Here is a 56,447-nt window from a genome sequence, read left to right on the forward strand (position 1 = left end):
AGGAGGGCGTTGCCGACGGCGGACACCATGACCGCGTGGAAACGATGGTCCACGGCGATGAACTCCCGCGCCTGGTCGGCGCCGGTGAGCCCGCGCTGCCGTTCCAGCAGGGACCGCAGCTCCGCCACCGGCGCCCCGCCACCGGAGACGAGCTGCTGGGCGGCGTACCGCTCGACGATGCCCCGCAGCTCCATGAGCTCGCGGATCTCCCGCCCCGTCAGCGGGGACACCCGGGCGCCGCGCTTCGGCACCAGCTCGACCAGGTCCTCGGCCGCGAGCTGCAGCAGCGCTTCCCGGATGGGCGTGCGGGAGACGCCGATCCGGTCCGCGAGCTCCTGCTCCGACAGGAAGGCGCCCTGCATCCCGGGATCCGTCAGCACCGTCTCCTTGAGATACGTGTACGCCTTCTCCCGACCGGACGTCACGGCAGCCCCCAGCTCTCGTATACACCTTGTATACGGACGCTACCACGCACCGTTCGGGGTGGGCCTCTGTTTCGGTGACCGCGCTCGTCCACCGGGTCGGCGCACCCCTCCGGCCTCGCGCCCCACCTCGCTGCCGCGGCCCTCCCCATTCAGGTGATTTTTGTCAGGTAAGTAACTTCATGGGACCTACTATCGCGTCTCGTGACAGAAAGCCAGACCCGGCGAGCAACCGACGTGGTCATCCTCGGCGCCGGACCGGCCGGGCTCGTGCTCGGCAATCTCCTCCAGGCCGGCGGGATCGACTGCGTCATCCTGGAGCGTGCCGAACGCGCGCACATCCAGACGCGGGCGCGCGCCGGGTTCCTGGCGGCCAACACCGTGCGCGTCCTGGAGCGGCACGGGCTGGCCGAGGGGCTGCACCTGCGTGGACAGGCGCACAGCACCTGCGAGTTCCGCACCGCGGACGGCAGGTTCCGCCTGGACTACAGCGGGCTCGGACGCGGTGAGCGGCACACCGTCTATCCCCAACAGCACCTGGTCACCGACCTGTTGACACGGTTTCTGGCCTGCGGCGGGCGGGTCGAATTCGCCACCGAGGCGGTGAACGTGCTCGATGCGGACACCAACCAGCCCTCGGTGACCGTGCGCGAGGCGGACGGGCGGCCCGGCCGATGGCGGGCGCGGTACGTGGCCGGGTGCGACGGGCGGCACGGCGCGGCACGGCGATCGCTGCCGGCCGACTCGGTGCGCCGGCACCACTGCGACCACGGGGTGACCTGGCTCGGACTGCTCGCCGAGGCGCCGCCCAGTCTGGACGCCGTCGGGTACGCGGTGCACGAGCGGGGTTTCGCCGGGCACATGGCCCGCACGAGCGAGGTCACCCGCTACTACGTGCAGTGGGAGCGCGGCACCCCGGCCGATGCCTGGCCCGAGGAACGGATCTGGGACGAGCTGGATCTGCGGATGCGGGCGACGGAGTACGGCCCGCTGCACCGCGGCCGCGTCGTACAGCGAGCCGTCGTCGACCTGGAGTCCGACGTACTCGAACCGCTGCGTCACGGTTCGCTGTTCCTGGTGGGCGACGCCGCCGGCCTCATCAGTCCGTCCGCGGCGAAGGGCGCCAACCTCGCGGTCCTGGAGGCGGAGATCCTCGCCGGCGCCCTGATCGACGACATCGTCCACGGCGACTCCGAGGGGCTCGACGCCTACTCCGCGCGGTGCCTGGCGTACATCTGGCGTGCGCAGGAGTTCTCGCACTGGATGATCCGGCTGCTGCACGGCCCGTCCGGCTCGGACGGCACGGCCCTGTTCCACAACTCCCTGCGGCGCTCCCGCCTCACCTCACTGCGCACTTCGCGCAGCCACCAGGACTGGTTCGCCGAGCACTACGTCGGCGTGTGAGGTCCGTTTTCCCGCCCTCTCTTCCTGCCTTCCTTCTCTTTCTCGTGCCTGTCTTCTGTCCCATGCCATCCCAGACCTGAATGAGGATCCCCGCAATGATCACGACGTTGTCGGGCGACACGTCCCGCCTGCTCGCGACCGTCGACTTCGTCAAGGAGCAGGACACCGCCACCCTGCTCCCGCTTCTGTTTCCCGGGCTCGACGGCCCGGAGCTGCGGACGCTCGCGGAGCACTGCCGCTTCTCGCATGCCGCGCTGCTCGTCTTCCCGTCGGACGTGGCGGAGTTGCGCGCCATGCTCACCGACTGCGGGCTCGTCGCGGCCCTGCCACCGCAGCCGAGTGTTGTCGTACGCGAGCGGCTGGCCGTGCGGCATCGGCGACCGGCGGCTGAGCTGGACGTCGGCATTCTGCGCCCCGCAGTGACCGGCGCGGACGGGGCGCACCGGATGGTCGAGGTGTTCGCGCTGACCGTGCCGCCGGGATCGGGCCTGGACGCGATGGCCGCGGCAGAGCGGGAACGGCAGCACGAGGCACATGTCGCCTTCGAGGTCGTGGCGCCCGACCCGCTGGTGCTGCGTGGCCTGTGCGCGACCCTCGCGCGGTACGGGGCCACCCCGGACGGCGGCGGCTACAACCCGCACGAGAACGGCACGGTCTTCTACTTCGGTGCGGCCGCCGAAGCCAAGGCCGGTTACCGGCGCGTGGAGCTGTACGTGCCCGGCGACCACCGCGACACCCTCGACGCCCACCTCGCCGACCATCGCGCGCGGCAGCCCGCCGAAACGCTCCTGCGGCTGCTGACCGGGGCGTGGACGACACAGGCACTGAGTGCGTTCGCGCAGCTCCGGGTGCCCGACGCCATGGACTCCGAGCGAGGGGTCGGCGTCGAGGAACTGGCGCGGGCGGTCGGCGCGAGGCCGCGGAATCTGGCCACGCTGCTGCGCTATCTGGCGATGCTGGGCGCGGTGACGGAAGGCCGCGACGGGTTCCGGCTCACCGAGTCGGGCGCCCTGCTGCGCGCCGGCGCCCCGGGGTCGATGCGGGCGCTGGCGCTGATGTACGGCGGCCCGTTCTACGAGTCCTTCGCCGGACTCGGGCACACCGTGCGCACGGGGCAGGTCGCCTTCGAGCACCTCTTCGGCGAGAACCACTTCGACCACTTCGCCCGCGACCCTCAACTCGCCAAACTCTTCGACCAGTCCATGGCTGCCGGATCCGCCATGTTCGACCCGGTCCCCGCACATCCGGCGCTCACCGCGGCGGCCGAGGCAGCCGACGGGGCCACGGTGGTCGATGTCGCGGGCGGCAACGGGGAACTGCTCGGCCGCATCCTCGCCGCGCACCCGCGTCTGAACGGGGTCCTGCTGGAACGTCCGCACGCTGTCGAAGCCGCCCGCCGCCGACTTGAGGAGACCGGCTTCGGCACGCGATGCGCTTTTGTGGCCGGCGACTTCGCGGACATGCCCGCGGGCGGTGACGTCTACGTCCTGTCCCGCATCCTGCACGACTGGGACGACGAGCGCTGCCGCGAGATCCTGCGCCACTGTGCCCGCGTGATGCCCGACCACGCCGATCTGCTCGTCGTCGAACGCGTACTGCCCTGCGACGGCTCGGTCTCGCTTGCCACCGCCTGGGACCTCCACATGATGTGCAACGTCGGCGGCCGCGAACGACACGCGGCCCACTACGAGCGGCTGTTCGCCGATGCCGGCCTCGCTCTGGTGGGCCAGTCACGACTGCCCCTGGACGGCAATGTGCTGCACGTCAGAAAGGCCCGGACGGCCCCGGCGTGACGGATGGGGTTCGGCCCAGGATGCCGGGAAGCCAATCTTGGTTGTCCGACTCCGGGACCATCCGGCGCCCCGACCGTCCTTCCACGGTCGGAGAAACCTTGGCTCAGTGATGGATTCGCCCCAACTCCCTCAGCCGAAAGGGTGGGTCCGATCCACACACACCAAGGCCAAGGACCTCCCCCACGTGCGAAACAGCCGAATAGCTTGCTTCCTGGCGGCCAGTTCCGTCGCCGCCCTGGTTCCCGCGCTCGCGCCGGCCACGGCGTCCGCTGCGTCTGCGTCGTCCACTGCGTCGGCCGCTGCGTCCGCCGCGGCGAACCCGTTGAGTCAGTACCTTCAGCAGAGGCCGGCCTGGCACCGCTGCGACAGAGAGACGCCGGCGACCTTCCAGTGCGCCACCATCAAGGTGCCGCTCGACTACAACCGTCCCAGCGGCAAGAAGCTCGACCTCGCGATATCGAGGTTGAAGACGAGCACCGAGCAGGAGCGCCGGGGTGTGCTCCTGCTCAACCCGGGCGGGCCTGGCGGTCCGGGCGTCCACATGCCGCAGTTCATGGCGAGTGAGCTGCCGAAGAGCGTGAAGGCGAAGTACGACCTCGTGGGCTTCGACCCGCGGGGCATCGGCCAGAGCTCCCCCGTCAGCTGCGGCCTGACGCCCGAGCAGGCGAACTCGGAACGGCCTTACAGGGCCGCGACGTTCGCCAAGGACGTGAAGTGGGCCCGGACCGTCGCCGAGAAGTGCGACGCGAAGCAGGGCGACAAGCTGCGGCACATCACCACCCGTAACACCGCCCGGGACATGGACGTGATCCGTGCCGTGCTCGGCGAGAAGAAGATCTCCTACCTGGGGTACTCGTACGGGACCTACCTCGGCGCCGTCTACACGCAGATGTTCCCGAAGCGCTCCGACCGCTTCGTGCTGGACAGCGCCGTCGACCCGGCCAGGGTCTGGCGCGGCATGATCCAGATCTGGGCGGAGGGCACCGAGCCCGCCTTCACCCGGTGGACCGAGTGGACCGCCGAGCGGCACTCCACGTACAAGCTGGGCAAGACGCCCGAGGCGGTCCGCAAGACCTTCTACGGCCTGGTCGCCCAGGCCGACAGGAAGCCGATCGAGCTCGACGGCGCCAAGCTGACCGGTGCCGACATCCGCACCGGCACCCGTGCCACGTTCTTCAGTGTGCGCGACGCCGCCGAGTCGGTCGTCGAGCTGAAGAAGGCCGCCGAGGGCAGGCCCGCCTCCGGTGCCCGGGAGGGCAGGACGCTCAAGCCGCAGCCGCCGTCGTTCGCCCGCGCCGTGCCCGAGGACAACGGCGACGCCGGCTTCTGGTCCGTCGTCTGCGCCGACACCCGCAACTGGCCGCGCGATCCCGAGCAGTACCGCGCCGACGCGATCCGCGACAAGGCCAGGTACCCGCTGTACGGCGACTTCGTCTCCAACATCAAGCCGTGCGCCTTCTGGAAGAAGAGCGGCTCCGAGCCCGCCACCACGATCGACAACAAGGTCGGCGCGCTGATCCTCCAGAACGAGTGGGATTCCCAGACCCCGTTGGCCAGCGGGCAGGGCCTGCGACGGGTCATGAAGGGCGCGAAGATGGTCACGGTCGCCGGAGGTGTGGGACACGGCATCTACGGCTCCAAGTCCTGCGCCGACAAGCCGGCCACGGCCTACCTGACCACCGGAAAGCTGCCGGTGAAGGACGTGACCTGCAAGGCCGCTCCGGAGGCACGCGAGCGTGCCGGCGACAACCCGCTCCCGCTGCCGACGCCTCGGGGCATCCCGGGCATGGCCGGCCGGTTCTGAACCCTGAACCCTGCACCCTGAACCCTGGACAAGGTGACGACCGGGTGGGGCCCTCCGTCAGCGGCGGGCCCCACCCGTGCTCATGCCACCGAGGGCGAGTCCGCACGTGCCGGACCTCGTTGCCCCGTCCTGCCCCGTCAGCTGCACGGTGACCTTGCCGTCGGCGTCCTGGCTGTAGGCGACGGTGCAGGTCAGCTGACGTAGCGCCGTGCTGTCCAGTCCCCGCAGGGGGATGGGGAGGCCGATCCTGACCTCGTCACCCGCGGAGCGCCCGACCTCGACGGTTCCGCCGGGGCGGGCCGCTGGGAGCGAGGTGCTCAGGCCGGCGGCCCGGTCGTCCTTCCCCGGGCCGCCGAGCAACGCCTGGACGACCTTCTCCGTCGGCACCGGGCCGGCCGCGTCGCCGGGGTTCCGGTCCTCGGAGTCCGGCTCCTCGTATGCGTTCGAGGGCTCGGTCGTCCGGATGACCGGGCTCAGCCCTCCGTCGGGGGCACGGAAGAAGAGCAGCATGTCGAAGTCGCGGTTGAGGAAGGCCTGGAAGCTGGCCGGACCGCCCGCCTCGATCACGTCGGTCTCCTGGATGCCGCAGCCACCCAGCAGCGGTGCCGTCGCCGCGACGGCGAGGGCGACGGCCGCCGTACGACGGCGCGTCCGCGCACGCCTCATCCGCCGGCCTCCTCCGCGTGGAGCGGTATCTCGACGGTGAAGACGGCGCCGCCCCCGGGCAGGTTCCCCGCGTGGATCGTTCCGCCGTGCAGCTTCACGTTCTCCAGGGTGATCGCCAGGCCCAGGCCGCTGCCCGCCGAGCGGGTGCGGGCCGCGTCGGCCTTGTAGAAGCGGTCGAAGATGTGGGGGAGCACGGCGGGCTGGATGCCGGGGCCGTTGTCCGCGACCTCCGTGATCAGCAGGTCGGGCGTGGCCGGGGAGCGGGTCTCGGTGCGCAGGCGCACCGAGACCGGCGCGCTGCCGTGCCGCAGGGCGTTGCCCACCAGGTTGGCGATCACGATGTCGAAGCGGCGCGGGTCGAGCCGGGCGCGGATGCCGTCGGGGAGTTCGGTGCGGACCCGGCCGTCGGTCTCGGTCCAGTGCCGGTTGTGGAGGGTCTTGCGGATGGTCTCCGCGACGTCGATCTCGTCGGAGTTCAGTTCGGCCGCGCGGGCGTCGAAGCGGGAGATCTCCATCAGGTCCTCGACGAGCACGGCGAGCTTCCCGGTCTCCGCGCTGACGAGACGGACCGCGCGGGCGGTGTCGGCGTCCAGGTGATCCGCGTCCTCGTCGAGGACCTCGGTGACGGCGAGCATTCCGGCGAGGGGGGTACGGAGTTCGTGCGAGACGTCGGAGGCGAAGCGGCGGGCGCGGGCCTCGGCCTCGCGCAGTTCCCGCACCGTCCTCTCCAGTTGGCCGGCCGATTCGTTGAAGGTGCGTGCCAGGTCCGCCAGTTCGTCGCTGCCGCGCACGGCGATGCGGGTGTCGAGTCTGCCGCTGCCCATGCTCCGGGCCGCCTGGCTCAGTTCCCGCACCGGGCGCAGCACGCTGCGGGCGGCGATCAGGCCGGGTATCAGCGCGACGGCGAGGCCGGGCAGGGCACCGTCCCGGCCGGCCATGAGGAGGGCGTCGACGTTGACCTGCTCGTCGGACATCCGCATGACGGCGTACAGGACGAGTCCGCTGGGCAGCACGCTGTAGGGGCTGGTCTTGAAGACCATGGGCATGGCGATGGTCAGGTAGGGAACGCCGTCCTTGACGACCCGCTCGAAGCTGCCGTGGGGGTTGGCCCGTGCCGCCCGGCGCAGTTCGGGTGTGATGACGGTGGAGACGGGGTTCTCGCCCGAGGAGGCGCGCACCGATCCGTACTCGGCGAACACCACCCAGGGGTGCGGCTTGCCCTTGCGCGCGATGTCACGCAGGACCGACTGCAGGTCCTCCCCGCCCTGCATGGGCAGCCCGAAGGCCGTCTGCTGGACGTGGTCACGGAACGACGTGACCGCCGTGTCCTGGGCCGTCTCCAGCAGCGCGGTGCGGGCCTCGCGGAAGGTCAGCGCGGCGGTGGTGCCGGCGCTGACGGCGGCGACCAGCAGGAAGGCGAGCGTCAGCCGCGTACGCAGCCCGAACGCCCTGAACCGGCCGGGACGACGACCGGCGGTCACAGTGGCCCGAAGCGGTAGCCGAAGCCCCGCAGTGTCTGGACGTAGCGGGGGCTGCCGACCTCGTCCTCGATCTTGCCGCGCAGCCGTGCGACGCACGCGTCGACCAGCCGGGCGTCGGCGTGGTAGCTGTGATCCCAGACGTGCTCCAGCAGTTGCTGCCTGCTGAACACCTGCTCGGGCGCGGCGGCGAGGTGCAGCAGGAGCTTGAGCTCCGAGGGGGCGAGCGCGAGCGGCCGGCCGGCTTTGGTGACCGTCAGTCCGACCCGGTCGATGGCGAGCTCGCCGTAGAACTCGACGGCCGGGCGGCCCGCGCCACCGTCGTCCAAGCGGCGCAGTACGGCACGGATCCGGGCCTCGATCACCTCGGTGCGGGCCGGCTTGACGATGTAGTCGTCGGCGCCGGCTTCCAGGCCGATGACCACGTCGAAGTCGTCGCCACGTGCGGTGAGCATGATGATCGGCAGCTGGCTGCGCTCGCGGACCTGACGGCAGACCTGGACGCCGTTCATGCCGGGCAGCATCAGGTCCAGCAGCAGCAGATCGGGGCGGAACCCGGCCATCGCGGCCAGGCCGGCCTCGCCGGTCGCGGCCGCCCGTACCTCGTGGCCGCGGCGGCGCAGACCGAGTTCGACCCCCTCGCGTACGGAAGGGTCGTCCTCGATGAGGAGCACGCGGGGCATCGGCAGTTCTCCCTCGATGGTGATCAGAGGTGATCGTCGGGTCAGGTCAGGTCCGGGTCCGTCGTCGGCGTATGCCGGCGAGCAGCGCTTCGAGTTCGGCGAGCCGCAGCGGACGGGCGAGCAGGGCGAAGGTGAGGATGACGGCGGTCGCGCCGGCAACCGTGGAGACCACCGGCCCCGCCGGTACGGTTCCCAGGACCGCGAGGTGGCTCAGCGAGGTGGCGGGGACGGCCGCGAGCAACAGCCGTACGTGGGCGCCGACGGCGGACGACCGCAGGGGGCGGGCGACGGCGAGCCGGCGGCTCAGCACCCGGGCGGTCACCGCCCAGCCCCCGCACTGCGCCAGCGAGTAGGCCGCCGCCATGCCCGTCACGGCCCAGCGGGCCGGCAGCAGGTGCGCGGCGGCCACGGACAGTCCCGCGTTGAGGGCGACGATCACGAGGTTGAGCAGGAACGGCGTACGGGTGTCGGAGAGCGCGTAGAAGGCGCGGGACAGGACGTACTGGCCGGACAGGGCGACGAGTCCCGGCGCGAAGGCCATCAGGATGGCGGCCATGGCGGCCGTGTCGGCGGCGCTGGTCCTGCCGTATCCGAAGACGAGGGCCATCACCGGCTGGGCGAGGGCGAAGAGCGCGCAGGCGGCGGGTACGACGGCGGCGGCTGAGACCCGCAGGGCGTGGGAGACGTCGCCGCGCAGGGCGGCCGTGTCCCCGTCGGCGGCTGCCGCGCTCATCCGGGGCATCAGCGCGGTCACCACGGAGACCGTGACGATGCCGTGCGGTACGACCCACAGGACATAGGCGTTGTTGTACGCGCCGAATCCGGGGCCGCCGTCCAGGCCCGCCGTCGTGGCCAGCCGGGTGGTGACCCAGTAGGCGGCCTGGTTGGCCAGGACCAGCAGCACCAGCCAGCCGGCCGCTCGCAGGGGGCGGGTCAGGCCGCTGCCGCGCCAGTCGAAACGGGGCCGCCAGCGGAAGCGGGCCGCGCGCAGGGCGGGGACGAGGGCGAGGGCCTGGACTGCGATGCCGGCGGTCGTCCCCCAGCCGAGGACGGCGGTTTCGGTCGCGGTGAGCGTGTCCCCGTCGCCCATGGCCAGCGCCAGGTACACGCCGAAGACGGTCATGACGACGACGTTGTTGAGGACGGGCGCCCACATCATCGCGCCGAACCGGCCGCGGGCATTGAGCACTTGACCGAGCAGCGTGAAGAGCCCGAGGAAGAAGATCTGAGGCAGGCAGTACCGGGCGAACGCGGTGGTCATGGCCGCCTGTTCGCCGGTGTAGTCGGTGTACGCGTCGATGATCGCGGGGGCCGCCCAGACCGCGGTCGCGGTGATGGCCAGCAGGGCGATCACGCAGACGGTGACGAGCCGGTCGGTGTACGCGGCGCCCCCGTCGGCGTGCTCCTTGGCGGCCTTGACCAGCTCGGGCACGAAGACGGCGTTCAGCGCGCCGCCGAGGAGCAGCATGTAGACGATGGTGGGCAGGGAGTTGCCGACCGCGTAGCCGTCGGCAACGGGCCCGATGGTGCCGACCGCTGCCGCGACGACGGCGGAACGGGCGAAACCGGTGGCCCGGGAGACGAGGGAACCGGCGGCCATGACGGCGCTGCCGCGTGCCGCGGAGGAGGCCGGGGAGGCAGCCGGGGAGGCAGCCTTCGTCGCTTCCGCCCTCGTCCCTTCCGCACTCTCCGCGCTCTCCGTGTTCTCCGTGCTCGCCGTGCCGTCCGGTGGCGCCGTTGAAGTCGGCGTCGTCTGCTTCATCGGCGGTTCAGGTACGCCTGGAAGGCGCGGTGAAGCGTGTGGTTGGCGCTGCCGGCCAAGGGTCTCTCCCATTCCCCCAAGGTCTCGACGACCCGTCCCCCGGTGCCGAGCTTCCAGCGCAGCAATCCGTACGCACGTTCGCCAGGATCGAGTGTGGAGGGTACCCCGCGCATGTCGTACACATGGGCGCCGAGCGCGTGGGCGTCCTGCAGCATCCGCCACTGCAGGGCGTTGGAGGGGCGGACCTCGCGGCGGTGGTCGGCCGAGGCGCCGGTCTGGTACCAGGCCCGGCGGCCCACCGTGATCATCGTGTGGGCGGCGAGGATCTCTCCCCGGTGGCGGGCGAGGTACAGCTTCATCCGGCCCGGTTCCTCGGCGTTGAGCGCCGCGTACTGGCGCTCGTAGTAGGCGAGCGAGCGGCCGAGCCGGAAACCGTCGCGTCGTTCCGTGATGCCGAGCAGCCGGTAGAACTCGGGGAGTTCCGCGGCGCTGCCCACCACCACCTCCACGCCCTCCTTCTGGGCTCGGCGGACATTGCGCCGCCACTCCTGGTTGAGCCCGGACCACAGGTCCTCGGGGGTGCGTCCGGCGAGCGGCACGTGGAAGACGTGCCGGGGCTGGGCGTCCCCGTCCCCGCCGGTGCCGTCCCCTGCGGTCCCGTCGCCGCCGCAGCGGCGCCAGCCCCGGGCCCGCAGCCGCTCGGCCACGGCGGCGCCGAGCGGGTCGACCTCGCTGGCGAGGACGTCGCCGAGGCGCCGGCCCGGACCGGCGAGCGGCTTGAGCAGGGCGGCGTCCCAGCGCCGGTAGGCGGGCGACGGGCCGATGCGCACGGCGAAGGCGCCCGCGCGGCGCAGGTGTTCCAGCAGCGGACCGAGCCAGCCGTCGATGTCGGGGTCGCTCCAGTCGGCGACGGGTCCTTCGGGCAGGTAGGCGAAGTACTTACGGGTACCGGGGAACTGCCGCAGCAACACCAGGGCCACGCCCGTCAGTTGACCTGCCTCCGGGTCGGGCCCCCAGCCGAGCAGTCGGGAGCGCCAGCCCTCCTTGACGTCGGCCCAGGACGGGCACTGCAGGAAGCCGGCGCCGAGGGCCGTACCGGCGGGGGACGCGAGGAAGGCGCGGTAGGTCTCCGCGGTGACGGTTCGCAGGACCACGTCCCGGTTCCGTGCCTGGGGCACGCGGCTGGGCGGCACGAGCAGCGCTGACACAGTCTGAACCTCTCCTTCTCCCCGGGCCTGTCGCGGGGACACACAGGAGGTTCACAGCGGCCCATGACCGCTCCGTCCGGCGAATGTGACCGGACCATGACCGTTCCTCACCAGCCGCCGTCACATAGCCGCATAGCGGCTGACCTCGGGTTTCCCGGCTCTACAGTCACGACATCGCCGACTCACCCACCCCGTCATCGCCCCTCCCGGAGGTCCCGTTGTCGCGCACCCGTGTACTCGCCCCTGCCCGCGTCCGGGCCACCGTCGTGGCCGCCGCCACGGCCGCCCTGCTGACACCGCTCGCCGCCTGCTCGTCGAGCGGCTCGCCCAGCGCCCCGGACGGCAAGGTGAGGCCGAGCGCCGACGAACGCCCTGTCACGGTCACCGTCACGCCCACGGGAGAACGGGTCCCGGCGGGCGAGCCCGTGCGGGTCACGGCCTCCGGCGGCAGACTCACCTCGGTGACCGTCACGGACGCCGAGGGCCACCGGCTCGCCGGCAAGGTCGCCGCCGACGGCCGGTCGTGGCTCTCCGACCGCAAGGCCGTACCCGGTGCGTCGTACGAGGTGACGGCGGCGACCAGGACCGAGGGCGGAACCGCCGAGAGCACCAGGGCCGCCTTCACCACGGCCGCGGCGGACAAGGTCAACAAGGTCGACTGGCGGCCCGGTGCCGGCGCCACCGTCGGCATCGCCCAGCCGATCTCCCTGGTCTTCGACCGACCGGTCAGCAACAAGGCCGAGGTCGAGAAGCAGCTCAGGATCACCACCTCGAACGCCACCGAGGGCTCCTGGGGCTGGATACGCGACTGGTCGGGCGGGGACCGGGTGGACTGGCGGCCCCGGACGTACTGGAAGCCGGGCACCGAGGTCACACTCAACGCCGAACTGAACGGCACCGACTCGGGCGCGGACGGCGGCTGGTTCGTACGCGACTACACGACCACCTTCACCATCGGCGCCCGGCAGATCGTCAAGGTCGACCTCGACCGTCACCAGCTCGCCCTCGTCCGCGACGGGGAGACGGTCCGCCGCATACCGGTCTCCGGCGGCACACCCGGCGGTGACAAGCGCTCCTGGCGCGGAACCGCCGTGCTCATGGCCAAGGAGGGCACGATCAACATGAACTCCGAGACGGTGGGCCTCGGCGACGCCTACGACAAGATGGTCGACTACTCGATGCGGCTGACCTGGTCGGGCATGTACGCCCACGCCGCCCCCTGGAACGCCCGCTACTTCGGCAACGCCAACCAGAGTTCCGGATGCATAGGAATGAGCGACGCGAACGCGGCCTGGTTCTACGGACAGGTGCGGCCCGGCGACCCGTTCGAGATCACCGGCAAGGACACCAAGGGCGTTGTCGCGCCCGGGAACGGGTTCGGCGCGTGGAACCTGTCGTGGAGCGAGTGGCAGGGGAAGAGCGCCCTGCGCTGAGACACGGCTTGCGCGGAGACACAGCTTGCTGAGACACGGCCCCAGGCCCAGGTCAGCCGACCTGGGCCTGCTTGCCGTGCGTCACGTACGTCAGCCTTCGGCGGTGGCCTTGAGGTCGCGCAGCCAGGCTTCGAGGCCCCAGCCGAGTGCCTCGGTGGCGGTGGGCACGTCCGCTTCGACCTGGTCGCCGGTCCAGGTCTCCTCGGTGTGGACGCGTACGCCGCCCTTGACCTTCTTGAACGTCCACAGGTGGACGCCCTCGTCGATGCGCAGTCCCTCACCGATCGCGGGTCCGCTCCACAGGATGCACTTGTGGCGCTGGAGTTCCTGGACGGTCGAGGTGATGGAGAGTGTGGTGGCGGGGGTCGTGGGGGTGGCGGGCGCGGGGGTCGTCCAGTGGAACTGCGAACCCGCCCTCAGACGGCCCTGGTCGAGACGCTCGGCGGTGAGGACGGGGGCCTGCCAGGACGGCCAGCGTTCGACGTCGGTCTGGAGCTTCCAGATGGTGCTCAGGGGCGCCTTGATGAAGACGTCGGATTCGTAGCGGATGACGGCGTCCTTGTCGACGCCGCGACCGCCGCACTGGGACGGGCGGCTGTGCGGGGTCGCCTGGGCGGCCGGGACGGTGCTTGCGAGGACGCCGGTGACGGCGAGTGCGACGGTGACCGCGGCCATGACGCTCCGGTGCCGGCGCGGCTGCTGGACGGTGGCGTTCGACGGGCTGTTGCTGAACATGGGATGCCTCTCTCTGGTGGGTTGATCGGTCGGTCGGTGTGAACGGGCGGCCGGGCGCTCGGCGGCTTGCTACGGGTTCAGGACGACCTTTCCGGCGACGGTGCCCGACTCGGCCAGCCGAAGGGCGTCGGCGACGCGGGCCAGCGGCAGTTGCGCGGCGATCTGGGCGCTGACCTCACCGCGCTGGAGTGCGGCGAAGACCTGGGTGAGGTCGGCGCGCAGGCGGGACCGGAACCGGTTCTTGGCCAGGGCCCGGCCGGCCCACACGTTGAAGAAGTACGCCCGGCGGCGGTTGGGCAGCGCGTTCCACAGCCACACCCGGCCCAGCAGCTTGAGGACGGGCATCTGCTTGGAGCCCTCGTCGTCCCGGGTGGAGGCGCTGCCGTACGAGACGAGCGTGCCGCCGGGGGCGAGGAGGCGCCAGGAGTCGACGATGCCGGCGCCGCCGACGTGGTCGAAGACGGCGTCCACCCCGTGCGGGGCGAGTTCGCGGATCCGAGCGGCGACATCGTCGGCGCGGTAGTCGACGGGGGCGACTCCCCTTTCCCGCAGGGCGTCGTGGTGGCGAGCGGACGCCGTGCCGATCACCCGTGCGCCCGCGGCCTGGGCGAGCTGGACCAGGACCGATCCGACCCCGCCGTTGGCACCGTGCACCACCACGGTGTGCCCGGCCCGGACCCGGGCCTTGCGGTGCAGCATCTGCCAGGCGGTGACGCCGTTGACGACGAGGGTCTCCGCCTCCGCCGCGCCGATCCCGTCCGGCACCGGCACCACGTCCGCCGCGTCGACGACCACGTGGCTGGCCCAGCCGCCGACCTTGACCAGGGCGGCGACCCGGGTGCCGGCCAGGTCCGGCTCGACGCCCTGGCCGGTCGTCAGCACCGTGCCCACGAGGTCGTAGCCGGGCACGAAGGGGAAGGCCGGCTGGTCGTAGTAGCGGCCGCGTCGCATCTGCTGCTCGGCGAAGGAGACGCCCGTCGCCTCCATCCGGATCACGACCTGGCCCGGGCCCGCGGCGGGGACGGCTCCGTGCCGGATCCGAAGCCCTTCGGGCTCGACCTTGCCCGGCAGAACGACCTCGACGAGTCCTTCGGTGCCCATGGTGACCTCCACTGCGTTCCCGATCGGTTATGCGCTGTCGTGTTCGTTATAAGTTCTAACCCATCGCGTCGCGGAGAGTCAATAGCTTCAGTGATAACCTCTAACAGAACGCTTCGAGTGGAGCGCAGCGGTACGGAAAGGTGGCAGGTCAGTGGCGGAACAGGGCACGACGACCCCGCGCGAGCGCTACCGCGCCCAGGTGCGAACGGAGATCAAGCAACGCGCATGGGAGCAGGTCGCCACGGCGGGCGCGTCCGCGCTCTCCCTCAACGCGATCGCCAAGCAGATGGGCATGAGCGGACCCGCGCTGTACCGGTACTTCAGCGGCCGTGACGAGCTGATCACCGAGCTCGTGAGAGACGCGTACCGAAGCCTCGCCGACACCTTCCGCGCCGCCTCGGAGGCCGGCGCCGACCTGACCGGGCTGGCGCAGGCCCTGCGAGGCTGGGCCCTTCAGGACCCCCACCGCTACTTCCTCATCTACGGCACACCCGTCCCCGGCTACCACGCGCCCGACGACACCACCGCGACCTCCTCCGAGATCATGGCGACCATCCTGGACGCCTGTGCCGCACTGCCCTCGGCGGCACCCTCGGACGGTCCGGCGGCGCCGTTCGACGCGTACCTGGAAGGCCACCGGGACTGGGCACGCGGCCATCCCGCCCCGCCCGCGGCCCTCCACCGGGCCCTGACTTTCTGGAGCCGGCTGCACGGCGTGCTGTCCCTGGAACTCGCCGGCCAGTTCGCCGGTATGGGATTCGACCCGGCGCAGCTCTTCGCCGCCGAACTGGACGACTTGGCCGGTCCGCCGACGAGTTGAGCTACGAGTCGAGCTGGGCCGCCGGCTCCGCCGACCGGCACGGTTGCGGCCCCGGCTCGACGAGTTGTCCGCGAACTCCCCCGAGATTGTCCGTGATCGGTAACGGACGCATCCCATGACCGCCGCCCCTCGTCCTGCCATGTGGTCACAAGGTGACCGGGCATCGGCGAGGAACTGCGCGAAAGCGGGGCGGACATGGCACGGCACGGCGGCGGACGGGGCTGGTACGGCAAGCTGGTCGGGGCGGCGCTCGGGGTGACCCTGCTCGCCACCGGTGCCTCACTGTGGACCGCGCAGGCCGATGCCGTGGGGGCCCCGTCGCCGAAGGCCACCGTGTCGGCCAAGCCGGGCAGTGACGTCAAGGCCGTCGCGGAGACCATCGTGCACGCCTCCGACAAGGGGGCGCGCGGCGTCAACATCACCATCGACGACGGCCCCGACCCCGTGTGGACCCCTCAAGTGCTCGACGTGCTGCGGGAGTACGGGGTGAAGGCCACGTTCTGCATGGTGGGGACGCAGGCGCAGGCCCACCCCGACCTCGTGAAGAAGGTGGTCGCGGCCGGGCACCTGCTGTGCAACCACTCGGTGTCGCACGACACCACCATGGACAAGCAGTCCGAGGCCTACCAGTCCCAGCAGATCCTCGACGCCGAACGCATGATCACCAAGGCGTCCGGGGGCGTACGGCCGCTGTACTACCGGGCGCCCGGCGGTGCCTTCACTCCCTACAGCCGCAAGCTCGCCGCCTCCCGGGGCATGCGCCCGCTGGGCTGGAACGTGGACAGCAAGGACTTCGAACGGCCGGGCACGGACGCCATGGTCGCCACCGTCGAGCAGGAGCTGCCCAACGGGCCGACGGTCCTCTTCCACGACGCGGGCGGCGACCGCTCCCAGACCGTCGAGGCCCTGCGCCGGATCCTCCCCTGGCTCAAGGAGCAGGGCTACTCCTGCGGGTTTCCGGTGCGTTGAGCGGCCTCGGTCGCGGTGCCCCTCACCATGATCTCGCCGGCGCGAACACGGGTTCGCTTCGCCCCTCGCGGAGGATGTGACTTTCATCGCGGCAGTGGAGTCCCGGCCCGTTCGCCGGTGTGCCGTCCGCCGGCGCCGGCAACAGGGACAAATCTCCCGTCGTCGGAGGTCACAGGGCTGCGGGCGGCAGTCCAGGGCCGGAAGGCGGCAGCCCGCGCGGAGCAATATCTGTCCCCGTGGAATGAGAAATAGGAGCGGGGCACGGCGAATATTCCCCGGCCGCCGACCGAACGAAATTATCGACCGTGCAGGGCCGATCGCACCGTGCTACTGTCGAGCGGAGTTGCAGGTGTGGTTGCCAGAAGGTTTATTTCCGACGGGGTAATCATCACGGCGACACGGAATTCGCACAGTGCAAATTCCTGACACCGCCTCGAAGGGAAATAAAATGGCTACTGGCACCGTGAAGTGGTTCAACGCGGAAAAGGGCTTCGGCTTCATCGAGCAGGACGGCGGCGGCCCCGACGTCTTCGCCCACTACTCGAACATTGCCGCCCAGGGCTTCCGCGAGCTGCAGGAAGGCCAGAAGGTGTCCTTCGACATCGCGCAGGGCCAGAAGGGCCCGACGGCCGAGAACATCGTCAACGCCTGACATCGGCACTGACGCATACTTCGCAGCTGGGGCCCGCACCTCTGGGGTGCGGGCCCCGGCTCGCTGCATTTCAGGGCGCACGACGGGAAGGTTCCACCACGTCACCGGACGGTGACGCATTCCCCGTCGGTTCAAGTCAGCCCGTATCGACTTCGGCTCGTCTCGAGATTCTCTGCGCCGCTCAACTGCTGCGGGAATTCCTTGATACGCGCCTCATCAAGGAAGGTTTCGCATGAAGCGTGCCCGCACATCCCGTACATCCGAGCGGACATCCGAGCGGACATCCCGCACATCCCGCACATCCGACCGCGTCGGAGGAGGCGCCGGCCGCTCCGGTGGTCCGCGCCGTTCCCGGGGCAATGGAACTCGGCAGGCCGGACGGCCCGTATCGGGCGAGTTCGCGCCGCCGAAGACGATCACGCCGGGACTGCCCGCCGTCGACTCGTTCGCCGATCTCGCCATGCCGGCGCAGCTGCTGGCCACGCTCGGCCGCGAAGGCGTGACCGTGCCGTTCCCGATCCAGGCGGCGACCCTGCCGAACTCCCTGGCCGGCCGGGACGTACTCGGCCGTGGCCGCACCGGCTCCGGCAAGACCCTCGCCTTCGGCCTCGCCGTACTGGCCCGTACCGCGGGTCAGCGCGCCGAGCCGCGGCAGCCGCTCGCCCTCGTCCTCGTCCCCACCCGCGAGCTCGCCCAGCAGGTCACCGACGCTCTCACCCCGTACGCCCGCTCCGTGAACCTGCGGCTGGCCACGATCGTGGGCGGCATGTCCATCGGCAGGCAGGTGAGCGCGCTGCGCGCCGGGGCCGAGATGGTCGTCGCGACGCCGGGCCGGCTCAAGGACCTCATCGACCGGGGCGACTGCCGGCTGGACGCCGTCGACATCACGGTCCTCGACGAGGCCGACCAGATGGCCGACATGGGCTTCATGCCCCAGGTCACCGCCCTGCTCGACCAGGTGCGTCCCGGCGGGCAGCGGATGCTCTTCTCGGCCACCCTGGACCGCAACGTCGACCTCCTGGTCCGCCGCTACCTGTCGGACCCGGTCGTCCACTCCGTCGACCCGTCGGCGGGCGCGGTCACCACGATGGAGCACCACATCCTCCATGTGCACGACGCCGACAAGCACCGCACGACCACCGAGATCGCGGCGCGCGACGGTCGAGTGATCATGTTCCTCGACACCAAGCACGCGGTGGACCGGCTGACCAAGCACCTGCTGAGCAGCGGTGTCCGCGCCGCGGCCCTGCACGGTGGCAAGTCCCAGCCGCAGCGCACGCGGACCCTGGCCCAGTTCAAGACCGGGCATGTGACGGTACTGGTGGCGACCAACGTCGCGGCGCGCGGAATCCACGTCGACAACCTCGACCTGGTCGTCAATGTGGATCCGCCCAGTGACCACAAGGACTACCTGCACCGCGGCGGTCGTACGGCACGCGCCGGCGAGTCCGGCAGCGTCGTCACCCTGGTGACGCCCGACCAGCGTCGCGACATGAACCGGCTGATGGCTCTGGCGGGCATCACCCCCCGGGTGGCCCAGGTACGGTCCGGGGAGGCGGAGCTGAGCCGCATCACCGGTGCCCAGGCGCCCTCCGGCATCCCGGTCGTCGTCACCGCGCCGACCGTGGAACGTCCCCGTAACGCCTCGTCCCCGTCCAAGGGCCGACGGGGCCGCCGGGGCAACGGCGGCCAGGGCCGGCCCCTCGGCGAAGCCGCGCAGCGCAGGGCGCAGCGGCGGACCGGCTTCGGCTCGGCTGCCTAGAGTCGCCGGAAAACCGCCACTCAAGACCCGGTGAGGGCCCTGCCGACGCGCTTCGGCAGGGCCCTCACCGTCGTACGGCCGCGTCGCGGATGGTGTTGAATGCCCTCCGGCGCCGTGGTGCCGTACGGCATCAGGGCCCCTCGACGCGTTGCACAACGAGGTGACATGGCAGCAGATATTCCGCTCAGCGATCGTTTGGACGACGACGACTACCCCGCGTACACCATGGGCCGGGCCGCCGAAATGCTCGGCACCACCCCTGGCTTCCTCCGGGTCATCGGCGAGGCTCGCCTGATCACCCCCCTGCGCTCGGAGGGCGGACACCGCCGGTACTCCCGCTACCAACTGCGGATCGCCGCCCGCGCCCGCGAGCTCGTCGACAGGGGAATTCCGATCGAGGCTGCTTGCCGCATCGTCATCCTTGAGGACCAGCTCGAGGAAGCTCAGCGCATCAACGCCGCGTACCGGCGTGCCGCGAACGAAGCGTCCGACAGTTCCGGTCCCGGTTCGGGCTGACCGCGTTCGAGCCGATCACGTGGGCGCGGGCGCGCCTCAGGCCGCCTGTTCCCCGCCGTCCGCCGCGGTGATCCCCCTCGCGGCCTCGTCCATGAGCCGTCCGGCAGTCGCCTGCCCGGTGTCGGGCGACACCACCAGCAGATCCCACCGGCCGTGGCCCGGCGCGAGCAGGCAGACGGTGGGCGGGGCTTGCGGATGATTCGTCAGGTGCAGGCGTACGACCTGGTTGGCGACGAGCATCCGTCCCGGGAACGGCGACCAGCCGACGCCGTTCACGGTGACGCTGCCGATCTGTCCCCAGGCAGGCGGCAGTCCGCCCAGCAGTCCGGGAAGTTCGGACATCAGGTCGTAGGAGCGGGGCCACCAGGCTCCGTCGATGAGCCGGGGCATCCGGCCGTGCGCCGACTGGGACGCGAGGCTCAGCCGGACGTCCGAGGAGGAAGCGGGCGGGGGCTGCGGGGCGAAGGGCATGCGAACTCCAGGGCGAGAACGAACGGTTCGGGCGGGCGGGGTGAGTCGGTCGGCACCCCGCTCCCGCCGAAGCGGGACACGAGGGGCGGGAGCCGTCAGACGGTCTCGTCCGGGTGGGACTGGTCGGCCGGTGGTCTGCTGGTGTCGAGCCAGGAACGGAGCGGGCCCCCGGTGTGCGAGGTGTCGAGCGTGAGGTGCAGTCGCGTTCCCGTCCCTGAGGGGCCCTCGGGATAACTGCGCTGTTCGGCTCCGGCGAACAGCAGCCGAAGCGCGTCCGCGACCTGCCTGGCCGCTTCGGGGTCCTCGGCGACGATGCGGACCTCCACCCTGCTCCGCGCGCTCAGCCGGCTCGGCTCGTCCACGGTCTCCGGGCGGCGGGGGCGGTGCGTGGCTTCGAGTGTCGTACGGGGTGCCATGGCGAAACCCTGCCCCGGGCCCGAGTGGCCCGTGTCGTACTGCGGGCCGGGGACGAGACCGGTCTGAGCACCGGCATGCGACAAACCCTCGGCTCCTCAACCGTACTCCTGACGACCGGCCTCCGGGGTCGAAGGGCCTCGTGGGACGGGGAGGGGCCGTACGACGCCACGGCCGACATCAGGTACTCGGCGTCCACCGCGGCCGGCTCCGGGGGCACGACCAGCAGGTCCCGCCGGCCCTGGTCCGGGGCGGGCAGGCACACCGTGTACCGGCGCCGCCGGACGGACTCCCTGCGCAGCCGTACGACGTGATGGCCGACGAGTATCCGCCCGGCGCATCCGCCCACATCTGCGCGTTCACGGTGACGCCGACGTTCTTCCCCCACTTCTCCGGCAAAGCGCCGATCAGCGGGGGGAGTTCCGTCAGCAGCTGCGGGAGCGGGGCCACCACGCACCGTCGACCCGCAGCGCCACCGCACCGCGCGGCGCCGGCCGCAGGTGTTGCTGTGTCACGGCCATGCCACGGGGGTGTCCTGAAGGGCAGACGGGCGTGACCTGCGGGCCGGGGCGCTCCTCCTAGTCGGTACAGAGCGGGAAACCGGCGGTGAACGCCGCCGGCTCCCCACTATCCCCGCCTCGGAAGGAACCTCCCGTGATGAACCGCCACCTGCGCAACGCCGTCGTCGCCGCCACCGCGATCACCGCCGGGCTGCTGATGACGGCGTGCCAGAACGGCTCCGACGTGGACTCGGCCGGCAAGAGCGGGACGGGCGCGACGGCGGTCGCGGACAAGGCGCCGGACTCCAAGGGATCCAAGGGCACCCAGGGCACCGAGGCCACCCAGGACTCCAGGAACTCCAAGGGCGTCAGCGGCTCGTTCACGGACGGCGAGGTCACCTATCTCGCACCGGGCAAGTACATCGTGTCCGTACCGGGCAAGGGCGACCAGCAGTTCCTGGTCGCCGACGACACCGAGGTCTACGGCGCCGGAACGATCTGCGGCGAGGCAGCGGCCAAGGTGGACGCGCCGTGCACGCTGGACCAGTTGGAGGCGGCAGCCAAGAAGGACGCCGTGAACGCCGACGTGACGATGAAGAACGGCATCGCGACGCTGGTGACCGAGCGGCACGGCAAGGGCGTCGACGGAACCTGGTTCGGCAACGTCTCCTACCTCGCACCGGGCAAGTACACGGTCTCCGACATGAAGGGCGTGGAGCAGCAGTTCTTCATCGCCGAGGACACCGAGATCCGGGGCTACGACGACATCTGCGATGCCGTGAACACGGGTGCGGGCGGCGAGGGCGGCACCGAGTGCACCGAGGCCGAACTGGAGGCGGCCGCCAAGAAGGGCTTCAGCGCCGAGGTCGTGATCAGCAACGGCATCGCGACCAGCATCCGCGACGACCACTGAGTAAGTCGCGCCTCACAGTGAACGCACAGCGCATCGTTCCGCCTCTTGCACGACGACACCCCCACAACTGCTCACTCAACTGAGAGGAAAGCGCCGTGCGTTCACGCTCACGCATCCGCATACGCCCGTATCCCGCCGGCTCTCTCGTCCTGGCTCTCGCCGCCGCGGGATCCGTGCTGGCGGGGCCGGCCCACTCGGCCCCCGTCGCCGGACCGTCCGCGGGCGCCGATCTGCGCGCGGACGTGAACCGCGACGGGCGCGTCGATGTCACCGGCGGTACCGACACATACCGCGAGGACCGCTGGTCGGTCGAGCGCGGGGCCGTATACCTGCCCAACATCGACGACGACACCAAACGGTGCCCCGTCTCCGGCCCGGGCGGCAGACCGCTGTCCGACGCCGAGCTGGCCGCGTGCAACGACGGAACGGACAAGAAGGTCAACGGCAGCGCGGACGCCGCCGACCTCGCCCGGGTCCGTTCCGTGCCCGTGGCCGGCCTCCCGGCGGGCGCCAAGGGCAGCCTGAAGATCACCACGGGCGGCAAGCACACGCACCTCTTCCTCAAGCGGGCCGGCGCCTGGGTCCTGGTGACGTCCGAGACCCGGCTGACCGCCGCCGAACTGCGTTCCGGTGCGGAGTTCGGCGTCGAGGCCACCGACATCGTCCGGGACAGCGCCAAGTGGGACGGGCGGGTGGTGATCCGGCTGACGGTGACGTCCGGGCAGACGTCCACCACCGACGCGGTCACCCTGCGCGTGGCGCCGCTGCTGACCCAGCATCACCTGCAGAACACCCAGCAGGTGATGGTGTCCAAGGTGCAGGGCGACGGCCCGGACAGCCGCCTTCAGCGGGAGTTCGTCACCGCGCTCGAGAAGGAGGTCAAGAAGGCCGGGATCACCACGCCGCTGGTCACCTTCGAGAAGTACGCCGACCGCTGGGCCCAGGACTTCGTCGAACCGGCCTACGTCAGCATGACCGGGCCGAACGGCAAGCGGCAGGTGATGCGGGTGATGCTGCGCTCCGCCCAGCCGTACCGGGACGCCGGGCGGGAGCTGTTCGAGAAGGTGCGCGGCCGGGACATCAGCGTCGTGGAGGTGACCGACCCGGTGGAACCCGTCGACTGGTCGCTCGACTCCATGGGCAACCTGGAGACCATCCCGCCCTACAGCCACGGCGGGCGCTCCTTCCCGGCCGGCCGCATCATCATGGGCGAGCGCAAGGACAGCGGGGCGCGCCCGTCGAAGGTGATGCGCACCATGCTCAAGTCGCAGGGGATGCAGGACCCGTTGCTGCTGGACACCTCCTGGCTGGGCGTCGGGCATGTCGACGAGTTCGTGCAGTTCCTGCCCGCCGACACCCCGCGCGGCTGGCGCATCGGCGTCGCCGACCCGCAGGCGGGGCTGCGGCTGCTGCGCGACGCCAAGCGCGACGGCCACGGCACGACGAAGATGTTCTCCGTCCCGGGCCGCGCCGACACCCCGGCGCCGAAGGAGACCATCGACCAGGCGCTCGCCTCCCCGCACCTGGTGGCCGACAACGAGATGGCGGCCCGGCGCATCGCGGCCAACCTGGAGATCCTCAAGCGCGAGACGGGCGTCACCGACGCCGAGATCGTGCGCGTACCGGCCCTGTACACCCGTGATTCGGAGGCCTTGACCGCCGAGGGCGAGGAGGTTCCCGTGCCGCGTCTGACGCGCATGGGCGCCGGCTCCGACCTCGTGAACGGCCTCAAGGACAACGGCCAGCAGAAGTGGCTCGCCGAGAACCCGGCCGCCCCGCGTGCGGCGGCTCCGACGACGGTGACGACCAGCGCGTACGTTCCCGGAGCGGTCAACGGCGTGCTCCTGGGCCGCGACCGCTACCTCGCCCCGCGCCAGTGGGGACCCGTCGTCAACGGCAAGGACCTCTTCACGGAAGCGGTGACCGCCGTGTACCGGAAGGCCGGCCTGCAGGTGTCGTACATCGACGACTGGTACACCTACCACCTCGGCATGGGCGAGGTGCACTGCGGCACCAACACCCTGCGCGACGCGTCGGCCGCGTGGTGGCGGCTCCCGACGCGGTGACGGTCAGCGGATGGCCGTCATCCGACCCCAGCCGAAAACCGGCCCGGCCGTCACGTACGGCTGGGCCGGTTCGGGCGCGGCTGGCGCCCCTCCCCCGGCACCGACACAGCAGCCGAGGGATCGGCCGTCGGGGTCGAGGTCGGGGTCGCTCCCGTACTCACCGCGATGCGTTCGCCCAGGCCGACCCGGGCGTAGAACGACTTGGCGTCCTCGGGGCCGAGGGCGATCAGGCCGCCGCCGACGCGGAAGCCGGTCAGGGCCTTGAGCTGTGAGGTGAAGGCGCCGACGTAGAGCGGCTGGTCCTTGTCGTCGCGCAGCTCGACCACGTACGGGACGTCCACCACGGCACGGTCCTTGGAAGGGATGTCGACCGGCAGGTCTCGCTGCTCCTGCTTCGTGACCACCGTCATCGAGGTCGTCGGGAGCACCGGGGCGTCGTGTGCCGACTCCCACAGGACCGACATCAGCCGGCCGCCGAACGTGAGCGTGCGCCCGGGCAGGTCGAGGGTGCCGGAGACGGGCTCCGGGCCGGTCGGGGTCGGTGCGGAGGGCAAGGAGGGATCGGCCGGGGTCGCGGCCGGGGTGCGGAGCCGGTCCGGGTCGTGCGGGGTTCCGCCGAGGTGGAGCGTGACAGCGACGGCCAGTGCGGTGAGGCCTGCCGTTCCCGCACCCAGAGTCGCCGCGACACGGCGGCGGCGTCTGCGGCGCAGCGCCCGGCCGCGGATCTCGGCGCCGGCTGCGACCGGCTGGGTCGCCTCGGCGGCAGCCAACTCGCGCAGTGCGGCAGAGAGTTCATCGGACACGTCCGCTCTCCTTCCGGACCGGCTCGTCGGCCCCGTCCTCCGCAAGGCGCTCCGCCAGCGCGGCCCGCCCCCGCGCCAGCCTCGCCTTGACCGTCCCCACGGGCGCGCCGGTCTCGGAGGCTACCTGCTGCACGGTCAGATCACACAAATGGTGCAGGACGATCGCCATCCGCTGTGCCTCGGGCAGTTCGCGCAGGGCGGCGACGAGCGCGGTGTGCTCGGGCCCGGGCCCGGGCGTGGAGTCGGGCGGCGGAGTGCGCCGCACCAGTTCCAGCCAGCGCTTCGCCCGCCGCCAGCGGCTCACCGCCAGCCGCATGGCCACGGTGCGGATCCACGCCTCGGGCGCACTGTCCGCCAGAAACTGCTTGCGCCTGTCCCAGGCCCGTACGAACGCTTCCTGTACGACGTCCTGGGCCTCGCCGTGGTCCCCGGTGAAGGCGTAGAGCTGTCCGGTCAGCCGAGGGAACGCGGCCGCGTAGAAGGCGTCGAACTCGTCCTCGGTCATGCCCGCCACCCCCCACTCCCCACTTCCCATGCCCCACCGGGATCCGTGCTCTTTTCTGATTCCTTGCAACCCGGTCGCCTCGCCCGTGCGTACAGGTCCCGTAGGTCCCGCTGGATCGCGTAGGTCGCATCCAGTGAAGCGCAACCCATCAGGAAGACGGTGCACGGGGGTTTCAGGCTCCCCTTTTCCTGAACGGTGTTGGGCACCTGCGCATCCGGCCACGAGCCACGACCCAGTCCCCGAGCCGAAGGACCCCCCACGTGCCACCCACCCACGCCGTACTCCCCGCCGGCCCCGACTTCGCCGCCTACGCCCGGACGCACTGGTCCCGGCTGGTCGCGACCGCGCGGCTGCTCACCGACGACGCCGGTGCGGCTGAGGAGTTGGCGCGGAGAACGCTGGTGCGGATGTGCGCGCGGTGGCGCGGAGTCCCGCGTGACGACGTGGACTTCCATGTGCGGCGCTGTCTGGTGCGGAGCCATCTGCGCCCGCTGCGCGGGAGGCGGGCCGCGCGCCGGCGGACGGTTCTGGTGCTGCGGATCTGGGAGGGGCTGGCGGACGCGGAGATCGCCCAGGTGCTGGGCTGCTCCGTGAGTGCGGTCCGTGCGCATGCCCGGCACGGGTTGAAGGAGGCCGGCGACGAACCCGTGCGGCTGCGCGAGAAGTACGCCCGTGCCGTCGAGGACCTCGTCCCGTCCGAGGTGCCGTTGGCCGGCCTCCAGACACAGGGCCGTCTCCGGCGGCGACGCCGGCTCGCTGTGACCTCGACGGCCTGCGTGGCGCTGCTCACGCCGGTGACGGTCGCCCTCCTCAGCGCCGACCGAATCGGGGGCGGTGCGCGGGACGGAGCGTCCGGGGCCCGGGGCGAGCGTTCGGCGACGAGCCCGGTCCGGGTCGTGGCGCCGGGCGAGCGGGTGACCGTGGGGCCGGGGGTGCGGGTGTGGCTCACGGCCGACGGTGGGCACTGGTCGGTGCCCGACGCCCTCCCGCAGGACGACAACCACCTCGCCGTCGACGGACCGGGCGGCGCGGCGGCCGTGTCCGCGCGGGCGGACACCGTGCAGGGCGGCTTCTTCCTCTCGGGCCTCTTCCGCGGCCTGCGCGGCGAGCCGGGCCGCGTCGAGGTGAGAACCGGCGACGGCACGACCACCGCGAAGGTCCTCGTCCTGGCGGGCAGTCCGGGCTGGGGCGTCTGGTACGCGCCCGCGCCGCTGCCCGGTGAGGACATGAAGACGCTTCTCTCCCTGGGCGGGGACGGGCGGATCGTCACCGTGTACGACGCCTCGGGCAAGGTCGCCGTACGGTCCGACCGCGAATGGTGGCGGATATGAACACGGCACGGTGGCTGAAGATGAGCAGGAAGAAGGTCGGGAAGTCGGGCAGGCCCTCGACGCCCCGGCACCGCGAACGCGTGCCCCTGCGCGTCCGGTTCCGCCGCACCCGGGGCCGGCGGCTTCGCCGGCTGCTCTACGCCTTCCTCGCGCTGGTCGCGACGCTGTGCGCGACGGCCGTCGTGGCGTACCACTTGACGGCCATTCCCAAGCCGCACCCGGAGACCGTCACCCAGAGCACCGTGTTCCTCGACGCGGACGGGGCGTATCTGGGCCGGCGTGGACCGGTCGACCGGCAGGACGTCCCGTTGTCGGCGGTCCCCCGGCACGTGCAGGACGCGGTGATCGCGGCGGAGAACCGCTCCTTCCGTACGGACAAGGGCATTTCGCCGCGGGCCATCGCACGGGCCGCGCTGGCCACGGTGACGGGCGGCGAACCGCAGGGCGGCTCCACCATCACCCAGCAGTACGTGAAGAACGCGCTGCTGAGCCCGGAGCGTTCGCTGACCCGCAAGGCGCGCGAGGCGCTCATCGCGATCAAGCTGGACCGCACCCGCGGCAAGGACGAGATCCTCGAGGGCTATCTCAACACCGTGTACTTCGGCCGGGGCGCCGCCGGGATCCAGTCCGCGTCACGCAACTACTTCGGCGTGGACGCGAAGAACCTGACGGTCGCGCAGGGAGCCGCGCTCGCTTCCATCGTCAACATCCCCTCGTACTACGAGAAGGCGGGCTCCGACCCGAAGGTGACCGCGAAGCTCCGCAACCGCTGGGAGTGGGTGCTCGACGCGATGGCGGCGAGCCGGAGCATCACGGCGGAGCAGCGCGCGGCGGCGCGTTTCCCGGCGTTCCGGTTCTATCCGCCGGGCGAGACCGAGGGGCAGCGGCAGTATCTGATCGACGTCGCCGCCAAGGAGGCCGCCGCCCGCCTCGGCATCACCGAGGACCAGCTCGCGAGCGGCGGCTACAACGTGACGACCACGTTCGACCTGGCCCTCCAGGACACCGCCACACAGCGGGTCGCGGAGCATCCCGGCGGCAAGGACGGGGTGCGGGTGCACACCGCGGTCGTCGGGATGGTGCCGGGCGACGGAGCGGTACGGCTGCTGTACGGGGGGTCGGACTACGCGCGCCAGCCCTTCAACGACGCCGTGAGCGGGGCGGTGGAGGCGGGAACCGCCCTGGACCCGTTCACCATGCCGGCGCGGGCGGACGAGCCGCTGCGCGCCCTGCTCAGGACACCGGCGCCGACCCCGCTGAACCTGGCGTCGGCCTATGCGACGGTAGCGGCGGGCGGTGAGTACGCCGCCCCGTACACCGTCGCGCGCATCACCCGGGCGGGCCGTACGGTCTACAAGGCGCGGCCTGATGTGCGGCAGGTGCTGGGCGAGAAGGAAGCGATGGTGGCGAGCGCGATGACCGAGGGCGGGCCGATCCCCGTGGGCGTCCGCCCGGCGCAGACCCAGGGGTTCACCACCGAGGGGGCGGGCGGCGGAACCGCCCGCCGGACCGTGTGGACCACCGGCTACGACAGCCGCCTCACCCTGACAGTCGCCCTGTTCGCCGACCGGGCCGGCACCAAGAAGGGCACGACGACCCCCGCCCGGCTGCCGAACGAACCGCCCCCGACCGACTTCGCGGAGAGCGTGGCGACGGCGATCTGGAGTGCCGCCACGAAGGGGGACCCGTCGGGCGCCGATGACGAGCAAGCGGCCCGGCGGCCCTCATCGGTCCCTTCGTCGACGCCTACCTCGGCACCTGCATCAGGGTGAGCGGCCGACGGCACCCGGGTGCTGCGATGTCCGGACGGAGGGTGGTGCGCCGTCGGCGCCGCATCACCAGTTGATGGCGTCGTCCATCTCCTGCTGCCAGTACGTGACCTTGAGCGAGTCGTCGACGTGAACACCCTTCGCGGGCAGCGACGGGTGGGCGCCCTTGCCGACGCTCTCGCTGCCGGAGCGGCCCTGGAAGTAGACGGACAGGGTCTTCACGGTGTGGCCGTTGGTGCCGCTGCCGTCGGCTGCCGAGAGATTCACGGAGGCGTAGCCGGACTCGCCCGGCTGGAGCGTGACGACGGCCTGGGGCTGCGAGTCCTCGATGACCGGGGGCACGGACTGGGCCTCGCCGAAGCGGACGGCCGGGTAGCCGTAGAGGTAGCAGCTCTTGCTGCCGGTGTTGGTCACCGTGAGCAGCATGTGGTTCAGGGGGCGGTTCAGCGGGGCGGCGACCGTCTTGGTGTTGGAGCCCTCACAGGTGACCGGCTTGGCGGAGGAGGCCGCGGGCGTCTTCGACGTGGGGGTGTGGGCCGCGGTGCCCGAACCGTTGGTGGAGGTCTCGGCGCCCGAGGAGCCCGCGGAGTTCGAGGACTTCGAGGACTTCGAGGAGGAGCCGGAGCCGGCGTTCGAGGAACCGGTGCCGGAGTCCGGGTTCGTGTTCTCGGAGGGCTGCACCGTCGTCGAGGCACCCTCCTCCTTGACGCCCGTCCCGTCGCTGCAGGCGCCCAGGGAGAGCGTGGCGAGGACTGCGGTCGCGGCGGCGCCGGCGAGGCGGATGCGGGAGGTGCGGAGGTTCGACATGTGGCTGTGCCCTTCGTGTTCCGGTGGGTGGTGACTGGATGACCGAAGCTTGTGCGGTGATCCGTCCCAGCGGCCACGGATGCCGGGCAGTTGGGGACGCCGGAACGCTGGAACGCCCCCTGAGCAGGGAGAACGCGGTCGTCCTGGAACGCTTTTCCGGGACGCGAAGCCTCTCGCAACGACCCTGTTTGCGCGGTTCGTTGCGAGAGTTCGGGGTCGTGGACCGGGTCAGCCGGCCTGTGACGGGGTCTGCTTCATCCCGTCGACGACGGCACGGTTGATGATCGCGCTCGTGTACATCACCGTGCCGGGCTCGATCAGAGCGTCCTCGCCGGTGCCCTTCCGTACCTGGACGCTGCGGTCGCCGAGGAAGACATGGGTCTTCCTGTCGAAGATCCACTCCTCGCGCCGGCCGCTGGTCTCGTCGAGCCGGGCCACCGCCACGCCGTGCCGGCCCACCGCGTCCACGGCATCGTTCACGACGACGACGCCCGGGATCTTCTCGGCGGCCTTGAAGAGCGCCGAGTAGAGCTCCGCCGGCGGGTAGCTCTCCCCGAGCAGGTCCCCGATCGTCGTGAACGCCTGCTGGTCGGGCGAGTTGCCCATCCCCTCCGTCTCCTTGTAGATCTTGGCCAGCAGTGCGTCGGGGTCGGTGGTGAGCTCGGCGAGGTAGTCGTACGACGGAGCGTTCAGGTACGCCTCGCGCTCGTTGCCCTGTTCGTCGGGGAGGCTGAGGGTCTCGCCCTCGGGGCTGTCGTTGACCGCGGGGTCGATCAGCCAGCCCTTGGTGCCGTCGGCGGACATCCACACCTGCCGGCGGTGCAGCTGGTGGCTGGCCAGGCTGGTCTTGTCGCCGACGGTCCTGACGAAGGTGTCGGCCGTCTTGGACTCGACGTAGACGTACTGGCCGGGCTTGACGGTCGGGTGGGTCGCGTCGGCCGCCGCCAGCGAGATCTGGTCGAGCAGTTGCGGGACGCCTTCGGTGGTCGCGGCGCCGAGCTGCGTGGTCAGGGCCGGTCCCGTCGCGAGGGCGCCGTCCTGGAGTCCGTCACGACCGCCCGTGGCTCCGCCACCGCCGGACACCGCGAACCCGGCTACGACGATGCCGGCCACGGCGGCCGCCATGGCGGGCAGCGCGATCGCGGGACGCGGCAGCCGGAACCGCCGTACCTTCGCAGGGGCTTCGGGGGCCCCCGGGGTTGCCGTCGCCGTGCGCTCTTCCTGCTGCATGTCATGGATCCGGGCCATCAGGCGCTCCCTGTGGAACTCGTGACGGCCCACCGGCAGGTCACGCGCCGTCCGGGACAGGAGCTCTGCGCTCTCGTCCCGCTCTGCCGGGTTCTGCCGGGACGTGTTCGCGTTCATCGGTTTCCTTCCTGTGCGGGCCGTATCGCGTTTGTGTGATCGCCTCTTATCTGTCGGCCGAGCCGGCCGCCTTCCCGATTCCCGCGAACTTTCCCGCCCTGGCCTTCGGTTGCCGACGGGACGGCTGCGGCGCGCAGCTTCCTGCGGGCGCGGGAGAGCCGGGAGGCCACGGTTCCGACCGGGATCCCGAGCGCCTCGGCCGCGGCCTCGTAGTCCAGGCCCTCCCCCAGGCAGAGCGTGATGACCTCGCGCTCCGGTCTGCGCAGCGCGGCGAGCGCGGTGAGGGCCGTCGCGAGGCGCCGTCGGTCGTCGACCCGGTCGGCCACCTCGTCGGCGTGGTCGGCCACCGACAGCTCGGCCGCCGCGGCCGCGGTGGCCGCCGCCCGGTAGCGCCGGTTGCTCCGGTACTGGTTGCGCGCGGTGTTGGTGGCGATGCCCAGCAGCCAGGGCCGCAGGGAGCCGCCCTCCGGCTCGACCCTGTCGCGCAGCCGCCATGCCTCCAGGAAGGTCGCGGCCATCACGTCCTCGGCCACCGACCAGTCGGCCGTCAGCCGGAAGGCATGGTTGTAGACCGCGCGGGAGTAGCTGTCGAAGAGCTCAGCGAACGCGCTAGCCTCCCCGGCCCGTACCCGGGTACGCATATGAGTGCTCACCTCAATGAGCTGTCCGGCACCCCACACCGACTTCCCGTGACCTGCGTCACGCTCGCCCTGCATGCGCCGGCGAACGAAGACGCCGCATGCTCTCACCCCGGCCGGTCGGACCGGAGGCCTGGCCGGTCGGCCGCCGAACGCAGGGCCGCGTCGGGGTCGGCCAGCTGTCGGCGAGGAACGGCGCGCGGTTGGGCACGGCCAAGCCGGTGCGGCGGATGCCGGAGTCGACGACGAAGAGCGGGACGAGGCGTTCCGCGTCCTTCAGCGCGGCCACCAGGACCGGGTTGTCGTGAACCCGCGGGTCCGCGGTGAACAGGACGACCGCTACGCTCACGGTTCCTCGGGCTCCCTCAGTGTGTACGGGCCGGCTCGTCGGCGGCCGACTCGGCCGCTGCGGCGATGTTGCGGATCATGCCGCCGAAGACCGCGGCATGGAACGGTGCAACGCCCCACCAGTACGCATGCCCGGCGAGGCCGTGCGGATGGAACAGTGCCCGCTGCCGGTACACCGTGCGCCCCTGCGGGTCCCGGTCGACGGTCATCTCCAGCCAGGCCAGGCCCGGCAGCCGCATCTCCGCCCGCAGCCTCAGCAGCCGGCCCGGCTGGATCTCCTCCACCCGCCAGAAGTCCAGGCTGTCGCCCACCCGCAGTCGGCTCGCGTCCCTGCGGCCCCTGCGCAGGCCCACTCCGCCGGCCAGCGTGTCCAGCCACCCGCGCAGGGACCAGGCCACCGGCGAGGAGTACCAGCCGTTCTCGCCGCCGATCGCCTCGACCACCCGCCACAGCGCCTGCGGCGACGCCGCGACGGTGCGTTCACGGTCGTCGGCGTAGAGGCTGCCGCCCGCCCAGTCGGGGTCGGTCGGCAGCGGATCGCTGGGGGCGCGGGGCGTCGCGGCCGAGGACCACCGGGTGGCGACGTCCGCGTCCTGCACCCGGCGCAGCGCCAACCGGATCGCGCGGTCGAGGCCGACGGGCCCGTCCGGGGGGTCCGGCACGTAACCGACGATGTCCCGTTCGGCGCACACCACCTCGTGCTTCAGCGACTCGACCAGCGGGCGGGCGAGTCCGCCCGGCACCGGGGTGATCAGACCGACCCAGAGGCTGGACAGCCGGGGGGTGAGCAGCGGCACGGGGACGATGACGCGCCTGCGCAGTCCGGCGACGGCGGCGTAGCGCCGCATCATCTCCTCGTAGGTGAGGATGTCCGGTCCGCCGATGTCGAAGGTGCGGTTCACGTCGTACGGCAACTGCGCGCATCCCACGAGCAGGCGGAGCACGTCGCGCACGGCGATCGGCTGGATGCGGGTGCGCACCCAGCTCGGGGTCACCATCGCGGGCAGCCGCTCGGTCAGGTACCGCAGCATCTCGAACGACGCCGAGCCGGACCCGATGATCACGGCCGCCCGCAGCACGGCGGTCGGTACGCCCGAGGCCAGGAGGATGCGGCCCACTTCGGCGCGGGAGCGCAGATGAGGCGAGAGCGCGTGCTCGGGTACGCCGGCCGGGGTGAGCCCGCCGAGGTAGACGATCCGCCGGACCCCGGCGGCAAGTGCCTGCTCGCCGAAGACCCGCGCCGCCCGCCGGTCGGTTGCCTCGAAGCCCCGCCCCGTGCCCAGCGCGTGCACCAGGTAGTAGGCGACGTCGATCCCCTCCATCGCCGCCCGCACGGACTCCTCGTCCGTCACGTCCCCCCGCACGGCCTCCACCTGCCCCGCCCACGGATGGTCCCGCAGCTTGCCGGGCGTACGGGCCAGACACCGCACGGCATGCCCGGCGGCCAGCAGTTCGGGCACCAGCCGGCCGCCCAGGTAACCGGTGGCACCGGTGACCAGACAGCGCAGGGCCCGGTCCGCGGGAACCGTCATGGGTCTCATCTCTCCCGGAACAGTTTCCTCACCTCAGCCCATGCTTGGATCCGGGGACGGGCCCCGCAACCTCGGCGGGCACTTTGAGGAGCTCGATCAGACTGGTCACGCTGTCCCATCGGGCCGAGGCCGATGACCGTGACCGCCCGCACCGCTGCTTCCTGCGCTGCCTGTGCTTTCTGCGCTTCCTGCCTGCCCATGACGCTCTACGCCTCCCGCTCCGGCTCGCGCAGCACCTCGGTCAGGGCCGAGATGCTGTGGTCGCCGTGGCCCGCCTCGACCGCGCGCCGCAGCAGGTCGTGCAGGGGAGCGAGCCAGGCGGTGTCGACGTTCGTCTCGCTGGTCAGGTCGGCATCGTGGGCCGTCCCAGCGAGGAAGAGATTCACCGACGACGCCGCGTCGGTGTAGTCGCCGCTGTCGATCTCCCTCGCGTAGACCGGCAGCAGGGACTTGATCATGTCCAGCCAGTTACCGGCGAACCCCACCATGCTGCTCACCTCCAGTCCCCGCGCCTGGAGGGCGGCAGCCCCCTGGAAGAACCCGACGAGCGCGGGCAGCAGCGTGGCTCCCACGGCCATCTCGGGACAGGGCGGCCAGGTCGGCCTCGTCCCCGAGGTGGACGGTGTCGCCGCCCAGCACCTTCAGCGTCTCCTCGTACGCGTCGAAGACCGCCTTGTCGCCGCCGTAGTACAGCAGCGTGCCCGGTGCGCCGACCGCCGCCGGTACGTTCTTGACCGCCCCGCCCAGAAACCGGGCACCGCGGCCGGTCGCCCAGGCGGCCATGGTGCGGGCACCGGCGGGCGAGCCGCTGTTCAAGGTGACCAGGGCACGCCCGGACAAGGCCGCGCCGGCCGGCTCCAGGACGGAGCGCGTGTCCTCGAAGGTGGTCAGGCACGTGACGACCAGCGGGCTCGCCGCGACCGCGGCCCCGACCGTCCCGGCGTGGACGGCTCCCTCGGCCACGAGCGGCGCGGCCTTGCCCGGCGTGCGGTTCCACACGGTTGTCGGGTGCCCGGCGTCGATGAATGCCCTGGCCAGCGCCCGGCCCATCGACCCCAGTCCGATGACGGTCACGGGTTGTGCGTGCGTCCCCAGCCATGCTGCTTCCAGCCCCCAGTCAGTTGTCGAGCATCCACGGGAAGCCCGGTCGGACGCTGAACGCGCTCACGCGGACCCTGCGGTCCCGGCGCGACGCACGCGGCCGGGGCAGAGGTCCTGCCGAGACCCTGGGACATAACGCGACATATCCGGCATCGAACCGCACAACAAGCCGGGCATTCCATCGACACGTGACCTGACCCGGGTGGCGGGGAAAGTCTGTCCCCGCGGGACCACATCTCCACGCCTGTCGGCGATAGGGTTGTGACACGAGGCAGAGGGTGCTGAACCGTTCGGAGCACGGGTGCCGTGCACGCCGGAACCCTCGCCGCGTCCCCGAAACGAAGGTGCCATGCCCGCTGAGAACGCCCCTGTCACAGGGAATCTCGACGACGACGACTATCCCGCCTACACCATGGGGCGGGCCGCCGACGTTCTCGGCACCACTCCCGCCTTCCTGAGGGCCATCGGCGAGGCCGAGTTGATCACTCCGCTGCGTTCGGGAGGTGGTCACCGCCGGTACTCGCGACGCCAGCTGCGCATCGCCGCCCGCGCCCGTGAGCTCGTCGACCAGGGCACTCCCATCGAGGCGGCCTGCCGGATCATCTCCCTCGAGGACCGGCTGGAGAACGCCCTCCGCCTGAACCGGGACATGCGCCGGAAGCTGGACGAGCGCGGCTCGAATACCTAGTCCGGCCGGTGCAGAAATGCGGGCTGCCGTGGGATGAGAATCAATACTCGGTGCCGAAAACACACGGGTACTTACGCCCGAGCTGTGTTAGCGTGATACCAGTTGCAGTTTTGGTTGCCAGAGATTTGTTTCTTTGCAGAGCTTTCCGGATCTTTCCGGAGGGGTGATCATCGCGGCGACTCGGACCCGTAAAGTGCGGAGTCCGGCACTGCCCCCCAAGGGAGATTCAATATGGCATCTGGCACCGTGAAGTGGTTCAACGCGGAAAAGGGCTTCGGCTTCATCGAGCAGGACGGCGGCGGCGCTGACGTGTTCGCCCACTACTCGAACATCGCCACCAGCGGCTTCCGCGAGCTTCAGGAAGGCCAGAAGGTTACCTTCGACGTCACGCAGGGCCAGAAGGGCCCGCAGGCCGAGAACATCGTTCCTGCCTGACGCTGACGCGTTCTAAGTGGCTGGGGCCCGCGCTCTTGGGGTGCGGGCCCCAGCTCTTTGCATTTCCTGACGTACCCGGATTGTCAGCAGCCTCGGATTCACCGCCGAGAGGTCCGGATTTTCGAATTCCTTCGGCTCATTCTCGTGCCGTGGAGGCATCCATGCGTTGCGTCATCGCCCGTTTCCCCTTCGACCTGATCAAGAGCGAGGTCGAACAGTCGATGAGCGGCATCACCCCCGAACCGGTCAGCGGCGTGGCCGTGACCATCGGCCGCCGCGTCTACCCCGTGATGCAGGTCGGGGAAGTGATCACCAGGCAGAACCGCCGCGACTTCACCGCGGGCGAGATGCGCCGGGCGCTGACCAGACTGGGCTTCGTCTGCCACGACACGCCGCCGCCGGTCCCGCCGACCCGGGACGCGCGAGCTGACGAAGGTGCGCTCGGCTGGTGACGCCTCGCCTCCTGCCATGCCCCGACGCACCTCGTCGGGCTAGGCTCCGGAGGCATGACGCACCCTGACGACCTGCTCGTCGAGATCGCCGCGATGGTGGAGTCGCGGCACAGCAGCCAGATGTCCCTGACCGTGGTGGTTCCGGGAGCCGTCATCACGGGCCGGCTCGCGCCGGAATCCCTGTGGAAGGAGCGGGTGGCCGAAGTCCTGCGGGACTCCGAGCACCTGGGGCAGTTCGCCCCCGCGTTCACCCGGCGCCAAGCAGACCACGGGGACGACCACCAGGACAGCGACGGCCGCGGACCGGACCACGGTGACCGCCCCACGCACCTCCACTTCCACGTCGCCCGGATCCTCCAGGGCAGTTTCGGCATTCCCGACACGGGTGGCATGTACCGGGTCGCCCTGGAGGACGTGAGCGCCTGGACCATCGGCGACATCGGCTACTCGGACCAGTGAGGGCCGGACGCCCCACGCGGTCCTGACCTGCCGCCCCGACCGGCTGCCCGGTCCGACTACTCGGTTCCCGCGGCGTCGGCGCCCGTCACCTCGGTCACCTTCCACCGCTGGTTGGCACCGGAGTTCGCCAGCCACACGCCGACCCCGGCCCCGTCGTTCGTGGACTGCCCGGAGACCTCCGCGAGCCGGCCGGTGGCGGCGTTGACCAGGGTCCAGGTGCCGTCGCCGGTCGTCGACATGATCCACTGGGCGGCGCTGTCCCGGCGCCCCTCGTCCGGCTCGGCCACCAGGGCCCCGTCGCGGACGGCCAGGCGCTTGCCCTCGCTCGTCTCGGTGAAGGCGTACCGCTTGCGGTTGTCGGAGCCGCTGATCTGCTCCACCCGCCACTGCCGGCCACTGGGGTCGGCCGCGTCGGCGCTCTTGATGACCAGCCCGGTGCCGTTGTCGGCGATGGTGAGGTCCTTGCCGCTCTGGACGCCGGTCAGCCGGTAGGTGTGGCCCTTCTTCAGTTCGGCCGCGTCCTTCGCGACGCCGGACACGCCCTTGACGAGGAACGACGTCACCGACTGGGCGGGCACCGTGACCGTGGCCCGCTCGCCGCTGACCCGGACCGCCTTCTGCCGCTCCAGCTTGCCGTCGGCGCTCGTCACCACCGGGGTGACGGTGGCCCGGGACGAGATCCGCCCGAACTTCGACAGGTCGAGGGTGACTTCGCGGGCTTCGGCGGTGCTGTTGACGTGGACGACGGTGGCCGCGTCGCCCTTGCGGGAGACGGCCGCGGTGCTGGACGTGTCGTTCGTCTTGACCAGCCGGTCGCCGGGCTTGATGTAGTGCGTGAAGTTCCGGGCCGTGTCGAACTTGGTGTTCGTGTAGATCGGGCAGGTCTCGAGCGTGTCCTTCGACGTGCAGCTGAACGACAGCTGGATCTCGCCCCAGTTGCCGCCCTTCGCGGACTCGCCGCCCGGCTTCATGTTGTCGTAGTCCTCGACGGGCTGCCAGAACACCCAGGCGCGGGGCTCCAGTTCGCGCAGGTCGTCGACGATGCGCTGGGCGAGGCCGAGGCCGGGCCGCATGTCCGTGAAGCTCTGGCCGTCGCCCCAGTCGCCCTCGACCTCGCTCATCCACAGCGGCTTGTCCGCGGCTTTGGCCAGGTCGCGGACAGTGGTGCGCTGGCCGGTGCCGTAGGTGTGGACGTTCATCTGGCCGACGAGGTCGCGCACTTCCTGGGGGTAGGAGTTCCAGTTCGTGGCGAAGGTGCCGGGGTTGGTCTCGTCCATCGCGGAGATCTCCGCGTGGGTGCGGGACTTGGCGAGGGTCGGGCCCAGCGCGCTGATCACCTTCTGCTGGAGTTCGGGACCGATGTGGGCGCCTTCCTGACGGCCGCCGACGGGCTCGCCGTCCGGTCCGAGCTCGGTGCCCCAGTAGTTCGTGTTCGGCTCGTTGAACGGGTCCAGGGTGTCGACCTTGATGCCGTGCGCCTTCTCCAGGCGTTCGGTGGCGCCCACCAGGTACCTGGCGAAGTCGTCGACGGACTCCGTCTTGAGCTGGTCCTTGCCCGCGTCGAAGTTGCCGGAGACGTAGCCGCTCTCGGTCATGAACCAGGGCGGCGAGTTGCTGAAGGTCTCCCAGTGGGTGATGTCCTTCTTGATGCGGTCGATCCACCAGCGCTGCGTCTTGTCGGCCTTGGTGTTCCAGTCGGCCGGGTCGTCGGCGTCCCACCAGTCGACGTCCTCGCGGGTGGTGCCCGCCGGCGCCTTCCACCAGCCCTGGACCGCGCCGCCGGCCCGCAGGTAGTCCTTGACGTCTGGGGCGTTGCCGCCGCCGATGTTGTAGCGGGCGATGTTCAGCGCGAGGCCGTCGTCGCCGAAGAGGAGCTTCGCGAGCCGCTCGCGTATCGCGGGCGGGTAGTCGCCGGTCGCGTTGGCGAACCAGACCAGGCTGGTGCCCCAGCCCTCGAACTTCTCCTGCTTGTAGGAGGGGTCGGGCACGACGGTGACCGGAGCGGCGGCCGTCGTCGTCTCCGCGTGCGCGGCCGGCAGGGTGGTGGCGGCCAGCACGGTTCCGGTCGCGAGGGCCGTGATGCCGACCCCCAGGAGCCTTCTCTTACTGGTGCGGTGTGCCATGTCGAGTACTCCAGCGAGGTTCGGTTCGGCGCGTTTCGGTATGTTCTCGTGTAGTTTCTGCTCGGAATGTTTACGTAAACATGCGTTGGCGGGATGTCTACACTGTCCGAATCTCAGGGGTCAAGGAGTCGTCGGGGACCGAAAGTTGCGTAGTCCGGCGACCTAGGGGACAAGGTGGGCACGATGGGCACAGCGGACGGTGACGGCACACCGGCGGGGACGCGAAAGCGTGCCGCCCGCCCTCGTCAGGGCGCCTCCATGGCCGACGTCGCGCGCCTCGCCGGGGTCTCCTCCCAGACGGTCTCCCGCGTCTCCAACGGCTTCCCGGGCGTGAACGAGGAGACCCGGCAGCAGGTCCTGGCCGCGATGCGGAAGCTGGGCTACCGGCCCAACAGCGCGGCACGGGCCCTCAGGCGCGGCGAGTTCCGCACCCTCGGCGTAATCACCTTCTCCCTCTCCACCATGGGGAACATCCGCACCCTGGAGGCGATCGCGACCTCCGCCGCCCAGCACGGTTACGCCGTCACGCTGCTGCCGGTCGCCGTCCCCACCCAGGACGAGGTGAACGGCGCCTTCTCCCGCCTCGGCGAACTCGCCGTGGACGCGGTCATCGTCATCATGGAGATCCATCTGCTGGACGCCGCGACGGTCTCCCTGCCGCCCGGCGTCCAGGTCGTGGTCGCCGACTCGGACGCCGGCGACCGCTACACCGTCGTCGACACCGACCAGGCGGGCGGCGCCCGCGACGCCGTACGGCATCTGCTGGACCTCGGCCATGACACGGTGTGGCACCTCGCCGGGCCGGAGGACTCCTTCGCCGCGCAGCGCCGTGCCAACGCATGGCGGGGCGCCCTCACGGCGGCGGGCGTGGCCCCGCCGCCCCTGGTGCGCGGCGACTGGTCCGCGGAGTCCGGTTACCGGGCCGGTCTGCGGCTCGCCGAACAGGCGGACTGCACGGCCGTGTTCGCGGCCAACGACCAGATGGCGCTGGGTCTGCTGCGCGCCCTGCACGAACGCGGCCGGAAGGTCCCCGACGACGTCAGCGTCATCGGCTTCGACGACATCCCCGAGTCCGCGTCCTTCCTTCCCCCGCTCACCACCATCCACCAGGACTTCGCCGAGGTGGGCCGCCTCTGCGTCGAAGGTGTCCTGAGCAAGATGCGGCACGGCGGCGCGGACCACGGGACGACGCTCGTCCCGACCCGGCTCGTCGGGCGCCGGAGCACGGCACCGCCGCCGAAGGGCATTGTTCGGGGCTGAGTGCGGGGTGACCGAACAATCCGTGCCCGCGTTGGACTGGTCCCACGGCGCCGGGATCCGGCCCGTGCAGACGGGTTCAGCGCACGGAGAGAGGTCGTTCGATGGTCAAGAGGGGGAGCGTCGCCGTGATGGCCGCCGCCGGGCTGGTACTGGCTCTCGGCGGGTGCGGGGGCGGGACGGACGAGGGCGGGAAGGGCGACGCGTCGGGGACCTCGGGCAAGGGGTCGGCCGAGCCGACGCCGGCAAAGTCGCCGTCCGGGCAGCTGGTCAAGTGGGTCGGCGGCATGTGCGAGTCGACGGCCGCGCTCAAGGGCCTGCGGTCGGACAGCGCCGCCGACCTGAAGGAGATCCGGGATTCGGACGCCCAGGCCGACCTGGTCGCCAGAGCCCGCGCCGTCGGCTACCTCGCCGGCACGCCCTCGGCGGTGGAGGACGTGGAGAGCGGTCTGGCGGACCTCGGCCCGTCCGGCGTCCCCGCGGCCGACCGGCTGCGCGACGCCTGGCTGAAGAAGGTGCGCGGCGTCGTGGCCGAACTCGAAGGGGTGTCCCCGAACCCGGCCGACGGCGACGCCGAGGGCAGTGCCGCGGACGTCGACAAGCTGGTCCAGTCCCTCACCTCGCCCCGGCCGGACCTGCCCGCGCTCGCCAAGCAGGACGCGCGGCTCGCCGCCGCGTACGAGCGGGCGGAGCAGTGCGCCCCGGGCTGGAAGCCCGACGGCCAGGGCGAGGACACCGCCTCGCCGGCGCCCGACCCCGACGGCCCGCTCCCCGAGGCGGCCGACGGCGAGAACTACGGCGCCTGCTCGGACGGCGCGTGCGAGGTCCTGGTGACCTCCACGGCGAACATCACGGCGAACGACGTCCATGTGCACGTGTCCCTGGGCGACGACTACGTGACCTTCCAGACGGCGGGCACCCTGATGCAGCTCGGCGGCGCGGGCGGCGAGGCCGGCTTCGGCGACCGGCTGAAGGCGACCGTGGTCGCGCACAACAAGGACGGCGCGGTACTGAGGTTCACGACCCCCTGAGCCACCCCTCGGATGGCCCTCGAAAGCCGCCCATGACGGCTCCTACCGCCCCTCGCACACGTCCCGGTACCCGAGCCGCGGCAGCCGTTCCTCCCATTCGGCGCGGTTCAGGACGCCGCCGGTGCGGTCGCAGACGTAGGTCGTCGCGCGGTCCGCGTCCAGGGTCCACACCCGTGCCGTCAGGTCGTAGCCGACGGAGGCGAGGGTGGTGCCGTCCGCGCCGAACGCGACGGAGGTGACGGTGTCCGTGTGGCCGGTGAGTTCCTGGCCGTAGGGCTCGGCGCGGGCGGGGTCGGTCACGTCCCACAGCCGGACGGTGTGGTCGCCGCTGCCGGTCGCGAGTGTCCGGCCGTCCGGGGCGAAGGCCAACGCCCTGACAGCACCGCGGTGCTCGGCCAGCTCCTCCCCCAACGGTCGGACGCGGTCCGGCCGTCGCACGTCCCACAGCCGGACCGTACGGTCGTCGCTGCCGGTCGCCAGCGTCTTCCCGTCCGGGGCGAACGCCACCGCGTCGACCGGCTCGTCATGCCCGGTGAGGGCCGCGCCCGCGGGCCGCACCCGGGTCCCGTCGCCCGCGCCGGCCACGTGCCACAGCCGTGCCGTGTCGTCCTCGGCACCGGTGGCCAGGAGGCGGCCGTCGGGGCTGAAGGCCACCGAGGTGACGGCGTCCGTGTGGCCGCGCAGGGGCTCGCCGAGCGGCCGTACGCGATCCGGGCGGCGTACGTCCCACAACCGCGCGGTTTCGTCGTCGCCGCCGGTGGCCAGCGTGCGGCCGTCCGGGGAGAAGGCGACGGCGAGGACTCCGCGGTCGTGCGCGTCGAGCGGTTCGCCGAGCGGGGCGGGACGTTCGGGCGTGGCGAGGTCCCACAGGCGTACGGTCCCGTCCCTCGAACCGCCGGCCAGCGTGCGGCCGTCCGGGGCGAAGGCGACGGACAGCACCGCGTCCTCGTGGCCGAGCGTCCGCGGGATCCGCCGTGGGCGGTCCGGGCGGCGTACGTCCCACAGGCGGATCAGGCCGTCGTCCGTGCTGGCGACGGCGAGCAGGCGGCCGTCGGGGCTGAAGGCGACGGCGGTGAGCGGGTTGGTGAAGTCCGTGAGGACGGTGGGCGGCCGGTGCCACAGCAGGACGCTGCCGTCGGCGCCGGCGCTGGCGAGGGTGCGGCCGTCGGGGCTGAAGGCCACCTCCCACACGGCCTCGGTGTGCCCGCTCAGCGGCTCCCCGAGCTGCAGCGGATAGGCGGGGTTGGCCACGTTCCACAGCAGGGGCCGGTCGTCCTCGCCCGCGGTCGCCAGGGTCTCGCCGTCGGAGCTGAACGCCACCGACATGACGGGCGCGGTGTGCCCCCTGAGCGGTTCGCCCAGCGGCTGCACGCGGGCCGGGTCGGACGCGTCCCACAGGCGTACGGTCTCGTCGAAGCCGGCCGAGGCCAGCGTGCGGCCGTCCGGGGAGAAGGCCAGTGTCCAGACGGGGTCGGTGTGTTCCCGCAGCGGCTTGCCGAGCGGTGCGATCCCGGGGCCGTCCTCCTTCCCCGCGTCCTCGCCGACCCGCCACATCCGTACGGTCCCGTCGTAGCCGCCCGTGGCCAGGGCCTCCCCGTCCGGGGCGAACGCGACCGCGCGGACGCTGCGCGCCTCGGACGCGTCGGCGTCGGCCGGCTCGCCGATCGGCGCGGGGCGTGCCGGGTGGGTCATGTCCCACAGGCGGACGGTTCCGTCGTCGCCTGCGGTGGCGAGCGTCGTGCCGTCCGGGGCGAACGCGGCGGAGACGACGTTCTGCTCGCCGTGGCTCACGAGCGGCCGGCCGAGAGCGCGGGGCCGCAACCGGTCGCGCACGTCCCATAGTTGGATGCCGCCGCCTTTCCCCGTGGCCACGAGCAGGTCACCGTCCCGCGAGGAGAAGGTGACCGCGCTGACGCCTCCCGTACGCAGGCGCAGCGGTTCGCCCAGCGGCTTGCCCGCCGCCGTGTCCCACAGCCGGACCAGGCCGTCATGGCCGCCGCTCGCGAGCGTGCGGCCGTCGGGCGCGTACGCCACGGAACCGGCGACACCGTCGTGGCCGGGCAGCCGGGTGGCCAGCACCCGGCCCGCGTCCGAGGCCAGCCGGGTCCGCAGGTCCGGGGTGGAGCGCATGCGGTACGCGGCCACGTCGAGCCGGGCGGCCACCCCGGCCTGGGTGTCGCGGACCCGGTCGGCCTCGGCGGTGAGCCGGCCGAAGACGGCTTCGTCCCGTTCCGCCTGCGCGGTGGCACGGGCCTGGAGGGCGACGACCGCGGTGCCGGTGGCGAGCAGGGTGAGCGCCGCGAGGACGGCCACGACCGTACGGCGCAGCAGCGCGGCGCGGTGCCGGCGCCGGAGCGAGGTGGTGAGGAACTGCCGCTCCAGCGGGGTGAGTTCCTCGCTGCGGCCGCCCTCGGGTGCGGTGTCGCGGGGGAAGGCGTCGCGGGCCGCGGACAGCCGGGACCCGGCGTAGAGTGCGGCGTTCTCCTGCCCGAGGGCCTGCCAGGTGCGGGCGGCCTCGGAGAGGGAGCGGTGCACGCGCAGCCGGTCGCGTTCGGCGTCGATCCACGCGCGCAGGCGGGGCCAGGCGGTGATCAGGGCCTCGTGGGCGAGGTCGACGGTGCCGTCGTCGAAGGTGATGAGACGGGCCCGGACCAGCCGTTCCAGTACGACCCGGGTGTCGGCGGGGTTGCCGAAGTCGAGCTCGGCGTGGTCGGTGGGGCGGCGGGTGTCCGGTGCGCCGGGGGCGACGAGGCGAAGCAGAATCCGGCGGGCCAACTCGGCCTGAGGTCCGGTGAGTTCGTCGTACACCTGCTCGGCCGTGCGGACGACGGCGCCGTGCAGTTCACCGGCCGCCTCGTAAGCGCTCTCGGTCAGCACGCGGCCGCTGCGGTGGCGCCAGGTCTCCAGCAGGGCGTGCGACATCATCGGCAGTCCGCCGGGGGCACCCTCGACCTCGTCCAGGAGGCGGTCGGTCAGGGCGCGTTCGACGATCAGGCCGGCCGCGGCGGCCGGGCGGACGATGGCCTCCCGCAGCTCCGCCCGGCTCATCGGACCGGCGAGCAGCGTGGCGTCCTGCAACGCAGCGGTGAGGCCGGGGTGTTCGGCGCACCGGCCGAGGAAGTCGGCCCGCACCGCGACGACGACCCGCAGCCGGCTGTCGGCGTCGGTGGCGGCGACGAGGCGGTCGATGAAGGCGTCCCGCTCGGCCGGGTCGGCGCCGAGGGTGTACAGCTCCTCGAACTGGTCGACGATCAGCCAGGTGTCGGCGTCGGTGTCCGGTACGGGCACGAGACGCTCGGCGTGGGTGCGCAGCGGGTCCGCGCCAGGCGTGAGAATGCGTACGGCCGCGGGAGGCACGTCGCGGGGATCGCCGCCCTCACCGCCGCCCTGGGTGCGCAGCCGGGGGATCAACCCGGCCCGCAGCAGCGAGGACTTGCCGCTGCCGGACGGGCCGAAGACCGCCGTGAAGCGGTGTTTGCGGTTCAGCTCGGTCAGCCGCTCCACGAGCTGGTCCCGGCCGAAGAACAGATCGGCGTCGCCCGGTTCGAACCGGGTCAGGCCACGGTACGGCGGCCGGGTGCTGTCGTCGGCCGCGGCTGCCTCGGCGGCCAGTTCGTCCGACACCTCGCGCCAGCGCCGCTCCCACTCGCTCAGGTCGCCCCCGCACGCCTTGACGTACGCGAGCGTCACCGCGCGGGAGGGCAGCTGTTTTCCGGCGGCCGCCTGCGACAGGGTGGTCACGCCGTACCGGGCCCGCTCGGCCATCGTCCGGTAGGTGGGCTTCCCCGCGGACTCGCGCAGGGCACGCAGTTCGGCGGCGAAGCGCGGCACCGGTCCGGCCTCCGGATCAAGCTCGCCCTCGGTACGCCCCGGCCCCGGTTGTCCCGACACGTGGCCCGCCCTCCCCTTCGGTCACCCTCGACCGACTCTCCGACGTATCGCCGGCCGGGGCACGGGCGTTCACCTGATCCTCACGGTTCCTTCAGGGCACTCGGCGCGGTTCCCGCCTCCCGGTTGTTCGGTGCCGGGGACCGGCCTGCCGAACAACCCCGCTCGGCGGTCGACTGGTCGTGGGACGTGGCCAGGACGGCCATGGCGCGGTCCGAGCCCCGCCAAGGGGGGAGGGCTCGGCCCGCCGCTCCCGCTTCCCGCTCGTCCGTACACGACACGCTGAAGGGGAGTCATGCACCGACGACTTCGCGCCCGGCACCTCGCCGTGGGGCTCGGCGCGGCGGCCCTCGGGCTGACGTTCGCGGCGGCCGCGGTGAACGCCGCACCCGGCCGTGCCACGACCACCGCGGCCGGCCCCGCGGTGACCGCCGCCGAGCGGTACGGCTGGGGCGAACCGCTGTCCCAGGGGTCGGACGAGTTCGGCTACGGCTCCGAGGCCGAACCCGCGGTACCGGACCGCGACCGGTGGCGCCTGGCGGGCGGCGGACCCGACAAGTGCTGGCCCGGCCACGGCGACAACGGCCGCCGCTGCGACGTCAACACCCGTGTCGTCGGCGGCATCCTGCGCATGACCGGGGAGGCGGACGGCGACTCCGGCTGGCTCGCCTCGTCGTACGGCCGGAGATACGGCAGGTGGGAGGCCCGGGTCCGGTCCCGGGCCACCGCCCCCGACAACGGGCGGCAGTACCACCCGCTGCTGATCCTGTGGCCGGACTCGAACCGGCACCCCGAGGACGGCGAGTACGACTACCTGGAGAACGGCGCCCCGGGCGAGCAGTGCGCCGAGGCCTTCCTGCACTACCCGCACCCCGAAGGCGTGCCCGTGCAGCAGGAGTTCGCGCAGGAGTGCGGCGTGGACCTGACGCAGTGGCACAACGTCGCCGTCGAGTGGACCCCGGACCACGTGCGGGGCTTCATCGACGGCGAGGAGTGGTTCCGCTTCGCCGACGGGGCGAACGAGGACCGCGACTGCATGCAGTGCGCCCCGTCGATGCACCAGACCATCCAGCTCGACAACTTCCACGGTGACGACCTGCAGAGCGCGGTCTACGAAGTGGACTGGGCCCGGGTCTACGACCTGCCGGACAACGAAAGCGTGAGGTGAACGCGATGCAGAGCTCTCCCAACCGGCCCGAGCAGGGCCGCCCGGCTTCTCCGGGAGGGGTGCGCATGCCCGGGGCCGTCATCTTCGTCCTCGTGGTCGTCGCCGTGCACGCGCTGGGCACGGCGTTCGGCGGCTGGGCGGTCCTCGAGGAGAACCGGAACAAGCAGGAGCACGGGCAGGACCTGCTCATGCCGATGGGCATGGCCTGGTTGCTGGCGCTGTTCTGCTGGGGGCTGGCTGCGCTCCTGATCGGCTGCGTCGTGCTGGCCCGCAAACGCCGCGGCTGGGTCCGTGTGGTGCTGATCGTGTGCCTGTCGTTCGTGGCGGTCTCGACGGCCTTCGCCTTCCTCGGCTCGCTGGCCTCCGGGGCGCCGAACCTCGCGACGTTCGTGGTCGCCGGCATCGACGTGGCGGCCCTGTGGATGGTGAGCGGCGCGACGGGCCGCGGCTACTTCTCCGTACGCGACCAGGCGCCCACGTGGCACCAGGGGTGACGGCCCATGGATTCCCCGGCATACGCCCACGGCCCCTCCGTGCCGCCCGACGAGCCCCCGCAGCCTCCCTTGCCACCCGGGCCCGACCGCCCGTGCGACCCGGTGGCCGCGGCCCTCGGCAACGCCTCGCTGCTCGGCATCGGCTACATGCTGCTCGGTCGCTGGCGGCCGGCCGTCTTCACCGTCATCGGCACGGGCTGGCTCCTCAACGTCACCATGTCGACCGCCGACACCTGGGCCGAGGTCCTGCTGCTCGTGTGGTGGGCGGCCGGCACCGCACACGGCTGGTCCCTGGCGCACGGGCGCGCCGAGCACGTCGTACGACGGGGGCAGCGGGCGGGCACGCTCGTCCTCGCCGTCGCCGTACTGCTGACCGCCGTGCTGCTGCGGGTCGACGCGTACGGCATCGAGAACCGTGTGACCGAGGCCCGCGAAGGCGGTGACTGCGAGGCGGCCGTGGCCGCGCAGGGCGAGGTGGGACTCGGCCACCGCCTGGCGGGCGCGCCGGTGGTCGAACCCGGCGAGGCGGTGGTGGAGGCGTGCCGGCGGCTGGAACAGGCCGCGGCCACACTGACCGACGCCGCGCGGGACGGAAGCACCGAGGACCTGGAGCGCGGCTTCCGCGTCCTCGCCGGCGTCCTGGAGGAGCCCGGCAACGAGCGGACCGTCCGGACGGTGCTGGACACCTTCCTCGGCGGTCTGCCCACCGAGGACTCCTGCGCCACCGCCGACATCGCCGGCTGGCTCCGCGACCGCAAGCCCTCCCGTGACGTACTGGACCGGTCGGCCGCCGCCGCGACGCGGACGGAACCCGCGGCGCTGGCCGGCTGCGGCGACCACCTGATGTCCGAGGACGCCTGGCAGCAGGCGCGGGCCCGCTACCGGCATCTCCTCGACACCTACCCCGACGACTCCCGCGCGGACGAGGCCCGTGGCGGCGTGCGCAAGGCCACCCTCGCCCTCGAACTGCACAAGGTGCGCGGCCTGGTCACGGACGCGTACGACGCGGAGTCCGGCTACTGCGACACGCCCGCCAAGTACAGCGGTGCCCCGCCGTACCGCAAGGGGTCCAACCGCGCGCTGTTCCTCGGCGACACCGAGTACACCGGGCAGCTCCCCGGCGGCTGGCGCACCGACGACCCGGCCAAGGCCGCGCTCGTGGTCTGCGCGGACACGGCGGAGAACGGGTCCGCCGTCGAGACCTGCCACTACGAGAACGACAAGTCCGAGTACCTCCCCTACGAGGTGACCTTCCACAAGGTCAAGGTCCCGCTGAAGGTGTACGAACTGCGCACCGGAAAGCGCCTCGACCCGCGCTCGGTGCAGATCGGCGGCACGAGCTGCCCGCGGACTCTGTACTACGAGTACTACGGCAGCTACGACTACGGGCCGGGCGACGAGCTCGTCTCCACGTCGAAGTCGGGTGTGCGCGACGCCTTCCGGCCGGTCGTCGAGCGGTGACCTTCGGACTCGTCCGCCGGCCCAGGAACTCCCACGGGCCGGCGGACGTTTGCAGGAGGACACACGGAACACATGCAACACACGCAGTCGACCTGAACGACATGGGCTGAAGCCGAGGTGGCACGGATGGCGATGTGGGATCGGATCAAGGACCAGGCCAAGGGTCTGCAGCAGCAGGCGCAGGCCGGGCGGAGCTCCGGCGGGCACGGGCGGCCGGGTTCCGGGTCCTCGGGAGGATCCAAGGCCCAGCTGGTGAGCGCGCTCAAGACACAGCTCACCTCCCTCAAGACGGAGCTGAAGAGCGGCGCCTACCGGGACGCCAGCATGGCCATGTGTGCCCTGGTCGCCGCCGCCGACGGGAATGTCGATCCGGCCGAGCGCCAGCATGTGGAGTCGCTGATCCTGAACAACGACGTCCTGCAGAACTTCCCCTCCGAGCAGCTGCGGCAGCGCTTCAACAAGCACGTCGACCAGCTGTCCTTCAACTTCCAGCAGGGCAAGACCGAGGCCCTGCAGGAGATCGCCAAGGCCGCGAAGAAGCCGACGGAGGCCCGGGCGGTCGTCCAGACCGGGTTCGTCGTGGCGGGCGCCGACGGCTACATCGCACCGGCGGAGGAGCAGGTCCTGCGCGAGGCCTGCGCGACGCTCAACCTGTCACCCCAGGAATTCGGTCTCTGACACCACCTCCCCACCACTGTTCGCTATGTTGCGCGCATGACATACGCGGGGAATGTGGAGAACGAGGTCCGGCGGATCAGGCCCCAGCAGTTCCATGAGACCACCGGCCTGGAGGACTGGCGCGTCCTGGGCGAGGGGGCGTGCGCGCACTTCCGTACCGGGTCGTTCGCGGCGGGTGTCCAACTTGTGCAGGCCATCGGTGAGTTGGCGGCCGCCGGGAACGGCGTTCCGGACGTCGACGTGCGGGCCGACGCCGTCGACGTCCGGGTCGTCACGCTCACCGACGAGTACTTCGGACTGACCGAGCGGGACATCGAGCTGGCCCGGGAGATCTCGGCCGTGGCGCGGCGGCTGGGCATCCCGGGCGATCCGTCGGCCGTGCAGACCGTCCAGGTCACCGTGGACGCCCTGGACGGGCCCGCGGTGGTGGCGTTCTGGCGTGCGCTGCTCGGCTACGAGGACCGCGCCGGCAGTCCGGAGGACCTGGTCGACCCGAGGCGCCGCGGAGCACCCTTCTACTTCCAGGAGTTGGACGCCCCCCGCCCCCAGCGCAACACCCTGCACGTCGACGTCTGGGTACCCCACGACCGGGCCGAGGCCCGGGTCGAGGCGGCGATCGCAGCGGGCGGACGGCTGGTCGACGACACCCACGCCCCCTCGCTCCGGATACTGGCCGACCCCGAGGGCAACGAGGCGTGCGTGGGCGTGGCCGGGCCGCCGGCTACGCGTGGTGCGGAGGTTGAGGCGGCGGGGGCGGCATAGTCACCAGGCCGGGAGCCGCCTCCGGCCAGACCAGTAGCAGCGGGCACGGAGCGTGGTCGACGACGAAGCGGCTCGCGGGGCCGAGGCTGTGGGGGCCCAGGGTGGCGCGGTCGCCGTCCCGGGCCAGGACGAGCAGTTCGGCGCCCTCCGTGGCGGCGACGACCTCGCGCTCGACGCGGCCGGAGCGCTCGACGCGCGTGCAGGGGCGGTCGAGACGCTCGGCGGCCGCCTGGAGGAGGCTCTCGGCGGAGGCGGCGGCGAGGTGCTCGACGCGGGTGCCGGGGTCGCGCTCGGGGTGGCCCCGGCCGAGCAGTCCGGCGAACGCGCCGTGCGCGGCGTCCGCGACCTCGTGCCCGGTGACGTGCAGCAGGACGACCTCGGCGTCCTCTGGCGCGTGCCGGCGCGCGGCGTCCACACAGGCGGGCCAGGTGCCCTCGACGATCCAGACGACCACCGTCATGGGATCAGCCTCCTCCGATCACGGCCAGTGAGGCCCACAGTGCCGGCACCGCGGCGAGGAGGCTCGCCGGTACGGCGTACAGACCGAGCCGGGTGAACTCCCCCAGCTCCACCTCCGCGTCATGCGCGTGGACGATACGCCGCCACAGCAGGGTGGCAAGCGAACCGGCGTAGGTGAGGTTGGGGCCGATGTTCACCCCGAGCAGCACCGCGAGCACCGCGCCGGGGCCGGAGCCGGCGGCCAGTGGCAGCAGGACCAGCACCGCGGGCAGGTTGTTGATGACATTGGCCAGCACGGCGGCCAGCGCCGCGGTCCCGAGGAGGGCCGCAAGCCCCGTGCCGTCGGGGATGAGATGGCCAAGGGCCGTGTCGAGCCCGTTGTCGACGACCGCGCGGACCACGATCCCGAGCGCCAGCACGAAGGCCAGGAACGGCACCGAGACGGACCGCAGCAGCGCCTTCGGGGACGTACTGCGCCGCAGCAGGGCCCGCACGGCGAGGACCACCGCGCCGGCCAGGGCCGCCCAGGCGGGATCGATGCCGACGGCCGACGTCAGCACGAACCCGGCCAGCGTGCACCCCACGGTCACCAGGGCGAACAACGGCAGTGCGGGGGCGTCGGCGGTGTGCGGGGCCTGCGCCCCGGCGTCCAGGTCGGTGGCGAAGAAGCGCCGGAAGACGACGTACTCCACGGCGATCGCGGCCACCCACGGCAGCGCCATCAGCGCGGCGAACCGGGTGAAGCTGAGCCCGCTGGCGGCGAACGCCAGCAGGTTGGTCAGGTTGGACACTGGCAGGAGCAGGGAGGCCGTGTTGGAGAGGTGCGTGCAGGCGTAGACGTGCGGCTTGGGGCGGGCCCCGAGCCGGGCCGCCGTCGCGAACACCACCGGCGTGAGCAGCACCACCGTGGCGTCCAGGCTCAGCACGGCCGTGATCGCCGACGCGGCCAGGAACACCTGCATCAGCAGGCGGCGCGGCCGGCCCGCGGCCGTACGCGCCATCCATGCCCCGCAGGCCTGGAACAGCCCCTCGTCGTCGCAGAGTTGGGCGAGGACCAGTACGGCCGCGAGGAAGCCGATCACCGGCCCGAGCCGTTCGGCCTCGTCCAGCGCGTGGTCCGGGGAGATCGCGCCGGTCGCCACCACCAGCGCCGCGGCCGGTACGGCGACCACGGCCTCCGGCCAGTTGAAGGGACGGACGACGGCACAGACCAGCACGAGCACGAGCATGGCCACGGACAGCGTCTCGGCGAGCGGGGTGTTCAGGTTCGGTCCTTCCGCGCAGCGACGGCCGGGCGGCCGGTGGATCACGCCGCACGGTACTCCGCGAAGGTGAGCCCAGTCCGACGTCGGCTCCCCGACGCCCCGGCCGACCCGCACCGGCGAACCGTCAGACGTCGCCCTGCGCCTCCCCGTCCGGCCGGAAGGTGACCGCGTGGCCCGAGAAGCGGGCGCTGAGGCCGTCGGCCGTGGGGGTGACCGAACGCAGGTGCAGGCCTTCGGGGATGTTCCGCAGCTGGATCGGCCGCTCGAAGACCTTGTCGAGGACCGCGCTCCCGACGCCGGGCAACGCCCCGCCCGAGACGGTGAAGTCGTCGAAGGCGATGCGGTTTTTGGAGTCCGCCGCGACGGTCGTCGTCACGGTGACCTCCTCGCCGAGAGGCAGGAGGACGACCGCGCTCACCCGGCCCGGGCTGCGGCCCTGGGAGATCTCCAGGCCGAGCGCGTTCGAGACGTCCTCGTACGACAGGAACGCGGTCGCCTCCGCGCTGCGGGCCCGTGCCTCGCTGTCGTCGTCGGACTTCGTCAACCCGTTGAGCCGGAGGCGGAGTTCGCTCACCGGTAGCGGGCGCGTGGTCCCACGGGCCGGTATGTCGCGGGCGGTGATGTCGACATGGTCCAGGGGGCCGGACGCCGCCTGCGTAAGGACGGGGAAGCCGCGGACGTGCACCTCGGGCTGGACGGGTGTGCCCATGCCCTCCTGGAACGCCTTCGCCGTACGGGACTCGATGCGTGCCGCCACGAGCCGGTCGGCGGCGACGGGGAGGAGGGTCAGCGTGACCAGGGCGGCGACGGCGACGGCGGTCGCTCGACGTCGGTTGCGGCGAGGTCGCGGGTGGTGGGGCTCGCTCGGATCCATCGGCTCGTGCGGGGAAAACGGCTCGTAGGCGTGGTGGGGACCGTAGCCATGGTCGGGGTCGTAGCCGGGGTTGTACTCGTAGTCGTGTCCGTGCTGTTGGGGCCGGCGCATGGGCGGTTGCCTCCTCAGTGGGGTCGGTGGGGCGGACGGATCCGGTCGGTGGCGTGCAGTTGCCGGACCGTGGCGGCGGCGGTGTCGCTGTCGACTCCGGCGGCGATCAGCGCTGCGGTGGCGGCGCCCGTGCCGTCGTCGGCCCAGATGCCGGAGTTGACCGTGCCGAGCAGTGCGAGCAGGTGGGCCTCGATGGCGCCGCTGAGCGGGCCGGGCGGTACGGCGCCGTGGAAGACGCCCTGGCGCTGCCCCTCGGCGAGGATGCCGGCGACCCGCTCGCGGGCCGGGGCGAGCAGGTCGCTCACCTGCGCGCTGCCCAGGTCCTGGCGGGCGAGGCCCATCAGCGTGCGGTAGCAGTCGCCGACCGGCCACAGGGTGAGGACGAAGTGGGCGAGGGCGCCCGCGGGGCCGGGGTCGGGTGCCCCCGGGCCGGTGGCGCTCGTATCGGCGACAGCAAGGCGTATCGCCTCCGCCGCCTCCCCCGCGAGCCCCTCCACCAGCGCCGCCCGGCCGGTGAAGTGCGTGTAGACGGTGCGCCGTGCCACCCCGGCGGCCTCGGCGATGTCGCCGAGGCTGCAGTCGGGGTTGCGGCCCAGTTCCCGCAGGGCCGCGTCCAGGATGCGGGCGCGCGTGGCACGCGTCGTACGGCGGCGGCGTACGGGGTGCGGGGCTGTCGGGCTGGTCACGTCGGCACCTCGGTGCGGAGGGAGGGGGTCGGGTGGGCTCACCGGCGATATTTGCACATCGACGGGCAAGAAATTAGTCTGCTCACTGATGTGCAAATAACTCACCCTCCCAGGGAGTCCCCGTGCCCTTCCTTGCCACCACACCCGTCGAGAAGATGACCGGGCCGTACACACGGCGCTGGTGGGCACTGCTCGTGCTCTGCCTGAGCCTGCTGATCGTCGTCATGGCGAACACGTCGCTGATCGTGGCCGCGCCCGACATGACCCGGGACCTGGACCTCACCAGCAGCGACCTGCAGTGGGTGATCGACGGCTACACCGTCCCTTACGCGGCGCTGATGCTCGTCCTGGGCGCGATCGGCGACAAGTACAGCCGTCGCGGCGCCCTGATCGTGGGTCTGCTGATCTTCGCGGGCGGGTCCGTGATGGGCAGCCTGGTCGACGAGACGGCGCTGGTCATCGCCGCCCGCGCGGTCATGGGAGTCGGTGCCGCCGTCGTCATGCCGGCCACCTTGTCCCTGCTGGTCGCGATCTTCCCTCGCGGTGAGCGCGCCAAGGCCATCACGGGCTGGACCGCCACCTCGGGTCTGGCCATCGCCGTCGGCCCGCTGGTCGCCGGCTGGCTCCTGGAGGACCACGCCTGGGGGTCGACCTTCCTGATCAACGTGCCCATCGCGATCGTCGCCGTCATCGGCGCGCTGGCGCTCGTACCGCCGTCGAAGGCGGCGGGCATGGGCCGGATCGACTACGTCGGCGGGCTGCTGTCCATCGTCTCTGTCGGCTCCCTCGTCTACGCGGCCATCGAGGGCCCGCACTTCGGCTGGGGCGCCGGCCCGATCGCCGCGGCCGTGGCCGCCGGTGTCGGCCTGCTGGCCTTCGTCGCCTGGGAACTGCGTCACCCACACCCGATGCTGGACGTGCGCAAGTTCGCCCAGCGGCCGTTCAGCGGCTCGATGCTCGCGGTGCTGTTCTTCTTCTTCGGCACCTTCGGCTCGCTCTACTACGCCACGCAGTACCTCCAGTTCGTCCTCGGCCACGGTGCGCTGGAGACCGGCGTACGGCTGCTGCCGCTGGCCGGTGCCGTGTTCGCCGGCGCCGCGGTGACCGGGCGGCTGACCCCGAAGCTCGGCGTGAAGGCCATGGTCGTCTCCGGCATGCTGATCGGCACGGTCGGCGTGTTCCTGCTCACCCGGATCGACCAGGGCTCCTCGTACACCGACTTCCTGGCGTCGCTGATCATGCTGGGCTTCGCGATCGGTCTGAGCGTGTCCCCGGCCACCGACACGATCATGGGCTCGTTCCCCGAGTCCGAGCTGGGCGTCGGCGGCGGTGCGAACGACACCTCGCTGGAGCTGGGCGGTGCCCTGGGCATCGCGGTCCTCGGCTCGCTGCTGGGGACGGCGTACCGCGACAAGCTCTCGGACCTGATCGGCGGCCGGCTGCCGCACTCCGCGCTGGAGACGGCCAAGGACTCGGTGGGCGGCGGTCTCGCGGTGGCCGAACAGGTCGCGAAGAACCCCGCCGGCGGCGCCCAGCAGGCGCAGGCCCTCATCGACGCGGTGCACGAGGCCTTCGCCCACGGCGTCGCCCAGACCAGCCTGATCGGCGGGATCATCATGGCCGCCGGCACGCTGATCGTGCTCGCCGTCCTCCCCGGCCACCGCAAGGCGGGCAAGCACCGCTCGGAGGACGCGCAGGAGAAGCCGGAGCCCCAGGAGACGCAGGGAACGCAGGAGTCCCGCGACTCGCAGGAGGCTCACACGGGCGGCGCCGTCTGAGCCGCCGCCACCCCTGAACGGGCCGTGCCTTGAGCGGCACACGGCCCCGGACGGTGCCGGGAGGGGACGCCCGGCACCGTCCTTCCCGTGTCGGGGGACGCTGTCGGGAAACGCTCGCGGGCTACGCCCGGATGACCGGGGACACGACGCCTCAGGCGTCGGCGGTGTCCGGCACCGGGGCCACCGTCGGCGCGACCGCCTCCGCCACGGCCCGCGCCCGCTCCTCCGGCACACCGGCCGCTATCAGCGTGACGATGGCGACCCGGGTGCCGTCGTCCTCCAGCACCCCGGTGTTGACCGACTCCAGCAGCGCGACCGTCATCGCCTCCAGCCCGGCGCTGAGCGCGGCGGCCGGCAGGTGGGTGTGGAAGACGCCGTCCCGCTGACCCCGCTCCAGGATGGCCGTGGCCGCGGCGCGGGCCGGCGCCAGCACCTCGGCCACCCGCTGCGCACCCAGGTCGCGCTGAGCCAGCGCCAGCAGCAGGCGGTAACGATCGCCCACGGGCCACATCGAGAACGCGAGCCGGGCCAGCGACCGCTCGGCGGGCTCCCCCTCGACGGCCTGCACACCGGAGGCCAGCGCACTGCGCAGACTCTCGGAGGCCTCCTCGGCCAGGGCTTCCAACAGCGCCTCGCGCCCCGGGAAGTGGCCGAAGAGGGTGCGCCGTACGACACCCGCGGCGCGCGCCAGTTCCTCCAGCGTGACGTCCGGGTTCCGGCCGAACTCCCGGCGGGCCGTGGCCAGGATGCGTGCCCGGTTGGCCCGCGCGTTGCGGCGCAGGGGCTCGCGGGCGACGGGCTTGGTCACAACAACCTCGATGGATCAGCGCGGAGCAAGTGGGACACCGTGCGGACACGGACGTGGAGCACCCGCATTCTCGCACGGAGGGGCCCCGGCGCTCATGGGGTCGCCCGCTCCCCGGCGCCGTACGGCTGGAGCGGCAGGGCCGTCGTGACCTCGAAGCCGCCGTCGGGGCGCGGGCCCGCCCGGAGTTCGCCGCCGATGGAGTGGGCCCGCTCGCGCATGCCCATGACGCCGAAGCCGTGGAGCGCCCCGGTCCCGGGAGCGGGGCCGGCACCGGCTGTGGCGGGGCCGTCGTTGACGACCGTGATCAGCAGGCGGGAGTCGGAGTAACTGAGCCCGACGGTCGCGGCTTCCGTGGTGGCGTGCTTGGTGACGTTGGTGAGCGCCTCCTGCACGATCCGGAACGCGGTCAGGTCCACGCCGGGGGACAGCGGCTGCGGCTCCCCCTCCGTGGTCACCGTGACGGTGACCCCCGCCGACGCGCACGCGGAGACCAGCTCGGGCAGCCGGGCGAGCCCGGGGGACGGCTCCAGGGGGGCGGAGTCCGGGTCGCCGTTCTGCCGCAGCAGCCCCAACGTGGCCTTCAGCTCGCGCAGCGCGGAGGACGTCGTCCCGGTCAGGTCGGTGAGGATCTTCTGCGACTGCTGCGGGCTGGTGAGCACCAGGTGTGCGGCTGTGCCGGCCTGGGCGTTGGCCAGGGCCAGGTGGTGGGCCACGACGTCGTGCAGTTCGCGGGCGATCCGCATGCGCTCCTCGGTGACGCGCAGCCGGGCCTCCTCCTCCCGGGTGCGTTCGGCGTGCTCGGCACGGGCCTGCACCGCCTGGAGGTACGCGCGCCGCAGCCGCGTCATGTTGCCGGCGGCGAGGGGCAGAAGCAGCCAGAAGAACGGGCCGATCGTCCTGAGCAGCAGCGAGAGGTGGTCCATGCTGTCGGAGATCGCCGCGGCGACGGTCACGGCCACCATGGTCGCGACACCGTAGGCGCGGGTCGTCGGGCGGTCGGTGAGGGTGGCCAGCCAGTAGAGCGCCCCCATGACGGGGGCCAGCAGCAGGGGGGTGAGCAGATACCCCAGCGCGATCACGGTCACCGTGCAGGCGGCGGACACGACGACGGCGGCGCGCGGATGCCTGCGGTGCTTCAGCAGGGCGAGGCAGGCCACCCCCATGAAGGCGGCGGCGGTCCTGTCCTGGTCCGGCGGGTCGGCGCCGGGCAGGGTGAGCATGCTGCCGAGGGACGCGCATCCCATCAGCGCCGCGACCAGCACCACGTCGACGACATGGGGGTGGCGGTCCGAGAACTCCTCGATGCGGTCCGCGTAGCGCCGCTCCGGGCTGGTGCTCATCGTGCTCTCCGGTTGGTCGGCTGGGTCCATGGTGGACGCCTGTGCGCGAGGACGGTACGGACGGCGGACGGGACCGCCCGTGTCCTTCGTCACGGGCGGTCCCGGTGGGGGGTGAGGCGGGCGGATCAGGTGCTGGGCGGACGGATCAGGTGCGCGCAGGTTCCGGCTCTGCCGCCTCGCTCGGGGCGGGTTCCGCCGCGGACCGTCCGCTGAGCGCCTCGCCCTCCACGTCGACCCGGGGCAGGATCCGGTCCAGCCACTTGGGCAGCCACCAGGCCTTGTCGCCGAGCAGGGCGAGCACCGCGGGCACGATCGCCATCCGTACGACGAAGGCGTCGAAGAGTACGGCGGAGGCGAGCCCGAAGCCGATCATCTTGATCATGGAGTCGCTCTCCCCGATGAACCCGGCGAAGACCGCGATCATGATCAGGGCGGCGGCCACGACCACGCGGGCACTGT

The 56,447-nt window shown here is 71.9% G+C and carries 52 protein-coding genes and 1 pseudogene (2 of these 53 only partly in view); 26 read left to right on the forward strand and 27 right to left on the reverse strand.

Features of this window, described 5'->3' with window-relative positions:
* Positions 1–425, reverse strand: the 5' portion of a protein-coding gene (locus ACZ7L5_RS14665) for a GntR family transcriptional regulator (protein ID WP_328880353.1). Its footprint begins 202 nt before the window's first position; 425 of the gene's 627 nt are visible here — the first part of the coding sequence; its start codon is at positions 423–425; its stop codon lies off the left edge, out of view.
* 201 nt (positions 426–626) lie between these two features.
* On the opposite strand from ACZ7L5_RS14665, the gene ACZ7L5_RS14670 reads away from it, so the two are divergent.
* The 3 genes from ACZ7L5_RS14670 to ACZ7L5_RS14680 all read left to right on the forward strand — a co-directional run bounded on the left by ACZ7L5_RS14670 (position 627) and on the right by ACZ7L5_RS14680 (position 5,423).
* Complete coding sequence (locus ACZ7L5_RS14670; protein WP_471516926.1) at positions 627–1,826, forward strand: 4-hydroxybenzoate 3-monooxygenase; 1,200 nt, start codon at positions 627–629, stop codon at positions 1,824–1,826.
* Positions 1,827–1,921: 95 nt separating this feature from the next.
* Positions 1,922–3,619 carry a methyltransferase gene (locus tag ACZ7L5_RS14675; protein WP_471516927.1) on the forward strand — a complete coding sequence of 566 codons (1,698 nt, stop codon included), beginning with the start codon at positions 1,922–1,924 and terminating at the stop codon, positions 3,617–3,619.
* Between the two features lie 184 nt (positions 3,620–3,803).
* On the forward strand, positions 3,804–5,423 hold the full coding sequence (locus ACZ7L5_RS14680) for an alpha/beta hydrolase (protein ID WP_471516928.1): 1,620 nt from the start codon (positions 3,804–3,806) through the stop codon (positions 5,421–5,423).
* A gap of 57 nt (positions 5,424–5,480) precedes the next feature.
* On the opposite strand, the gene ACZ7L5_RS14685 is transcribed toward ACZ7L5_RS14680, so the two are convergent.
* From ACZ7L5_RS14685 to ACZ7L5_RS14705, 5 genes are all read right to left on the reverse strand, one after another.
* Entirely contained in the window at positions 5,481–6,089 is a 609-nt protein-coding gene (locus ACZ7L5_RS14685) for a hypothetical protein (RefSeq protein ID WP_471516929.1), read from the reverse strand.
* Entirely contained in the window at positions 6,086–7,570 is a 1,485-nt protein-coding gene (locus ACZ7L5_RS14690; RefSeq protein WP_471516930.1) for an ATP-binding protein, read from the reverse strand. Before ACZ7L5_RS14690 ends, ACZ7L5_RS14685 begins: the two co-directional genes overlap by 4 nt.
* Positions 7,567–8,250 carry a response regulator gene (locus ACZ7L5_RS14695; protein ID WP_471516931.1) on the reverse strand — a complete coding sequence of 228 codons (684 nt, stop codon included), beginning with the start codon at positions 8,248–8,250 and terminating at the stop codon, positions 7,567–7,569. Before ACZ7L5_RS14695 ends, ACZ7L5_RS14690 begins: the two co-directional genes overlap by 4 nt.
* Positions 8,251–8,296: 46 nt before the next feature.
* The gene (gene murJ, locus ACZ7L5_RS14700; RefSeq protein ID WP_471517340.1) at positions 8,297–9,850 is read right to left on the reverse strand and encodes a murein biosynthesis integral membrane protein MurJ; all 1,554 of its coding nucleotides are present in this window, start codon (positions 9,848–9,850) and stop codon (positions 8,297–8,299) included.
* 158 nt (positions 9,851–10,008) lie between these two features.
* Positions 10,009–11,220: a lipid II:glycine glycyltransferase FemX gene (locus ACZ7L5_RS14705; RefSeq protein ID WP_471516932.1), complete on the reverse strand. Its 1,212-nt coding sequence runs from the start codon at positions 11,218–11,220 to the stop codon at positions 10,009–10,011.
* A 218-nt stretch (positions 11,221–11,438) separates the two neighbouring features.
* Between ACZ7L5_RS14705 and ACZ7L5_RS14710 the strand changes: the two genes are divergently transcribed.
* Complete coding sequence (locus ACZ7L5_RS14710) at positions 11,439–12,653, forward strand: L,D-transpeptidase (protein ID WP_471516933.1); 1,215 nt, start codon at positions 11,439–11,441, stop codon at positions 12,651–12,653.
* Between the two features lie 90 nt (positions 12,654–12,743).
* On the opposite strand, the gene ACZ7L5_RS14715 is transcribed toward ACZ7L5_RS14710, so the two are convergent.
* Entirely contained in the window at positions 12,744–13,328 is a 585-nt protein-coding gene (locus ACZ7L5_RS14715; protein WP_471517342.1) for an SRPBCC family protein, read from the reverse strand.
* Positions 13,329–13,457: 129 nt separating this feature from the next.
* On the reverse strand, positions 13,458–14,489 hold the full coding sequence (locus ACZ7L5_RS14720) for a medium chain dehydrogenase/reductase family protein (RefSeq protein ID WP_471516934.1): 1,032 nt from the start codon (positions 14,487–14,489) through the stop codon (positions 13,458–13,460).
* A gap of 151 nt (positions 14,490–14,640) precedes the next feature.
* Between ACZ7L5_RS14720 and ACZ7L5_RS14725 the strand changes: the two genes are divergently transcribed.
* The 5 genes from ACZ7L5_RS14725 to ACZ7L5_RS14745 all read left to right on the forward strand — a co-directional run bounded on the left by ACZ7L5_RS14725 (position 14,641) and on the right by ACZ7L5_RS14745 (position 19,208).
* Complete coding sequence (locus ACZ7L5_RS14725) at positions 14,641–15,309, forward strand: TetR/AcrR family transcriptional regulator (RefSeq protein WP_471516935.1); 669 nt, start codon at positions 14,641–14,643, stop codon at positions 15,307–15,309.
* A gap of 195 nt (positions 15,310–15,504) precedes the next feature.
* The gene (locus tag ACZ7L5_RS14730; protein ID WP_471516936.1) at positions 15,505–16,278 is read left to right on the forward strand and encodes a polysaccharide deacetylase family protein; all 774 of its coding nucleotides are present in this window, start codon (positions 15,505–15,507) and stop codon (positions 16,276–16,278) included.
* Between the two features lie 448 nt (positions 16,279–16,726).
* The gene (locus ACZ7L5_RS14735; protein WP_079661011.1) at positions 16,727–16,930 is read left to right on the forward strand and encodes a cold-shock protein; all 204 of its coding nucleotides are present in this window, start codon (positions 16,727–16,729) and stop codon (positions 16,928–16,930) included.
* Positions 16,931–17,162: 232 nt separating this feature from the next.
* Positions 17,163–18,692 carry a DEAD/DEAH box helicase gene (locus ACZ7L5_RS14740; protein ID WP_365055908.1) on the forward strand — a complete coding sequence of 510 codons (1,530 nt, stop codon included), beginning with the start codon at positions 17,163–17,165 and terminating at the stop codon, positions 18,690–18,692.
* Positions 18,693–18,857: 165 nt separating this feature from the next.
* Positions 18,858–19,208 (forward strand): helix-turn-helix domain-containing protein, encoded by a 351-nt coding sequence (locus tag ACZ7L5_RS14745; RefSeq protein WP_471516937.1) that lies wholly within the window; start codon positions 18,858–18,860, stop codon positions 19,206–19,208.
* A gap of 36 nt (positions 19,209–19,244) precedes the next feature.
* Here ACZ7L5_RS14745 and ACZ7L5_RS14750 read toward each other — a convergent pair whose 3' ends face one another.
* Positions 19,245–19,679, reverse strand: coding sequence for a DUF5994 family protein (locus tag ACZ7L5_RS14750; RefSeq protein ID WP_471516938.1), 435 nt, complete (start codon positions 19,677–19,679; stop codon positions 19,245–19,247).
* 95 nt (positions 19,680–19,774) lie between these two features.
* Complete coding sequence (locus tag ACZ7L5_RS14755) at positions 19,775–20,095, reverse strand: hypothetical protein (RefSeq protein ID WP_471516939.1); 321 nt, start codon at positions 20,093–20,095, stop codon at positions 19,775–19,777.
* 24 nt (positions 20,096–20,119) lie between these two features.
* On the opposite strand from ACZ7L5_RS14755, the gene ACZ7L5_RS14760 reads away from it, so the two are divergent.
* The 3 genes from ACZ7L5_RS14760 (at position 20,120) to ACZ7L5_RS14770 (ending at position 23,572) form a co-directional block, all read left to right on the forward strand.
* Positions 20,120–20,407, forward strand: coding sequence for a hypothetical protein (locus ACZ7L5_RS14760; protein WP_471516940.1), 288 nt, complete (start codon positions 20,120–20,122; stop codon positions 20,405–20,407).
* A 343-nt stretch (positions 20,408–20,750) separates the two neighbouring features.
* Positions 20,751–21,506 (forward strand): hypothetical protein, encoded by a 756-nt coding sequence (locus ACZ7L5_RS14765; RefSeq protein ID WP_471517344.1) that lies wholly within the window; start codon positions 20,751–20,753, stop codon positions 21,504–21,506.
* A gap of 95 nt (positions 21,507–21,601) precedes the next feature.
* On the forward strand, positions 21,602–23,572 hold the full coding sequence (locus ACZ7L5_RS14770; RefSeq protein ID WP_471516941.1) for a protein-arginine deiminase domain-containing protein: 1,971 nt from the start codon (positions 21,602–21,604) through the stop codon (positions 23,570–23,572).
* A gap of 50 nt (positions 23,573–23,622) precedes the next feature.
* Here ACZ7L5_RS14770 and ACZ7L5_RS14775 read toward each other — a convergent pair whose 3' ends face one another.
* Positions 23,623–24,375 (reverse strand): hypothetical protein, encoded by a 753-nt coding sequence (locus tag ACZ7L5_RS14775; protein ID WP_471516942.1) that lies wholly within the window; start codon positions 24,373–24,375, stop codon positions 23,623–23,625.
* Positions 24,365–24,880, reverse strand: a complete 516-nt coding sequence (locus tag ACZ7L5_RS14780; protein WP_362386229.1) for a SigE family RNA polymerase sigma factor — start codon at positions 24,878–24,880, stop codon at positions 24,365–24,367. Before ACZ7L5_RS14780 ends, ACZ7L5_RS14775 begins: the two co-directional genes overlap by 11 nt.
* 260 nt (positions 24,881–25,140) lie before the next feature.
* Here ACZ7L5_RS14780 and ACZ7L5_RS14785 point away from each other — a divergent pair, with 260 nt between their 5' ends.
* On the forward strand, positions 25,141–26,211 hold the full coding sequence (locus ACZ7L5_RS14785; RefSeq protein ID WP_471516943.1) for a sigma factor-like helix-turn-helix DNA-binding protein: 1,071 nt from the start codon (positions 25,141–25,143) through the stop codon (positions 26,209–26,211).
* 20 nt (positions 26,212–26,231) lie between these two features.
* Complete coding sequence (locus tag ACZ7L5_RS14790; protein WP_471517346.1) at positions 26,232–27,983, forward strand: transglycosylase domain-containing protein; 1,752 nt, start codon at positions 26,232–26,234, stop codon at positions 27,981–27,983.
* Between the two features lie 63 nt (positions 27,984–28,046).
* Here the strand turns inward: ACZ7L5_RS14790 and ACZ7L5_RS14795 are convergent, their stop codons facing one another.
* The 6 genes and pseudogenes from ACZ7L5_RS14795 to ACZ7L5_RS14820 all read right to left on the reverse strand — a co-directional run bounded on the left by ACZ7L5_RS14795 (position 28,047) and on the right by ACZ7L5_RS14820 (position 33,720).
* Positions 28,047–28,787, reverse strand: coding sequence for a DUF4232 domain-containing protein (locus ACZ7L5_RS14795; RefSeq protein WP_471516944.1), 741 nt, complete (start codon positions 28,785–28,787; stop codon positions 28,047–28,049).
* Between the two features lie 228 nt (positions 28,788–29,015).
* The gene (locus tag ACZ7L5_RS14800) at positions 29,016–30,152 is read right to left on the reverse strand and encodes a CU044_5270 family protein (RefSeq protein WP_471516945.1); all 1,137 of its coding nucleotides are present in this window, start codon (positions 30,150–30,152) and stop codon (positions 29,016–29,018) included.
* On the reverse strand, positions 30,149–30,793 hold the full coding sequence (locus tag ACZ7L5_RS14805) for an RNA polymerase sigma factor (RefSeq protein WP_471516946.1): 645 nt from the start codon (positions 30,791–30,793) through the stop codon (positions 30,149–30,151). Before ACZ7L5_RS14805 ends, ACZ7L5_RS14800 begins: the two co-directional genes overlap by 4 nt.
* A gap of 58 nt (positions 30,794–30,851) precedes the next feature.
* Positions 30,852–31,139, reverse strand: a complete 288-nt coding sequence (locus ACZ7L5_RS14810; RefSeq protein ID WP_471516947.1) for a deoxyribodipyrimidine photo-lyase — start codon at positions 31,137–31,139, stop codon at positions 30,852–30,854.
* A 16-nt stretch (positions 31,140–31,155) separates the two neighbouring features.
* Complete coding sequence (locus ACZ7L5_RS14815; RefSeq protein ID WP_471516948.1) at positions 31,156–32,670, reverse strand: SDR family oxidoreductase; 1,515 nt, start codon at positions 32,668–32,670, stop codon at positions 31,156–31,158.
* A gap of 206 nt (positions 32,671–32,876) precedes the next feature.
* Positions 32,877–33,720: pseudogene (locus ACZ7L5_RS14820) on the reverse strand (NAD(P)-dependent oxidoreductase).
* A gap of 400 nt (positions 33,721–34,120) precedes the next feature.
* Here ACZ7L5_RS14820 and ACZ7L5_RS14825 point away from each other — a divergent pair.
* From ACZ7L5_RS14825 to ACZ7L5_RS14840, 4 genes are all read left to right on the forward strand, one after another.
* Complete coding sequence (locus tag ACZ7L5_RS14825; protein ID WP_471516949.1) at positions 34,121–34,459, forward strand: helix-turn-helix domain-containing protein; 339 nt, start codon at positions 34,121–34,123, stop codon at positions 34,457–34,459.
* A gap of 231 nt (positions 34,460–34,690) precedes the next feature.
* Positions 34,691–34,894: a cold-shock protein gene (locus ACZ7L5_RS14830; RefSeq protein ID WP_007383480.1), complete on the forward strand. Its 204-nt coding sequence runs from the start codon at positions 34,691–34,693 to the stop codon at positions 34,892–34,894.
* Positions 34,895–35,055: 161 nt separating this feature from the next.
* Entirely contained in the window at positions 35,056–35,346 is a 291-nt protein-coding gene (locus tag ACZ7L5_RS14835; protein WP_362386216.1) for an SCO5918 family protein, read from the forward strand.
* A 54-nt stretch (positions 35,347–35,400) separates the two neighbouring features.
* Positions 35,401–35,805, forward strand: coding sequence for a hypothetical protein (locus ACZ7L5_RS14840; protein WP_471516950.1), 405 nt, complete (start codon positions 35,401–35,403; stop codon positions 35,803–35,805).
* 56 nt (positions 35,806–35,861) lie between these two features.
* On the opposite strand, the gene ACZ7L5_RS14845 is transcribed toward ACZ7L5_RS14840, so the two are convergent.
* A complete protein-coding gene (locus tag ACZ7L5_RS14845) occupies positions 35,862–37,928 on the reverse strand; it encodes a glycoside hydrolase (RefSeq protein WP_471516951.1) in 2,067 nt (688 codons plus the stop codon).
* A 258-nt stretch (positions 37,929–38,186) separates the two neighbouring features.
* Between ACZ7L5_RS14845 and ACZ7L5_RS14850 the strand changes: the two genes are divergently transcribed.
* Positions 38,187–39,188, forward strand: coding sequence for a LacI family DNA-binding transcriptional regulator (locus ACZ7L5_RS14850; RefSeq protein WP_471517348.1), 1,002 nt, complete (start codon positions 38,187–38,189; stop codon positions 39,186–39,188).
* Between the two features lie 101 nt (positions 39,189–39,289).
* Complete coding sequence (locus tag ACZ7L5_RS14855) at positions 39,290–40,216, forward strand: hypothetical protein (protein WP_471516952.1); 927 nt, start codon at positions 39,290–39,292, stop codon at positions 40,214–40,216.
* Between the two features lie 42 nt (positions 40,217–40,258).
* On the opposite strand, the gene ACZ7L5_RS14860 is transcribed toward ACZ7L5_RS14855, so the two are convergent.
* The gene (locus ACZ7L5_RS14860; RefSeq protein ID WP_471516953.1) at positions 40,259–44,107 is read right to left on the reverse strand and encodes an nSTAND1 domain-containing NTPase; all 3,849 of its coding nucleotides are present in this window, start codon (positions 44,105–44,107) and stop codon (positions 40,259–40,261) included.
* Between the two features lie 292 nt (positions 44,108–44,399).
* On the opposite strand from ACZ7L5_RS14860, the gene ACZ7L5_RS14865 reads away from it, so the two are divergent.
* The 5 genes from ACZ7L5_RS14865 (at position 44,400) to ACZ7L5_RS14885 (ending at position 48,667) form a co-directional block, all read left to right on the forward strand.
* On the forward strand, positions 44,400–45,272 hold the full coding sequence (locus ACZ7L5_RS14865; RefSeq protein WP_471516954.1) for a glycoside hydrolase family 16 protein: 873 nt from the start codon (positions 44,400–44,402) through the stop codon (positions 45,270–45,272).
* A gap of 5 nt (positions 45,273–45,277) precedes the next feature.
* Positions 45,278–45,766, forward strand: coding sequence for a hypothetical protein (locus ACZ7L5_RS14870; RefSeq protein ID WP_471516955.1), 489 nt, complete (start codon positions 45,278–45,280; stop codon positions 45,764–45,766).
* 6 nt (positions 45,767–45,772) lie between these two features.
* The gene (locus tag ACZ7L5_RS14875) at positions 45,773–47,227 is read left to right on the forward strand and encodes a hypothetical protein (RefSeq protein ID WP_471516956.1); all 1,455 of its coding nucleotides are present in this window, start codon (positions 45,773–45,775) and stop codon (positions 47,225–47,227) included.
* 126 nt (positions 47,228–47,353) lie between these two features.
* The gene (locus tag ACZ7L5_RS14880) at positions 47,354–47,905 is read left to right on the forward strand and encodes a tellurite resistance TerB family protein (protein ID WP_328880389.1); all 552 of its coding nucleotides are present in this window, start codon (positions 47,354–47,356) and stop codon (positions 47,903–47,905) included.
* Positions 47,906–47,941: 36 nt separating this feature from the next.
* Positions 47,942–48,667 (forward strand): VOC family protein, encoded by a 726-nt coding sequence (locus ACZ7L5_RS14885; protein ID WP_471516957.1) that lies wholly within the window; start codon positions 47,942–47,944, stop codon positions 48,665–48,667.
* Here the strand turns inward: ACZ7L5_RS14885 and ACZ7L5_RS14890 are convergent.
* The 4 genes from ACZ7L5_RS14890 to ACZ7L5_RS14905 form a co-directional block, all read right to left on the reverse strand.
* Complete coding sequence (locus ACZ7L5_RS14890) at positions 48,627–49,127, reverse strand: universal stress protein (RefSeq protein WP_471516958.1); 501 nt, start codon at positions 49,125–49,127, stop codon at positions 48,627–48,629. The two genes, ACZ7L5_RS14885 and ACZ7L5_RS14890, sit on opposite strands and share 41 nt — an antisense overlap.
* 4 nt (positions 49,128–49,131) lie before the next feature.
* Positions 49,132–50,391, reverse strand: coding sequence for an SLC13 family permease (locus ACZ7L5_RS14895; protein ID WP_471517350.1), 1,260 nt, complete (start codon positions 50,389–50,391; stop codon positions 49,132–49,134).
* Between the two features lie 124 nt (positions 50,392–50,515).
* A complete protein-coding gene (locus ACZ7L5_RS14900) occupies positions 50,516–51,376 on the reverse strand; it encodes an LmeA family phospholipid-binding protein (RefSeq protein ID WP_471516959.1) in 861 nt (286 codons plus the stop codon).
* A gap of 14 nt (positions 51,377–51,390) precedes the next feature.
* A complete protein-coding gene (locus tag ACZ7L5_RS14905; protein WP_471516960.1) occupies positions 51,391–52,062 on the reverse strand; it encodes a TetR/AcrR family transcriptional regulator in 672 nt (223 codons plus the stop codon).
* Between the two features lie 122 nt (positions 52,063–52,184).
* On the opposite strand from ACZ7L5_RS14905, the gene ACZ7L5_RS14910 reads away from it, so the two are divergent.
* On the forward strand, positions 52,185–53,840 hold the full coding sequence (locus ACZ7L5_RS14910; protein ID WP_471516961.1) for an MFS transporter: 1,656 nt from the start codon (positions 52,185–52,187) through the stop codon (positions 53,838–53,840).
* 151 nt (positions 53,841–53,991) lie between these two features.
* Here the strand turns inward: ACZ7L5_RS14910 and ACZ7L5_RS14915 are convergent, their stop codons facing one another.
* From ACZ7L5_RS14915 to ACZ7L5_RS14925, 3 genes are all read right to left on the reverse strand, one after another.
* Complete coding sequence (locus ACZ7L5_RS14915) at positions 53,992–54,648, reverse strand: TetR/AcrR family transcriptional regulator (RefSeq protein ID WP_328880395.1); 657 nt, start codon at positions 54,646–54,648, stop codon at positions 53,992–53,994.
* A 92-nt stretch (positions 54,649–54,740) separates the two neighbouring features.
* Positions 54,741–55,988 (reverse strand): sensor histidine kinase, encoded by a 1,248-nt coding sequence (locus tag ACZ7L5_RS14920; protein WP_471516962.1) that lies wholly within the window; start codon positions 55,986–55,988, stop codon positions 54,741–54,743.
* Positions 55,989–56,133: 145 nt separating this feature from the next.
* Positions 56,134–56,447, reverse strand: the 3' portion of a protein-coding gene (locus ACZ7L5_RS14925; protein ID WP_471516963.1) for an MMPL family transporter. Its footprint extends 1,897 nt past the window's final position; the window shows 314 of its 2,211 coding nt (coding positions 1,898–2,211); the start codon falls outside the window, past its right edge — the gene reads right to left on this strand; its stop codon occupies positions 56,134–56,136.

The organism is Streptomyces sp. NPDC107528, assembly GCF_055639295.1.

Coding starts and splice junctions, on each gene's coding strand:
- ACZ7L5_RS14745 (WP_471516937.1), top strand. CDS start 18,858: ATGGCAGCAGATATTCCGCTCAGCGATCGTTTGGACGACGACGACTAC.
- ACZ7L5_RS14880 (WP_328880389.1), top strand. CDS start 47,354: ATGGCGATGTGGGATCGGATCAAGGACCAGGCCAAGGGTCTGCAGCAG.
- ACZ7L5_RS14765 (WP_471517344.1), top strand. CDS start 20,751: ATGAACCGCCACCTGCGCAACGCCGTCGTCGCCGCCACCGCGATCACC.
- ACZ7L5_RS14720 (WP_471516934.1), bottom strand. CDS start 14,489: ATGGGCACCGAAGGACTCGTCGAGGTCGTTCTGCCGGGCAAGGTCGAG.
- ACZ7L5_RS14830 (WP_007383480.1), top strand. CDS start 34,691: ATGGCATCTGGCACCGTGAAGTGGTTCAACGCGGAAAAGGGCTTCGGC.
- ACZ7L5_RS14695 (WP_471516931.1), bottom strand. CDS start 8,250: ATGCCCCGCGTGCTCCTCATCGAGGACGACCCTTCCGTACGCGAGGGG.
- ACZ7L5_RS14835 (WP_362386216.1), top strand. CDS start 35,056: ATGCGTTGCGTCATCGCCCGTTTCCCCTTCGACCTGATCAAGAGCGAG.
- ACZ7L5_RS14865 (WP_471516954.1), top strand. CDS start 44,400: ATGCACCGACGACTTCGCGCCCGGCACCTCGCCGTGGGGCTCGGCGCG.
- murJ (WP_471517340.1), bottom strand. CDS start 9,850: ATGGCCGCCGGTTCCCTCGTCTCCCGGGCCACCGGTTTCGCCCGTTCC.
- ACZ7L5_RS14850 (WP_471517348.1), top strand. CDS start 38,187: ATGGCCGACGTCGCGCGCCTCGCCGGGGTCTCCTCCCAGACGGTCTCC.
- ACZ7L5_RS14825 (WP_471516949.1), top strand. CDS start 34,121: ATGCCCGCTGAGAACGCCCCTGTCACAGGGAATCTCGACGACGACGAC.
- ACZ7L5_RS14870 (WP_471516955.1), top strand. CDS start 45,278: ATGCAGAGCTCTCCCAACCGGCCCGAGCAGGGCCGCCCGGCTTCTCCG.
- ACZ7L5_RS14730 (WP_471516936.1), top strand. CDS start 15,505: ATGGCACGGCACGGCGGCGGACGGGGCTGGTACGGCAAGCTGGTCGGG.
- ACZ7L5_RS14740 (WP_365055908.1), top strand. CDS start 17,163: ATGAAGCGTGCCCGCACATCCCGTACATCCGAGCGGACATCCGAGCGG.
- ACZ7L5_RS14805 (WP_471516946.1), bottom strand. CDS start 30,793: ATGCGTACCCGGGTACGGGCCGGGGAGGCTAGCGCGTTCGCTGAGCTC.
- ACZ7L5_RS14800 (WP_471516945.1), bottom strand. CDS start 30,152: ATGAACGCGAACACGTCCCGGCAGAACCCGGCAGAGCGGGACGAGAGC.
- ACZ7L5_RS14875 (WP_471516956.1), top strand. CDS start 45,773: ATGGATTCCCCGGCATACGCCCACGGCCCCTCCGTGCCGCCCGACGAG.
- ACZ7L5_RS14795 (WP_471516944.1), bottom strand. CDS start 28,787: ATGTCGAACCTCCGCACCTCCCGCATCCGCCTCGCCGGCGCCGCCGCG.
- ACZ7L5_RS14815 (WP_471516948.1), bottom strand. CDS start 32,670: ATGACGGTTCCCGCGGACCGGGCCCTGCGCTGTCTGGTCACCGGTGCC.
- ACZ7L5_RS14780 (WP_362386229.1), bottom strand. CDS start 24,880: ATGACCGAGGACGAGTTCGACGCCTTCTACGCGGCCGCGTTCCCTCGG.
- ACZ7L5_RS14885 (WP_471516957.1), top strand. CDS start 47,942: ATGACATACGCGGGGAATGTGGAGAACGAGGTCCGGCGGATCAGGCCC.
- ACZ7L5_RS14855 (WP_471516952.1), top strand. CDS start 39,290: ATGGTCAAGAGGGGGAGCGTCGCCGTGATGGCCGCCGCCGGGCTGGTA.
- ACZ7L5_RS14890 (WP_471516958.1), bottom strand. CDS start 49,127: ATGACGGTGGTCGTCTGGATCGTCGAGGGCACCTGGCCCGCCTGTGTG.
- ACZ7L5_RS14715 (WP_471517342.1), bottom strand. CDS start 13,328: ATGGCCGCGGTCACCGTCGCACTCGCCGTCACCGGCGTCCTCGCAAGC.
- ACZ7L5_RS14845 (WP_471516951.1), bottom strand. CDS start 37,928: ATGGCACACCGCACCAGTAAGAGAAGGCTCCTGGGGGTCGGCATCACG.
- ACZ7L5_RS14750 (WP_471516938.1), bottom strand. CDS start 19,679: ATGCCCTTCGCCCCGCAGCCCCCGCCCGCTTCCTCCTCGGACGTCCGG.
- ACZ7L5_RS14920 (WP_471516962.1), bottom strand. CDS start 55,988: ATGAGCACCAGCCCGGAGCGGCGCTACGCGGACCGCATCGAGGAGTTC.
- ACZ7L5_RS14675 (WP_471516927.1), top strand. CDS start 1,922: ATGATCACGACGTTGTCGGGCGACACGTCCCGCCTGCTCGCGACCGTC.
- ACZ7L5_RS14755 (WP_471516939.1), bottom strand. CDS start 20,095: ATGGCACCCCGTACGACACTCGAAGCCACGCACCGCCCCCGCCGCCCG.
- ACZ7L5_RS14735 (WP_079661011.1), top strand. CDS start 16,727: ATGGCTACTGGCACCGTGAAGTGGTTCAACGCGGAAAAGGGCTTCGGC.
- ACZ7L5_RS14840 (WP_471516950.1), top strand. CDS start 35,401: ATGACGCACCCTGACGACCTGCTCGTCGAGATCGCCGCGATGGTGGAG.
- ACZ7L5_RS14900 (WP_471516959.1), bottom strand. CDS start 51,376: ATGCGCCGGCCCCAACAGCACGGACACGACTACGAGTACAACCCCGGC.
- ACZ7L5_RS14790 (WP_471517346.1), top strand. CDS start 26,232: ATGAGCAGGAAGAAGGTCGGGAAGTCGGGCAGGCCCTCGACGCCCCGG.
- ACZ7L5_RS14685 (WP_471516929.1), bottom strand. CDS start 6,089: ATGAGGCGTGCGCGGACGCGCCGTCGTACGGCGGCCGTCGCCCTCGCC.